52 protein-coding genes (2 of these 52 cut by a window edge) are annotated in these 56,525 nt (G+C 69.3%); 14 read left to right on the top strand and 38 right to left on the bottom strand.

Annotated features, from left to right (window positions below; translation table 11 throughout):
* From LHU95_RS23180 to LHU95_RS23165, 4 genes are all read right to left on the bottom strand, one after another.
* A protein-coding gene (locus LHU95_RS23180; RefSeq protein WP_248709316.1) for a non-canonical purine NTP pyrophosphatase crosses the window boundary here: on the bottom strand, positions 1–42 show its 5' portion. It extends 567 nt beyond the left edge of the window; only the first 42 of its 609 coding nucleotides appear in the window; it begins with the start codon at positions 40–42; the stop codon falls past the left edge of the window.
* On the bottom strand, positions 39–755 hold the full coding sequence (gene rph / locus LHU95_RS23175) for a ribonuclease PH (protein WP_248709315.1): 717 nt from the start codon (positions 753–755) through the stop codon (positions 39–41). Before rph ends, LHU95_RS23180 begins: the two co-directional genes overlap by 4 nt.
* 125 nt (positions 756–880) lie before the next feature.
* Positions 881–1,873 carry a tripartite tricarboxylate transporter substrate-binding protein gene (locus LHU95_RS23170; RefSeq protein WP_248709314.1) on the bottom strand — a complete coding sequence of 331 codons (993 nt, stop codon included), beginning with the start codon at positions 1,871–1,873 and terminating at the stop codon, positions 881–883.
* A 37-nt stretch (positions 1,874–1,910) separates the two neighbouring features.
* On the bottom strand, positions 1,911–2,891 hold the full coding sequence (locus LHU95_RS23165; protein WP_248709313.1) for an MBL fold metallo-hydrolase: 981 nt from the start codon (positions 2,889–2,891) through the stop codon (positions 1,911–1,913).
* A gap of 241 nt (positions 2,892–3,132) precedes the next feature.
* Between LHU95_RS23165 and LHU95_RS23160 the strand changes: the two genes are divergently transcribed.
* Positions 3,133–4,062, top strand: coding sequence for a 3-keto-5-aminohexanoate cleavage protein (locus LHU95_RS23160; RefSeq protein WP_248709312.1), 930 nt, complete (start codon positions 3,133–3,135; stop codon positions 4,060–4,062).
* A 16-nt stretch (positions 4,063–4,078) separates the two neighbouring features.
* Here the strand turns inward: LHU95_RS23160 and LHU95_RS23155 are convergent, their stop codons facing one another.
* The gene (locus LHU95_RS23155; protein ID WP_248709311.1) at positions 4,079–5,290 is read right to left on the bottom strand and encodes a hypothetical protein; all 1,212 of its coding nucleotides are present in this window, start codon (positions 5,288–5,290) and stop codon (positions 4,079–4,081) included.
* Positions 5,287–6,279: a hypothetical protein gene (locus LHU95_RS23150; RefSeq protein WP_248709310.1), complete on the bottom strand. Its 993-nt coding sequence runs from the start codon at positions 6,277–6,279 to the stop codon at positions 5,287–5,289. Before LHU95_RS23150 ends, LHU95_RS23155 begins: the two co-directional genes overlap by 4 nt.
* A 133-nt stretch (positions 6,280–6,412) precedes the next feature.
* Between LHU95_RS23150 and LHU95_RS23145 the strand changes: the two genes are divergently transcribed.
* Positions 6,413–7,804: a PfkB family carbohydrate kinase gene (locus LHU95_RS23145; protein WP_248709309.1), complete on the top strand. Its 1,392-nt coding sequence runs from the start codon at positions 6,413–6,415 to the stop codon at positions 7,802–7,804.
* A 7-nt stretch (positions 7,805–7,811) separates the two neighbouring features.
* Here the strand turns inward: LHU95_RS23145 and LHU95_RS23140 are convergent, their stop codons facing one another.
* The 8 genes from LHU95_RS23140 to LHU95_RS23105 form a co-directional block, all read right to left on the bottom strand.
* Positions 7,812–8,822, bottom strand: a complete 1,011-nt coding sequence (locus LHU95_RS23140; RefSeq protein ID WP_248709308.1) for a cytochrome d ubiquinol oxidase subunit II — start codon at positions 8,820–8,822, stop codon at positions 7,812–7,814.
* Positions 8,823–8,826: 4 nt separating this feature from the next.
* Positions 8,827–10,176 carry a cytochrome ubiquinol oxidase subunit I gene (locus tag LHU95_RS23135; RefSeq protein WP_248709307.1) on the bottom strand — a complete coding sequence of 450 codons (1,350 nt, stop codon included), beginning with the start codon at positions 10,174–10,176 and terminating at the stop codon, positions 8,827–8,829.
* A gap of 91 nt (positions 10,177–10,267) precedes the next feature.
* Positions 10,268–10,852: a GbsR/MarR family transcriptional regulator gene (locus tag LHU95_RS23130; protein WP_349292645.1), complete on the bottom strand. Its 585-nt coding sequence runs from the start codon at positions 10,850–10,852 to the stop codon at positions 10,268–10,270.
* A gap of 60 nt (positions 10,853–10,912) precedes the next feature.
* Positions 10,913–11,128 (bottom strand): DUF3126 family protein, encoded by a 216-nt coding sequence (locus LHU95_RS23125; protein ID WP_248709306.1) that lies wholly within the window; start codon positions 11,126–11,128, stop codon positions 10,913–10,915.
* A 63-nt stretch (positions 11,129–11,191) separates the two neighbouring features.
* Positions 11,192–11,866 (bottom strand): DUF2459 domain-containing protein, encoded by a 675-nt coding sequence (locus LHU95_RS23120; protein ID WP_248709305.1) that lies wholly within the window; start codon positions 11,864–11,866, stop codon positions 11,192–11,194.
* Positions 11,841–12,332, bottom strand: a complete 492-nt coding sequence (locus LHU95_RS23115) for a universal stress protein (RefSeq protein WP_248709304.1) — start codon at positions 12,330–12,332, stop codon at positions 11,841–11,843. Before LHU95_RS23115 ends, LHU95_RS23120 begins: the two co-directional genes overlap by 26 nt.
* Complete coding sequence (locus tag LHU95_RS23110; RefSeq protein ID WP_248711611.1) at positions 12,332–13,054, bottom strand: TIGR02186 family protein; 723 nt, start codon at positions 13,052–13,054, stop codon at positions 12,332–12,334. The genes LHU95_RS23115 and LHU95_RS23110 overlap by 1 nt, the downstream gene beginning before the upstream one ends.
* Positions 13,055–13,143: 89 nt before the next feature.
* Entirely contained in the window at positions 13,144–14,052 is a 909-nt protein-coding gene (locus tag LHU95_RS23105) for a sulfite exporter TauE/SafE family protein (RefSeq protein WP_248709303.1), read from the bottom strand.
* Positions 14,053–14,299: 247 nt separating this feature from the next.
* On the opposite strand from LHU95_RS23105, the gene LHU95_RS23100 reads away from it, so the two are divergent.
* On the top strand, positions 14,300–15,808 hold the full coding sequence (locus tag LHU95_RS23100) for a 5'-nucleotidase C-terminal domain-containing protein (RefSeq protein ID WP_248709302.1): 1,509 nt from the start codon (positions 14,300–14,302) through the stop codon (positions 15,806–15,808).
* A gap of 103 nt (positions 15,809–15,911) precedes the next feature.
* Here LHU95_RS23100 and LHU95_RS23095 read toward each other — a convergent pair whose 3' ends face one another.
* The 5 genes from LHU95_RS23095 to mutS form a co-directional block, all read right to left on the bottom strand.
* Positions 15,912–16,964 (bottom strand): 2OG-Fe(II) oxygenase, encoded by a 1,053-nt coding sequence (locus tag LHU95_RS23095; RefSeq protein WP_248709301.1) that lies wholly within the window; start codon positions 16,962–16,964, stop codon positions 15,912–15,914.
* 3 nt (positions 16,965–16,967) lie between these two features.
* Positions 16,968–17,969, bottom strand: a complete 1,002-nt coding sequence (gene trpS, locus LHU95_RS23090; protein ID WP_248709300.1) for a tryptophan--tRNA ligase — start codon at positions 17,967–17,969, stop codon at positions 16,968–16,970.
* A gap of 233 nt (positions 17,970–18,202) precedes the next feature.
* Positions 18,203–19,738 carry a murein biosynthesis integral membrane protein MurJ gene (gene murJ / locus LHU95_RS23085; protein ID WP_248709299.1) on the bottom strand — a complete coding sequence of 512 codons (1,536 nt, stop codon included), beginning with the start codon at positions 19,736–19,738 and terminating at the stop codon, positions 18,203–18,205.
* Between the two features lie 205 nt (positions 19,739–19,943).
* Entirely contained in the window at positions 19,944–22,709 is a 2,766-nt protein-coding gene (locus LHU95_RS23080; RefSeq protein WP_248711610.1) for a [protein-PII] uridylyltransferase, read from the bottom strand.
* Positions 22,710–22,719: 10 nt separating this feature from the next.
* Positions 22,720–25,257, bottom strand: a complete 2,538-nt coding sequence (gene mutS, locus LHU95_RS23075; RefSeq protein ID WP_248709298.1) for a DNA mismatch repair protein MutS — start codon at positions 25,255–25,257, stop codon at positions 22,720–22,722.
* A 172-nt stretch (positions 25,258–25,429) separates the two neighbouring features.
* On the opposite strand from mutS, the gene LHU95_RS23070 reads away from it, so the two are divergent.
* A complete protein-coding gene (locus LHU95_RS23070; protein ID WP_248709297.1) occupies positions 25,430–27,724 on the top strand; it encodes an NADP-dependent malic enzyme in 2,295 nt (764 codons plus the stop codon).
* A gap of 164 nt (positions 27,725–27,888) precedes the next feature.
* On the opposite strand, the gene LHU95_RS23065 is transcribed toward LHU95_RS23070, so the two are convergent.
* Entirely contained in the window at positions 27,889–28,077 is a 189-nt protein-coding gene (locus LHU95_RS23065; RefSeq protein ID WP_248709296.1) for a twin transmembrane helix small protein, read from the bottom strand.
* Positions 28,078–28,084: 7 nt separating this feature from the next.
* The gene (locus LHU95_RS23060; RefSeq protein WP_248709295.1) at positions 28,085–29,290 is read right to left on the bottom strand and encodes an MFS transporter; all 1,206 of its coding nucleotides are present in this window, start codon (positions 29,288–29,290) and stop codon (positions 28,085–28,087) included.
* 76 nt (positions 29,291–29,366) lie between these two features.
* Between LHU95_RS23060 and LHU95_RS23055 the strand changes: the two genes are divergently transcribed.
* A complete protein-coding gene (locus tag LHU95_RS23055; RefSeq protein WP_248709294.1) occupies positions 29,367–31,838 on the top strand; it encodes a mechanosensitive ion channel domain-containing protein in 2,472 nt (823 codons plus the stop codon).
* Here LHU95_RS23055 and LHU95_RS23050 read toward each other — a convergent pair.
* On the bottom strand, positions 31,813–32,112 hold the full coding sequence (locus tag LHU95_RS23050; protein ID WP_248709293.1) for an AzlD domain-containing protein: 300 nt from the start codon (positions 32,110–32,112) through the stop codon (positions 31,813–31,815). The two genes, LHU95_RS23055 and LHU95_RS23050, sit on opposite strands and share 26 nt — an antisense overlap.
* A gap of 51 nt (positions 32,113–32,163) precedes the next feature.
* Positions 32,164–34,056, bottom strand: a complete 1,893-nt coding sequence (locus LHU95_RS23045; protein WP_248709292.1) for a PBP1A family penicillin-binding protein — start codon at positions 34,054–34,056, stop codon at positions 32,164–32,166.
* A gap of 223 nt (positions 34,057–34,279) precedes the next feature.
* Here LHU95_RS23045 and accD point away from each other — a divergent pair, with 223 nt between their 5' ends.
* From accD to LHU95_RS23025, 4 genes are all read left to right on the top strand, one after another.
* Positions 34,280–35,158 carry an acetyl-CoA carboxylase, carboxyltransferase subunit beta gene (gene accD / locus LHU95_RS23040; RefSeq protein ID WP_248709291.1) on the top strand — a complete coding sequence of 293 codons (879 nt, stop codon included), beginning with the start codon at positions 34,280–34,282 and terminating at the stop codon, positions 35,156–35,158.
* Positions 35,159–35,164: 6 nt separating this feature from the next.
* A complete protein-coding gene (locus LHU95_RS23035; protein ID WP_248709290.1) occupies positions 35,165–36,433 on the top strand; it encodes a folylpolyglutamate synthase/dihydrofolate synthase family protein in 1,269 nt (422 codons plus the stop codon).
* Positions 36,434–36,571: 138 nt separating this feature from the next.
* Positions 36,572–37,975 carry an adenosylhomocysteinase gene (ahcY, locus tag LHU95_RS23030; protein ID WP_248709289.1) on the top strand — a complete coding sequence of 468 codons (1,404 nt, stop codon included), beginning with the start codon at positions 36,572–36,574 and terminating at the stop codon, positions 37,973–37,975.
* 83 nt (positions 37,976–38,058) lie between these two features.
* Positions 38,059–38,484, top strand: a complete 426-nt coding sequence (locus LHU95_RS23025; protein ID WP_248709288.1) for a DUF4149 domain-containing protein — start codon at positions 38,059–38,061, stop codon at positions 38,482–38,484.
* A 97-nt stretch (positions 38,485–38,581) separates the two neighbouring features.
* Here LHU95_RS23025 and fabG read toward each other — a convergent pair whose 3' ends face one another.
* From fabG to LHU95_RS22995, 6 genes are all read right to left on the bottom strand, one after another.
* Positions 38,582–39,319 (bottom strand): 3-oxoacyl-[acyl-carrier-protein] reductase, encoded by a 738-nt coding sequence (fabG, locus tag LHU95_RS23020; protein WP_248709287.1) that lies wholly within the window; start codon positions 39,317–39,319, stop codon positions 38,582–38,584.
* Positions 39,319–39,768: a GNAT family N-acetyltransferase gene (locus LHU95_RS23015; protein ID WP_248709286.1), complete on the bottom strand. Its 450-nt coding sequence runs from the start codon at positions 39,766–39,768 to the stop codon at positions 39,319–39,321. The genes fabG and LHU95_RS23015 overlap by 1 nt, the downstream gene beginning before the upstream one ends.
* Entirely contained in the window at positions 39,765–40,193 is a 429-nt protein-coding gene (locus tag LHU95_RS23010; protein ID WP_248709285.1) for a GNAT family N-acetyltransferase, read from the bottom strand. Before LHU95_RS23010 ends, LHU95_RS23015 begins: the two co-directional genes overlap by 4 nt.
* Positions 40,190–41,143, bottom strand: a complete 954-nt coding sequence (fabD, locus tag LHU95_RS23005; protein ID WP_248709284.1) for an ACP S-malonyltransferase — start codon at positions 41,141–41,143, stop codon at positions 40,190–40,192. Before fabD ends, LHU95_RS23010 begins: the two co-directional genes overlap by 4 nt.
* Before the next feature lie 117 nt (positions 41,144–41,260).
* On the bottom strand, positions 41,261–42,235 hold the full coding sequence (locus tag LHU95_RS23000) for a tripartite tricarboxylate transporter substrate-binding protein (protein ID WP_248709283.1): 975 nt from the start codon (positions 42,233–42,235) through the stop codon (positions 41,261–41,263).
* Between the two features lie 208 nt (positions 42,236–42,443).
* The gene (locus tag LHU95_RS22995; RefSeq protein WP_248709282.1) at positions 42,444–42,719 is read right to left on the bottom strand and encodes a BolA family protein; all 276 of its coding nucleotides are present in this window, start codon (positions 42,717–42,719) and stop codon (positions 42,444–42,446) included.
* A 64-nt stretch (positions 42,720–42,783) separates the two neighbouring features.
* Between LHU95_RS22995 and LHU95_RS22990 the strand changes: the two genes are divergently transcribed.
* From LHU95_RS22990 to LHU95_RS22975, 4 genes are all read left to right on the top strand, one after another.
* Positions 42,784–43,377, top strand: coding sequence for a J domain-containing protein (locus tag LHU95_RS22990; protein ID WP_248709281.1), 594 nt, complete (start codon positions 42,784–42,786; stop codon positions 43,375–43,377).
* Between the two features lie 102 nt (positions 43,378–43,479).
* Positions 43,480–44,481 (top strand): cobaltochelatase subunit CobS, encoded by a 1,002-nt coding sequence (cobS, locus tag LHU95_RS22985; protein WP_248709280.1) that lies wholly within the window; start codon positions 43,480–43,482, stop codon positions 44,479–44,481.
* A gap of 1 nt (position 44,482) precedes the next feature.
* Positions 44,483–46,348 (top strand): cobaltochelatase subunit CobT, encoded by a 1,866-nt coding sequence (gene cobT, locus LHU95_RS22980; protein ID WP_248709279.1) that lies wholly within the window; start codon positions 44,483–44,485, stop codon positions 46,346–46,348.
* A 52-nt stretch (positions 46,349–46,400) separates the two neighbouring features.
* Entirely contained in the window at positions 46,401–47,324 is a 924-nt protein-coding gene (locus tag LHU95_RS22975; RefSeq protein WP_248709278.1) for an esterase-like activity of phytase family protein, read from the top strand.
* 225 nt (positions 47,325–47,549) lie between these two features.
* Here the strand turns inward: LHU95_RS22975 and LHU95_RS22970 are convergent, their stop codons facing one another.
* Positions 47,550–48,248 carry a hypothetical protein gene (locus tag LHU95_RS22970; protein WP_248709277.1) on the bottom strand — a complete coding sequence of 233 codons (699 nt, stop codon included), beginning with the start codon at positions 48,246–48,248 and terminating at the stop codon, positions 47,550–47,552.
* A gap of 169 nt (positions 48,249–48,417) precedes the next feature.
* Here LHU95_RS22970 and LHU95_RS22965 point away from each other — a divergent pair, with 169 nt between their 5' ends.
* A complete protein-coding gene (locus tag LHU95_RS22965) occupies positions 48,418–49,434 on the top strand; it encodes a glycosyl hydrolase family 8 (protein WP_248709276.1) in 1,017 nt (338 codons plus the stop codon).
* 11 nt (positions 49,435–49,445) lie between these two features.
* Here LHU95_RS22965 and LHU95_RS22960 read toward each other — a convergent pair whose 3' ends face one another.
* From LHU95_RS22960 to cax, 8 genes are all read right to left on the bottom strand, one after another.
* Entirely contained in the window at positions 49,446–50,252 is an 807-nt protein-coding gene (locus LHU95_RS22960; RefSeq protein WP_248709275.1) for a transporter substrate-binding domain-containing protein, read from the bottom strand.
* Positions 50,249–51,052 (bottom strand): transporter substrate-binding domain-containing protein, encoded by an 804-nt coding sequence (locus LHU95_RS22955; RefSeq protein WP_248709274.1) that lies wholly within the window; start codon positions 51,050–51,052, stop codon positions 50,249–50,251. Before LHU95_RS22955 ends, LHU95_RS22960 begins: the two co-directional genes overlap by 4 nt.
* 3 nt (positions 51,053–51,055) lie before the next feature.
* Positions 51,056–52,396 (bottom strand): extracellular solute-binding protein, encoded by a 1,341-nt coding sequence (locus LHU95_RS22950; protein ID WP_248709273.1) that lies wholly within the window; start codon positions 52,394–52,396, stop codon positions 51,056–51,058.
* A gap of 6 nt (positions 52,397–52,402) precedes the next feature.
* Positions 52,403–53,206 (bottom strand): transporter substrate-binding domain-containing protein, encoded by an 804-nt coding sequence (locus LHU95_RS22945; protein WP_248709272.1) that lies wholly within the window; start codon positions 53,204–53,206, stop codon positions 52,403–52,405.
* A 581-nt stretch (positions 53,207–53,787) separates the two neighbouring features.
* The gene (locus LHU95_RS22940) at positions 53,788–54,576 is read right to left on the bottom strand and encodes a sensor histidine kinase (protein WP_248709271.1); all 789 of its coding nucleotides are present in this window, start codon (positions 54,574–54,576) and stop codon (positions 53,788–53,790) included.
* A 308-nt stretch (positions 54,577–54,884) separates the two neighbouring features.
* Positions 54,885–55,181 (bottom strand): 50S ribosomal protein L28, encoded by a 297-nt coding sequence (gene rpmB / locus LHU95_RS22935; protein ID WP_248709270.1) that lies wholly within the window; start codon positions 55,179–55,181, stop codon positions 54,885–54,887.
* Between the two features lie 108 nt (positions 55,182–55,289).
* On the bottom strand, positions 55,290–55,538 hold the full coding sequence (locus LHU95_RS22930) for a hypothetical protein (protein WP_248709269.1): 249 nt from the start codon (positions 55,536–55,538) through the stop codon (positions 55,290–55,292).
* Positions 55,539–55,661: 123 nt separating this feature from the next.
* A protein-coding gene (cax, locus tag LHU95_RS22925) for a calcium/proton exchanger (RefSeq protein WP_248711609.1) crosses the window boundary here: on the bottom strand, positions 55,662–56,525 show its 3' portion. It continues 273 nt past the right edge of the window; the window shows 864 of its 1,137 coding nt (coding positions 274–1,137); the start codon falls outside the window, past its right edge — the gene reads right to left on this strand; it ends in the stop codon at positions 55,662–55,664.

Genomic DNA, 56,525 nt, shown 5'->3' with positions numbered 1-56,525 from the left:
GTGGCTGGCAAGGACCAGCCGGCCCGGCGCCAGTCGCCTCAAAGGCCGACCGCGGCCTTCTGGGCGGCCACCAGCTGCGCCACGCCATCGCGCGCCATGTCGAGCATGGCGAGGAATTGCGCCTCGCTGAACGGCGCGCCCTCGGCCGTGGCCTGCACCTCGATCAGGTTGCCATTGCCGGCGAGGACGAAATTCGCATCCGCATCGGCCGTGCTGTCCTCGGCGTAGTCGAGGTCGAGGATGGCCTCGCCATTCGCGATGCCGCAGGAGATGGCGGCCACGTGGTCGCGCAGCGGGATGGCGCTCATGATGTTGTTTCGCATGGCGTGCTGGAAGGCCAGATGCAGTGCCACCCAGGCGCCGGTGATGGCGGCGCAGCGCGTCCCGGCATCGGCGTTGATCACGTCGCAATCGAGGGTCACGGTCATCTCGCCCATCGCTTTGCGGTCCGTCACGGCGCGCAAGGAACGGCCGATCAGGCGCTGGATTTCCTGGGTGCGGCCGGATTGCTTGCCGCGCGCTGCCTCGCGGTCACCACGGGTATGCGTGGCGCGCGGCAGCATGCCGTATTCGGCGGTCACCCAGCCCAGCCCCTGGTTGCGCATGAAGGGCGGCACGCGCGCCTCCAGGCTCGCGGCGCAAAGCACCTCGGTGTTGCCCATGCGGATCAGGCAGGAGCCTTCGGCATGCTTGGCGATTCCCGTCTCGATCGAGATGGAGCGCAGGGCGTCGGGGGCGCGGCCGGATGGGCGCATCTTGGGGCATTCCTCTGAGTTTTCGCCGCCGGAATACACACAGGCGGCGCGGCCTGACCAGGGGTGCGCGGCTGATCTTGTCACGCGGCGTGCAGCGCAGGCCCCAGGGCCGGCGCTGGCATCCCCTATTGCTGCTCGATGCCGGCTGCGCGGATCACCGTGGCCCAGCGGGGAACTTCGGTGCGCAGCAGGCCCCGCAAGGCTTCTGGCCCCTGCTGGGCCGGTTGCGCGGGCAGCGAGCCCAATTCACCGATCCGCCGCTGGATGGCCGGGTCCGCCAGCGCCGCGCGCAGCGCCGCATCCAGCCGTGCCACCACCTCCGGCGGGGTGCCGCGCGGGGCAAAGACGGCGTTCCAGCCCTGGAAGATGTAATCCGGCACGCCCGCCTCGGGGGCCGAGGGAATGGCCGCCGCATTTGGGTTGCGCTCCGTGGCGGCGACCAGCAGGGCGCGCAGCGTGCCGGCGGCGATCTGCGGGACCGCGGCCGGGGCGAGCAGGCAGGCGCTGTCCACCTGCTGCGCCACCACGTCATTCATCGCCGGCCCCTCGCCGCGATAGGGGATGTCGTTCATCCGGGCACCCGTCAGATGCGAGAACAGCGCGCAGGCCAGATGGTTGGTGGAGCCGATGCCGGCATTCGCGTTGGAAATCCGGCCCGGATGCTCGCGCGCCATGGCCAGGAATTCCGCCATGGTCTGGGCCGGGTGGCCGTTGCGCACCACAAAGAACATCGGCGTGCCGGCGATCAGGCCGATCGGCTGCAATTCGCGCGGATCATAGGCGATGTTGCGATAGATCGAGGGTGCCGCGGCATGGCTGCCCAGGCTGCCGACCGTCAGCGTATAGCCATCCGGGGCGGCCTGCGCACCGCGCGCCCCGCCGATGGTGCCGCCCGCGCCGGTCACATTTTCCACCACCACGCGCTGATGCAGGGTGCGGGACATGTGGTCCGCCACGATGCGCGCCAGCACATCCGTGGCACCCCCCGGGGCGAAGACGACGATCATGGTGATGCCGCGTGTGGGAAATTCCTGCGCCCCCGCCATGCGGGTGGTCCAGGCCAGGCCAGCCGGCAGGGCCAGGCACAGGGCAGCGAAGGCGGCGATCAGGCGCTTCATCTTGGATCTTCTCCCTGGGGGGTTTCTTGCCGGTCTCTCAGGACCAGTCGGCACGATGGAAGCGATAGCCCTCGCCGTCCCGCACCAGATGGCCGGTGGCGGGGAAGGGGAAATGATAGCCGGTGACGCGGATGCGGTCGGTTGCCGCCATGTCCAGCACGCGGCGGCGCGCGGCGGCCGCAGCGGCGCCATCGAAGTCGAACAGCGAGACATAGTCCGGGCGGCGGGCGAACAGCTCGGGCCGATGGGTGATGTCCGCCAGGACCAGGAATTGCTCGGCGCCGTCGCTGACGCGGAATACGGTATGGCCGGGCGAATGGCCGAAGGCCGGCACGCTGGTGATGCCGGGCGAGACCTCGGCCCCCGCCGCGAAACGCCGGATGCGTCCCTGATAGGGTGCGAAGCGCCGCGCGACATTCGCGAAATTCACGCGCTGGCCCTGCGGGCTGCGGGATTCATTGCCCGCATCGCCCCACCAGGCGAATTCCTCGGCGCTGATGGCGATTTCCGCGTTGGGAAATGCGGCCTGGCCCTCGGCGGTGAGAAGGCCATGGATATGGTCCTGATGGCAGTGGGTGACGATGACCAGGCCGACCCGAGCCGGGTCGAGCCCCGCAGCCGCCATATTCGCGCCAAGCCGCCCCGCCGTGGGGGTCAGCTGGCCACCCGTGCCGGCATCAAAGGCAATGAGAAGCCGCCCGGTATCCACGAAGGTGACGTTGTAGGGGCCGATGTAATGGTCGGTCGGCAGGAAGGATTGCGCCAGAACTTCCCGCACCGCCTCGGGCGGGGCGTTCAGCACCAGGCCCTCGATGTTGCGGCGTGCGAAGCCGTCGGAAATCGTCGTCACCGTGAAGCTGCCGACGCGAAAGCGGAACCAGCCAGGCGCCTGGTTCGGGGCCTGGTTCGGGGCGGGGGGGCTTTGTGCCAGGGCCGGGGTGGGTGCCGAAACGAGGGCTGGCGCGCTGGCCAGCAGAGCGGCGGTGGCCAGGCCAGCGCGGCGGCGAATCTGTTGCATCTTTGGTTCACTCCCTGAAAGCGCAGCATGCCGCTGGCCCGGGGGGCGGTCCAGCCAGAAGATGCAACGGCCCTCCGATGGGGGGAGGCCGCGCAGGAGCCAGCGTTTCCATGCAAACCGCCGCGATCGGGCCGGCTGCCAAGGTGCCATGGGGGCGCCACGGGTCGGTTTACGGCCGGCCCCGCTTGGACCAAGAATGCGCGCAGCGCCCCGCAAGTGGGCCAGCACAAGGAACGTCCCCATGGCAAAAGCCCGCCGCGTCATCATCACCTGCGCCGTGACGGGGGCGATCCATACGCCCAGCATGTCGCCGCATCTGCCCGTCACCGCGGCCGAAATCGCCGAGGCGGCGATTGGCGCGGCCGAGGCCGGGGCCGCCATCGTCCATCTGCACGCGCGCAACCCCGAGGATGGCCGCCCCGATCAATCGCCCGAGGCCTTCGCGCCCTTCCTTGGCGTCATCAAGCAGGCCAGCAACTGCGTGGTGAACATCACCACCGGCGGCGCGCCCACCATGACGATCGAGGAGCGCGTGCGCCCCGCCGCGTTGCACAAGCCGGAAGTGGCCTCGCTCAATCTGGGTTCGATGAATTTCGGCCTCTTCGGCATGCTGAACCGCTTCAAGGATTTCAAGCATGCGTGGGAGCCGGCCTATCTGGCGAACAAGGACATCATCTTCCGCAATTCCTTCCAGGATATCGAATACATCCTGACCACCTGCGCGGGAAACAACACACGCTTCGAATTCGAGTGCTATGACACCTCGCACCTCTACAACCTGAAGTATTTCTTCGATCAGGGCCTGGTGAAGGCGCCGCTGTTCATCCAGACGGTGTTCGGCCTGCAAGGCGGCATCGGCGCGCATCCGGAGGATGTGATGCATATGAAGCGCACGGCGGACCGCCTGTTCGGTGACAACTACCAGTGGTCCGTGCTGGGGGCCGGTTCCAACCAGCTGAAGATCGCGGCGATGGCGGCGGCGATGGGCGGCAATGTCCGCGTGGGGCTGGAGGATAGCCTTTGGGCCGGGCCGGGCCGGCTGGCCACCAGCAATGCCGAGCAGGTGCGCCTGGTGCGGCAGATCATCGAAGGGCTGGGGCTGGAAATCGCGAGCCCCGATGAAGCGCGTGAGATGCTCCAGCTCAAGGGCGGCGATCAGGTGGGCTTCTGATCCGGCGCGCTTCGCGTCAGGCCGAGCGCCCTTCCAGCACCCGCCCCATGAAGCGGGAAATGCCCCGCTGCCAGCCCCAGGCGATGGCGGCGGGCGTATCCGCGCCCATGAGGATCACGCGGTCACGATCCTCGGGCAGGGCGGAATCCAGGCTGCCGCGCGCGCCGGCATCGCCGGCCAGCATGTCGGGGTGGAAGCGCAGGCGCAGCATGGCGCAATCCAGCCGATGGGCTGGCATCAGGCGCAGCAGGGCCGGTTCCAGCTCATCCAGCGCCAGTGTCCAGCCGCGCAGCACGGCGAAGCGGCGCAGCAGGGCAAAGCCGCCAGGATCGGCCAGGGCCTCCGGCGCCGCGACGGGGATCAGCAGCCGCGCCCGGCCATGCGGGCCGAGCAGGCTGTCCAGGCGCAGGAACTCCGCCTCCAGCACGCTGCCCAGGGTGAGCGGCAGGCAGGCATCGCCCAGCAGCCGCGCCTCCTGCGGATGGGCCAGCTCGGCCAGCATGCGGCGCTCCGTCGCTTGCCGGAAGCGCCGCGCGAGGCCGGGTGCGGCGCCCAGGTCTCGGCCCGGCAGCAAGGCCGCGGCGATGTCGGGCAGATGGGGCCGCAACTCGGTCCAGAGCGGCTGGGGCTGCTCATCGCCAGGGGTCAGGCGCCAGATGCCCTGGCGGCGCAGGAAGGCGGTCAGATTGGCGGTGGCCAGGGCGCGCTGGGCCGCGTCCAGCTCGGCCGTGCCGGGGGGTGGCAAGCCGTTCCCGGGGGGGGCCATGACGGGCGGCGCATGGTCCAGGCCGAGAGCCGCTTCCACCAGCGTCAGCAGCCGCGCGGCCTCGGCCGGCAGTCGCAGCACGGGCAGCAATGTATCGGCCGGGATTTCGGGCAGCAGCCGGGCGAGGTTGTGGCGCACCTCATCCAGGTAATCCCCGGGCGGGGGTGAGAGCGCAACCAGGTCCCCCCCTGGCAGCTCATAGAGCCGGGCGCGGGTGGGCCGCAGCAAGGGGGAAAGCGCCTCCCGCACCAGGCGCTGATGGCGCGGCTCCCGCAGGCGGGCCGGCACCAGGGAGAGCCGGACATGCAGCGCCCGCCGCTCCACGCCCGAGGTGACGCATTCGCGCGCCAGGGCGGCCAGCGCCGTGGCATCGCGCAAGGGGGCGGTGAGGGGAGCGTTCAGGGTGGCACGCGGTGCAGCGCTGCCATCCCAGGCGGCCTCAGCCGGCGTGATGAAATTCATGCGCCGCCCTCATGCCAGATGCCCGGCGCACGCGCCCAGGCCGGGGCCGGGTGGCCGAGGGCGATGAGGCGCCCCGGCCAGGCGGTGGGTGGTGCTTCACCCGCCGGGATGGCCCAGAGGATGTCCGGCAGTTCCAGCCAATCCAGCGCCGCGGCGTGGCTGGCCACCAGGCCCACCGCCCAGCCGGCCTGGCGCAGCCCCTCGGCGATGCGTGCGAAGCCGGCCGGATCATGGAGCGCGGCGAGCGGCAGCAGCGCCACCGGCGCCAGGGCCTCATCGGTGCGGCTGTCACCGGCATGCCCTGCCCGCATCGCCGGGCCGAGCTGGGGCAAGCCGCCGCGCGGCAGATCGAGGATGAGGCGCAGGCCGGGCCGCAGCATGGGCAGCCGGCCGCGCTCGGCGGGATGGGTGAGGGCGGCGAGAATGCGGCGGCACAGCCATTCGCGCGCCATCGCTTCAAGCTCCGGATCCCCGAGGCCGAGGGGTGCGGGGCCCAGTCTTTGCGCGACCGGGCCGCCCACCCGGCTTTCCTCGAACACGGTCAGCCGCGCGGCCGCTTCGAGCGGCCATGCCGCGCAATGGGCTTCCAGCGCGGCCAGGCTCCAGCTTTCCTGGGCCGGGGCCATGCTCGCCGCCTCGCACCAGCCGGAGACTTCGGCCACGGCTTGCGGCAAGGGCCGGGCCAAGGGCTCCTGGCCGAGCAGCCGGCCTATCGCCTGGGCGGCCCGCTGGCCGGGCGCCGCGTGGCTGCCCAGCAGGAGGTCCCCGCCCGGGAAGCCCAGGACCTGCCCGCCGCCCAAGGTTGCGGCCTCCTCCAGCAGGGCGCGGGCCACGCGGCGCGCCGCCCCGGCATGCAGGGCGGGCTGGAACACCGCGATGCCGCCCGGCGGCATCGCGGCCAGGCTGGACCGCCAATCCGGCGCCCGCGCCCTGAGGCGTCCCAACCGGGCGGTGGCGTCATGCTCGGCCCGCGGTATCGCGATTGTCATGCGTTGAAGGCCCTTCCTGCGCCATGCCGGCAGCCTAGCGGACAACCCTTAACCAATGTTTATGCCGCCCCGATCCACGAAGCGTCACATTCTGTTGCGGCCATGGCTTGGCCTGGGCTACCTCTCAGGCTTGATGTCTTCCAAATTCCCCCCCGGCCCCGTCGGACGTGACGCCGTAACCCCCGCGCAACTTCGCGATGCCGTCCGGGCCCTGGCGCGCGGTGCGGTTCTCGTCGTCGGCGATGCGATGGTGGACCGCTACATCTACGGCCATGTCTCCCGCATCAGCCCCGAGGCGCCGGTGCCGGTGCTCTCGGTGGAGCGCGAGGTGGCGCTGCCCGGCGGTGCGGGCAATGTGGTGCGCAACCTGACGGCGCTGGGCGCGGCCGTGGCCTTCGTGTCCGTCGTGGGCGATGACGCGGCCGGCAGCGACCTGACCGGGCTGATCGGCGGCCAGCCGCGCGTCGAGCCCTGGCTGCTGGTGCAGGGCGGGCGCACCACCACCACCAAGACGCGCTTCCTCTCAGGCGGCCAGCACCTGCTGCGGACCGACCGGGAGCAGGCGGCCCCCATCCATCCACGGCTGGCGGATCGGCTGGTGAAGATCGCCTCCGATGCGGTGGCGGCAACCACCACGGTCGTGCTCTCGGACTACCGCAAGGGCGTGCTGGCGGGCGATATCCCGGCGCGGCTCATCGCATCGGCCCAGGCCGCGGGGCGGCGCGTCGTGGTGGATCCCAAGGGCGGCGACCATGGGCGCTTCGCGGGCGCCGACCTCATCATCCCCGAGCCCGAGGAATTGGCCGGCGCCACCGGCATGCCGGTGCATGACGAAGCGAGCGTCGCCCTCGCCGCCTCAGCCTTGCTGCGCGCGCATGATTTCCGCGCCGTGCTGGTGCCCCGCGCGCCGGACGGCCTGACGCTCGTCGAGCGCGAGGCGGATGGCAGCGAGACGGTGCGCCATTTCCGCGCCGAAGCCTCCGAGGTGCATGACCCCGCGGGTGGTGGCGACGCGGTGGTGGCCGTGGTTGCGGCGGGGCTGGCCACCGGGCTTTCGCTGGCTTCCGTGGCACGGCTGGCGGCGCTGGCGCTGGGCATTGTCAGCCGCAAATCCGGCATCGCGCCGGTCCGCGCCGAGGAGCTGCTCGAAGGGCTGACGCCCGGCCGCAGCGCCATGCGCAAGCTCGTCTCGCTGCCGCTGGCGGCCGAGGTGATCGAGCGCTGGCGCCATCGTGGCTGGCGCATCGGGCTGTTGCAGGTGAATGGCGAGCCCTGCCCGGAAGCCATCACCGAGCAGGCCCGCCGCTGGTGCGACCGGCTGCTGGTCGGTGTGCAGGATGAGGGCGAGATGGCCGATCTGATGGCCGCCCGCCCCGAGGTGGACCTGGTCGCCATCGGCGCCGATCATGGCGGCGAGGAGTTGCTGCGCCTGCTGCGGCCCGATGTGCTGGTTTCGGGCTCGGAAAGCGCCTCGCTCGCCGCGCTGCTGCGGGAATGGGGTGGCGAGGTTCGCGCCGTCCAGTAGGGGCGGTTCAGTAGTATTTCAGCTCGCGCGCCTTGCCGCCGAAGATGCGCCAGATGAAGTAGGTGTAGATCCCGATCATCGGCAGCACCGCGAGTGCCCCCACCAGGATGATGATCAGCGATTCCGGCGCGCTCGCCGCTTCGAAGATGGTCAGCCGCTCGGGCACCACATAGGGCCAGAAGCTGTAGGCCAGGCCCTGGAAGCACAGCACGAAGATGGCCGCCGTGGCGGCGAAGGGCACCCAGTCCAGGCTGTGATCGGCGCGCGGAAAGCGGCGCAGGAAGATGTGGATCAGCAGGAACAAGGCCCCGGTGGCCAGCGGGATGGGCATCAGCCCCAGGATTTGCGGCATGGCGAACCAGCGTTCGAAGATGCGCGGGCTGGCGAAGGGGGTGGCGGCACTCACCACCAGCACCCCGGCCCAGGTGGCGTAAAGCGCGCGGCGTGCCCAGCGCGTGGCAAAGAGCTGCAAATCCCCCTCGGCCCGCCAGACCAGCCAGCAGGCGCCGATCAGCGCATAGCCGGCCACGGTGAACAACCCCGTCAGCATGGCGAAGGCAAAGGGACCCCAGCCGGGCGCGAAGCCCAGGATATACGCACCCAGCATCCAGCCCTGGCTGAAGGCGGCCGTGATCGAGCCGCCCTGGAACACCACATCCCAGGCGGGCTTCTGCCGGGCCGGCGCCTTGGCGCGGAATTCAAAGGCGACACCGCGCAGGATCAGCCCCATCAGCATGAGTGCCACGGGGATGTAGAGCGCGGTCAGGATGACGCCATGCGCCGAGGGGAAAGCGACCAGCAGCAGCCCGACGCCCAGCACCAGCCAGGTCTCGTTCGCGTCCCAGAAGGGGCCGATGCTGGCCACCATGCGGTCCCGCATCGCCTCCTCCGGCGTGGCGCGCAGGATGATGCCCACGCCAAGGTCGAAGCCATCCAGCACGGCATAGAGCAGCATGGCTACGGCCATGAGGGCGGCGAAGGTGATGGGCAGCCAGGCGCCGTCGGGGAGGGTGTCCATCGGCCTATTCCGCTGCCGCCAGCGGCTTGAGCGGGTCGCGCTGGCCAAGCTCCTCCGGCTCGGGCGAGGTGGGTCGGCGGGCCAGATGCATCAGCGTGAAGATATAGGCGATGAGCAGCGCCCCGTAGAGCGCCAGATACATGAACAACGACGCCGCGATGGTGGTGGCGGCGACCGGCCCCGCCGCCTCGCCCGTGCGCAGGATGCCGGTGACGAGCCAGGGCTGGCGGCCGATCTCCGTCACGTACCAGCCGGCCAGCGTGGCCACCCAGCCGGAGAAGGTCATGCCCACCAGCACGCGCGCCAGCCAGGGCGTGACGCCCTTGCGCCACAGCGTCCAGGCGCCCCACCAGGAGACCAGCAGCATCAGCATCCCGACGCCCACCATGATGCGGAAGGCGAAGAAGACGGGTGCGACAGGCGGGTGGTTGCCGACGAATTCGTTCAGGCCGCGGATTTCGCCATCCAGGCTGTGGGTCAGGATCAGGCTGGCCAGGTAGGGAATCTCGATCTCGAAGCGGTTGCTGCGCGTCGCTTCATCGGGGATGGCAAAGAGGCGCAGGCCGGCGCTCCGCTCGGTTTCCCAGACACCCTCCATCGCGGCGACCTTCTGCGGCTGGTGCTCCAGCGTGTTCAGCCCGTGCATGTCGCCCGCGAAGATCTGGATGGGAATCAGGATGGCGCCGAGCATCACGCCCGTCCTGAGCGCGCGCTGCACACCCGGCGCACGGTCCCCGCGCAGCCAGCGCCAGGCGGAAAGGCCGGCCAGCAGGAAGGCGACGGTCAGCCCGGAGGCGAGCATCATATGCGCCAGGCGATACGGCATGGAGGGGTTGAAGATGATGGCCAGCCAATCCGTCGCATGCGCCACGCCGTCGCGGATTTCATAGCCGGCGGGCGTGTGCATCCAGGAATTCAGCACGATGATCCAGAAGGCCGAGGCGCTGGTGCCGCCCGCCACCAGCAGCGTCGCCAGCGTGTGGATGCGATTGGGCACGCGGCCATAGCCGAACAGCATGACGGCCAGGAAGGAGGCTTCGAGGAAGAAGGCGGTCAGCACCTCATAGGCCAGCAGGGGTCCCGCGATATTGCCCACGCGCTCCATGAAGCCCGGCCAGTTGGTGCCGAACTGGAAGGACATCGTCACACCCGAGACGACGCCGAGCGCGAAGCTCAGCGCGAAGACCTTCACCCAGAATTTATAGGCGTCCATCCAGGCCGCATCGCCCGTGCGGTCGAAGCGCAGCTTGAAGAACAGCAGCACCCAGCCGAGCGCGATGGTGATGGTGGGGAACAGGATGTGGAACGAGATATTCGCCGCGAATTGCATCCGGGCGAGGATGATCGGGTCCATGGCTCAGGCTCTCTCAAAGGATCGAAGTTGCGGAACAAGGCCGGGTATCCCGGGGCAGGTTCCTGCAAGCTGCTGCGGGGCGGGCATTCTCTCAGGCGTCCTTGGCCTTGCGGCGGGATTTTCCGGTGACGATGTCCTGGAAGCGGTCGGTCGCCTCCAGCACGCGCGCCACGCGGCCGCCGAGCTTCAACAGGGCGATCAGGCGCTCATCCGGCAGGGACTTCACGTCATCCATCCAGCCGGTGAGGAGGGAGATCACCTCCATCAGGCTCGCCATGCGCGCCTGGGCATGGCGATCCGTCTCGCTGGAGGGTTTTTGCATCAGCACGTCACGCAGCAGGGAGAGGGTAGGGTCAATCTCGCGCTTGCGGCGTTCCTCCGCGAGGATGCGAACGATCTGCCAGACATCCTCGGGTGTCGAAAAATGCTCGCGCCGGTCCCCGGGCAGATGCTGGAGTTTCACCAGGTGCCAGGTTTCCAGCTCCTTCAGCCCCATGGAGACATTGGAGCGGGAGAAGCCGAGCTGGGCCACGATCTCATCGGCGTTGAGCGGGCGTTGGGAGAGGAACAGAAGGGCGTAAATCTGCCCCACCGTGCGGTTGATGCCCCAGCGTGAACCCATCTCGCCGAAGTGGAGAACGAAGGCGGCGGTGGCGGGGGGCAGGTCCATGAACATCAGTATGTTCAGGAATTACTGAAAATCAAGACCAAACCTCGGTGACGCCCGAGGAAAAGATCAGAGGTTCGGAAGATCCTCGGCCAGCACGGAAATGGTGATGTGGTAGGCCACCTCGCCATCCTCGGCGTCGCGATCCACGGTGCCGATGGTCTCGGCGCCGGCCAGCAATTCGACCGGGCCGTTGCGCGTGGCGGCCGCGCGGATCATGAGGTTGGTGCTGCCGAGCAGCTTGCGGAGATGGGCCTGGACGGCCTGGATTTCAGCGGGCTTCATGCGGAGCGACTTAGCCTCCCCGCCGGCCCTTGGCAAACCGTTCCGTGGGCGGGAAGGGCACCTTCAGGAAACCGGCGCCCGGGCGGTGGCGCGGCAGGCCTGGGCCAGCCCCGCCGCCTGCGCCGTCACGCCCCGCGCCAGCACCACACCCGCCGCCGAGACGTTCAGCCCCGCCGCGGCCAGCATCCCGGCCGTCCAGCTGTTGCAGGTATAGGCCAGGCTGTAGCCCCGGGCAGCGATGTAGAAGCGCCGGCCGGCCCGCGCCTCGATCAACGCCAGGCTGGGCAGCGCCGGGCCGGGCGCGAAGCTCGCGGCCAGGGCGGCACCGAGCAGCGCCAGCCCCTGCGATGACACCGCGAGGCCGAGGGCGCCGGCGGGCGGGCCGGGCCAGGCCGTCACCTGCATCGCGCCCTCGCCGGGGAAGGGGCCAGCCAGCCATTCCGCGGGGCCGCGCGCCTCGGCCAGCATGAAGTCCCGCTTGCCGAAGCCGAAGAACACCAGCGGCGCGTCGGGGAAGATGGCGGCCAGGGATGCCGGCAGCGCGGCCGGCGGCAGGCCGATCTCGGTGTGCCAGCCGGCATCGAGCAGCCACAGGCGCTGGCCTGCCGGCGCAGGGCCGCATGCGGCGGCCTCGGGCAGGGTGGCGCAACCAGCCAGGGCAACATGGCCGCCCAGGGCCAGCCCGCCCAGCAGCATCCCGCGCCGGCCCAGTTCAGGTGACGCGGTCCAGCTCCGCATCGCTCATTGAGCCAGGCACCACGGTCATCGGGACGCTCATCCGCCCGGCCAGCCGCCCGGTCAGGGCCGTGATCAGCGGCCCCGGCCCCTTGGCATGGGCCGCCGTGGCGAGCACGAGGATGGAGATGCGTGGATCTTCCTCCAGCAGGGCCAGCAATTCTTCCGCCACCTTGCCCTCCCGCGTAATCAGGATGGGCAGGCCGCCGGTGATCTCGCTCACCTGGGCGGCCAGGCCCGCGACCAGCGCCTCGGCCTCCTCGCGGCGTTCCTCGGCCATCATGGCGCCGATGCCGGCCCACTCGCTCTGCTCGACCGGCTCGATCACGCGCAGCAGCGCCACCCGCCCGCCCGATTTGGCGGCGCGCAGGGCGGCATAGCGCAGGGCCACCGCTCGCTCGGGGCTGTCATCCACCACCACCAGGAAAACCCGGTCTCGCCTCGCGCGTTCGGCGGCTGCCTCAGGCATCAATTCCTCCGGAAGATCACGCTGCCCAGCCAACCCGCCACGGCGGCAAGGATGATGCAGATGAGAGCGTAGAGCACCGGCTGCCCACGCGCGACCCTCTCGATTTCCGCCGCGGTGCCAACGCGCTCGATGATGAAGCCCAGTTGCTCGGTGGCGATGATGCGCCGTGCCCGGACCAGCATGACCTCCACGCGGTAACTGCCTGGCTGCACGGTGGAGGGCAGCGGCAGCCGCAGGTTGAACAGGCGGGAGCCCGCGATCTCGATCGGCTGCGCATCCTCCTGCCAGAGGCCGGAGCTTTGCTTGAGCGAGAGCAGCGCCGAACGGAAGCCCGGCGCGCGCGCGCCGCTGGAAACCAGCGGCAGGGAAGCGAGCCCGATGCCGCGCTGGCGGCGCGCCTCCTCGGGCAGCAGGAGCGAGGCGGGGCGCGTGCCGGCCACGGCGTAGAAGACGGGCACATTCTCGAACCGCGCCGAAGGCCCGTTGAACCAGAGGCCCAGCACCTCGACCTTGCGGCGCACCACGAAGGGGCCGGAGGGGCCGCGCGCCAGGATGATCACCTCATCCCCGCCGGGGCCGAGCGGTTCCTCCGTGCTGCCAAAGACCAGGATGCTCTCACCCGTGAAGGCCGTGGTGATGGCGACGCGCTCGGTCGAGAGGCGGGCGACGAGTTCGGAAGGCTGCGCCCAGGGGGAGGCGGGCCAGAGCAGCAGGAGACACACGACGACCAAGCGCCAGCTGCACAACCCAGGAGTGCCCAGCCTATGACTGCCCTGGCCAGGAACCGTGCGACGGGCCGGGCGCCACCGCATCACCAGGCGGGCCCCACCGAAAACAGCGTCTCCGGCAGGCGCCACAGGTCCCAGAGCAGTGAACCCGCCACCCCCAGCACCAGCAATCCCAGCAGGACGCGGGTTTCCTCGCCGCGCAGCTTGCCACCCATGGCGGCGCCGAATTGCGCGCCGGACACGCCGCCCAGCAACAGCAGCAGCGTCAGCACGATATCCACGCCGCCCACCTGGATGGCCTGGAGGAAGGTGACCGAGGCGGTGACGCAAACCACCTGGAACAGCGAGGTGCCGATCACCACCGCCGTCGGCATGCCCAGGATGTAGATCATGGCCGGCACCAGCATGAACCCGCCGCCCACGCCCATGATCGCCGAGAGGATGCCGATGACGAAGCCCACCATCAGCGGTGGAATGACGGAGATGTAGAGGCGGCTCTTGCGGAAGCGCAGCTTCAGCGGCAGCCCATGCGCCCAGGAATGATTGTGCAGCCTGGCCTGCTGCTTGCGGGAACGGCGAAAAATGGCCCGCAGGCTCTCCATCACCATCAGCGTGCCGACCGCGCCGAGGACGACGACATAGAAGATGGCCACCGCCGCATCCACCTGGCCGGCGCGGCGCAGCAGCGCGAAAATCTGCACGCCGACGACGCTGCCCACCAGGCCGCCCGCCACCAGCACGCCGCCCATCTGCCAATCCACATTCTGCCGCCGCGCCTGGGCAATCAGCCCGGAGACCGAGGCGCCCAGCGTCTGGTTGGCGCCGGAGGCGACCGCGACAGTGGAGGGAATGCCGATCAGCATCAGCACCGGCGTCAGCAGAAAGCCGCCCCCCACGCCGAACAGGCCGGAAAGCCAGCCCACGACGAAGCCGATGCCCACCAGCATCAGGGCATCAACGCTCATTTCGGCGATGGGCAGATAGACCTGCAAGCGACGCGACCAATCGGGTTGGAGGTTACACTTCACCCCGAAACATGGCATGGCAAGGGCAGACGAAGTGCCATGCGGGTTCACCTTGCATGACGGGAGTTTTCGGCCACCTATGCCAGAGCATCGCCCCTTGCCAGAAGGCCTGGTTCAACAGGCTTGGGCCGCCCCGGATCGGACGGCCGGGGGGCAAGGCGACCCAGCCCTTCGGACTGCCCCCCCCTTGGCCCCTTCCCGCGCCGGACATGCCATGCCCAGCCGCCGCTCCCTCGCGCTGCTTCTCGCAGCACCTGCGCTGCGCCCTGCCGCGGCGCAGGTCACGACCCGCATGGCGCTGCTGCACCTGAATGATTTCCACAGCCGGCATGAGCCCATCGCCGTTACTTCCGCCGCATGCCGGGCGGGTGAGGCCTGCTTTGGCGGCTCCGCCAGGATTGCCACCGCCATCGCCGAAGCGCGGGAGGCGGCCCGCGCCGATGGCCGCGCGGCGCTGCTGCTGGAGGCTGGCGATGCCTTCCTCGGCAGCCTGTTCTTCTCCCATCATGAGGGCCAGGCCGAGGCGCAGGTGCAGCGCGCCTGGGGCGTGCAGGGCATGGCACTCGGCAATCACGAATTCGACCTGGGGCCGGAGGTGCTGGCCCGCTACATCGCCGCCGTCCCCTTCCCCGTGCTCTCGGCCAATCTGGACGCGACGGCCGAGCCCATCCTGGCCGGGAAGATCCGCCCCACCATCGCCTTCCGGCGGGAGCAGATGCGCATTGTCGTCGTCGGCCTCACCACGCCGGATACGCCGGGCATCTCCTCGCCCGGCCCCAATCTGCGCTTCACGGACCCGATGGAGGCAGCCAACCGCGCCGTCTGGGAAGCCCGGCGGGAGGGGGCGGCCACGGTCGTCCTGCTCTCGCATCTGGGGCTCACCGCGGACCGGCGCCTCGCGGCCGAGGTGGCGGGGGTGGATGTGATCCTGGGCGGGCATTCGCACACCCTCGTGGCGCCGCCCGTCGTGGTGGACGGACCGGACAGGCCGGTGCTGATCGCGCAGGCGGGGGCCCATGGGCGCTGGCTGGGCCGGCTCGACCTCGACCTCGCGGCGGATGGGCGCCTCGCGCATTCCACCCAGCAGATGCGCGAGCTGACGGCCGAGATCGCCGAAGACCGCGCCGTGGCGGCCCTGGTGGCGCAATTGGCCGCACCGCTGGAGGCGTTGCGCCGCCGCGTCGTCGCGCGGTTGCCGGCCGCGCTGAGCAATGCAGGTTGCGGCTCCGCCCCCTGCGAGATCGGCGAACTGGTGGCCGAGGCGATGCGTGCCGCGGTGGATGCCGAGATCGGCTGGCAAAATGGGGGCGGCGTCCGCGCCGGCCTGCCGGAGGGCGAGATCACCATGGGCGATGTGCTCGCCGCCCTGCCCTTCGGCAATACCACCGCGCGGATGGTGCTGCGTGGCTCGGCGCTGATCGAGGCGCTGGAAAATGGCCTGGCCCGGCTGCCCGCGCCCTCGGGCCGCTTTCCGCAACTCGCCGGCTTGCGCTTCACGGCCGATGCCGCGCGGCCCGCTGGCAGCCGCATCGTGGCGGCGGAGGTGCGGGGTGCCGGTGGCATCTGGCAGCCGCTCGATCCGGGCCGCGCCTATAGCGTCGCCACCAACAACTTCCTGCGGCGTGGTGGCGATGGCTACACGATTTTCGCCGAGGGTGCGCTGGAAGCGCGTGACGACGGGCCCCTGCTGGATGAGGTCCTGGTGCGGCTGATGGGGCGGTGAAGGCCGAAGGACGCCGCCCTTCGAGCATCTTGCACCTCCTTCCGTGGATGGCATCGCGACGGGCGGGGAAGCTGGCTCCTGGCGGGGCCGGCCCCCGCACCGCTCAACCGGCGCTGCCCAGGAACTTCAAATTCTCCTCGCGGATTTTCGCCGCCGCCTCGTCATGGAGGAAGGGCAGGAAGGCGAAGCGCGCGCCCTTGGTGACCGGCAGCGCGCGGTGCAGCAGCGAGCAGGAGAACACCACGGCACCCCCGGTCGGCGCCCGATAGGTGGTGGGGCCGAATTCGGGGAAGGTCAGGTCACCGCCCTCGAACTCCTCGGCGTTGAGATTGATGGTGACGGCGAAGCGCCGATGCGCCGTGCCCTTGGTCGTGTTGTCGCGATGCGCCGAGAAATGCCCGCCCTCATCGGCGCGGTAGCAGGCAACGAGGTAGCGCTCCAGCCGCGTCACCCGGAACTGGAAGGCCTTGGCGATTTCCGGGATGAGGCGGCGCGAAATCCGTGCGCGGATGGCCGCCTGCAGAGCTTCATCCTCGATCAGATGGTCCCGCCGCACCTTGAAGCTCGGGTCCTGCACGCCGATGGTGCGGCCATCCACCTCCCGCATGAAGCCGGATGCCTGGCCGCCCGTCTGGCCGTATTGCGCGATCAGCGTGCGGCAGAGATCCGGCTCGAACAGGCGCGGCACCACCAGCACCGGTGCGGGCACCGCCATGCCGGCATGCAGGGCGGGCGGTGGCAGATGCGCCATAGTCGCCAGCATGCCCGCGGTGCGACTGAGCGGCCAGCGGGCGAAAAGCCGCTGCGTCGGGTCCAGCAGCAGCCAGCCAGGCGCGCCGAGGCTGGCCGTCACCTGGCCCGTCTCATCCCAGATCGCGCGGTATTCCGGCACATGCTGCGGGATGCGGCCGGCAGCCCGATCCTCGGGATCGGCGCTGATCAGCAGGGCTGCGGCGCGGTTGCCATCCAGCACGGCCCCCGCCCCGACCCCGGCCGTGAAGGCGGCGAGGGCTGCCGCCACCTCGGGCTGCGCCGCCGAACCCAGCACGCCGAGCAGGATCCAGCGGCCGCCCGTGGCCTGCAGGCTGTAGCGCGGATTGGAGTCGGAAGGCGCGATCCAGTTGGGAACCGGATCGCCAGGCAGCAGCTCCGCCATGCACTACCTCCGTGCGAGAAAGCCCATCGCCTGCTTCACCTCGGCGAGGATGGGGTTGGCGATGGCCTCGGCCTTTTCGGCGCCCCGGCGCAATGCGGCGTCGAGCGAGCCAGGGTCTTCCAGCAGGCGCAGCATTTCGGCGCGGATGGGCGAGAGATGCGCCACCAGCGCTTCGGTCAGCACCTCCTTGAAGCTGCCAAAGCCCTGGCCCTCATGCTCGCGCAGCACGTTTTCCGGCATCGTGTTGGTGATGGCGGCGAGGATGCCGACCAGGTTGCGCGCCTCGGCCCGGCCTTCCAGTTGCAGCATATGGCCGGGGATCGGCTCGGCATCGGTGCGGGCGCGGCGGATCTTCAGCGCGATGGCGTCATTGTCGTCATTGAGATTGATGCGCGACTGGTCCGAGGGGTCGGACTTGCTCATCTTCTTCGTGCCGTCGCGCAGGCTCATCACGCGGGCGGCGACACCCAGGATATGCGGCTCGATGCGCGGAAACAGCTTCACGCCGTAATCGTGGTTGAACTTCTCGGCGATGTCATTGGCCAGCTCCAGATGCTGGCGCTGGTCATCGCCGACCGGCACGCTGGTCGCCTTGTAGACCAGGATGTCGGCCGCCATGAGGTTGGGATAGACGTAGAGGCCCGCACTCGCTGCCTCACGGTCCTTGCCGGCCTTGTCCTTGAACTGCGTCATGCGGTTCAACCAGCCCAGGCGGGCCACGCAGTTGAAGATCCAGCCGAGCTCGGCATGGGCGGGCACATGGCTTTGCACAAAGAGGATGCATTTCTCGGGGGAGAGGCCGCAGGCCAGCAGGGCGGCGGCCATTTCGCGGGTTTGCAGCAGCAGCTGCGCCGGCTCCTGGAATTGCGTGATGGCGTGCAGATCCACGATGCAGAACAGGCTTTCGTGCTGTTCCTGCATGGGCACCCAATTGCGGATGGCGCCGAGGTAATTGCCCAGGGTGGGCACGCCGGAGGGCTGGATGCCGGAAAACACGCGTTGCATGGAACGAAACCTGTGTGAGTGGATGGCGCAGGGTTTGCGCGCCCGTTCTGATTGGTCAAGCCCGCGCGGCGGAGCCGCGGAAATGGACCAGCGGCGGAGCCGCGGAAACTGACCAGCGGCGGAGCCGCGGAAATGGCCCAGCGGCGGAGCCGCGGAAATGGCCCAGCGGCGGAGCCGCGGAAACTCGCGCGCGGCGGGGGCGTCCGGATCGCCCTACGGCTCCACAGCCCGGATCAGCGCCTGCGGCGGATCAGGCGGCCCAGCTCCCGCAGATCAAGCCCGCCCGAGAGCTGCGCCAGCCCGAAATAGGTGCCACCCCCCAGCGCGCAGATCAGAGCCAGCCAGCCCACCCCCTGCAGTCCCGCGCCTGGCGCCAGCCACCAGGAGAGGGCTGCCAGCACCACCCCCATCGCCAGCGCCGAGCCGAGGAGCCGGGGCGCGATGCGCCGCAGGCGCCGGTCCGCCACCCACTTGCCGCGCCTGTGCAGCAGATAGGCCAGCAGCCCCGCATTCGCCCAGGCGGCCAGGGTGGTGGCGAGAGCCACGCCCACATGCAGGAAGGGCCCCATCAGGATCAGGTTCAGCACAAGGTTCAGCGCCACGCAGAACATGCCGATCTTCACCGGGGTGGCAGTATCGCCACGCGCGAAAAATCCCGGCACGAAGACCTTCACCAGCACAAAGGCCGGCAGGCCGAAGGCATAGGCGATGAGCGCATGCGAGGTGGCCAGCGCTTCCGCCGGGCCAAACGCCCCGCGCTGGAACAGGGCCGCCAGGATGGGCAGCGCCAGCACGGCCAGCGCCACCGCGGCCGGCACGGCCAGGATCAACGAAATCTCGATGGCGCGGTTGATGCTCCGATGCGCCGAAAGCGGCTGGCCCGCGTGAATCTGCTTGGCCAGGAGTGGCAGCAGCGCCGTCGCCACCGCCGCCCCGATCACCCCCAGCGGCAATTGCGACACGCGATCCGCGTAGTACAGATACGACACCGCACCCGAAGGCAGGAAGGAGGCGATGATCACGTCGATCGCCAGGTTGAGCTGGGTGACGCCCGCCCCGATCAGCCCCGGACCCATCCGCCGCAGCACCTGCCGCACCTCGGGCGCGAGCGAGGGGGCGCGCAGCGGGTTCAGCACCATCCCTGCCTGGGCGCAGGCCCACCAGACGAACCCCAGCTGCACCACCCCGGACAACGTGACACCCCAGGCCAAGGCATGGGCCGGTGTGGCGACGAAGGGCGCCAGCGCAAACAGCGCGATCATCGAGAGCAGGTTGAAGAAGATCGGCGCCGCCGCGGCCGCCGCGAATTTGCCGAGCGCGTTGAGCACGCCGCTCACCAGCGCCGTCAGGCAGATCAGCAGCAGATAGGGGAAGGTGATGCGCGTCAGTTCCACCGCCAGCGCGAATTTCTCCGGCCGCTCCACGAACCCCGGCGCCAGCACCTGCATGAGCTGCGGCATGAAGACCAAGCCCAGCCCCATCAGCAGGGCCAGCCAGAGGATCATCAGCGTCGCCATGCGTTCCGCCAGCGCCTGGGCGGCGGCGGGCCCACGCTGGGTCAGCATTTGCGCGAAGGCCGGGACGAAGGCCGCGTTGAAGGCGCCCTCGCCGAACAGGCGGCGGAACAGATTGGGCAGCTTGAGGGCGACGAAGAAGGCATCCGCCATGGGGCCGGCGCCGAGCTTGGCCGCGATCAGCATGTCCCGCAGGAAGCCGAGGATACGGCTGACCATGGTCCAGCCGCCGACGGTGGCGATGGCGCGGAACATCAGCCGTCCAGCAAGGGGCGCTGCCCCTTGAACAAGTCAATCTGCAAGGGGCGCCGCCCCTTGAACAAGTCAACCTGCAAGGGGCGCCGCCCCTTGAACCCCGGCAAAGGACCAGTCCTTTGCAAGCCCATGAATGGGGTCTGGGGCAGCAAACCCCGATCATGGGGGTCCCAGCGGGTCCAGGGCAGCGCCCTGGCCTTCCCCCTCATAGGTCCGGCGCCGCCGCCTCGCGATAGGGCGAAGGCCCGCCTCCGGGGGCACCCGGAGGGGTCAGCGCCTCCAGCAGGGCCGCGCGCAGCGGCCCCAGCTTGCGCTCATTCTCGACCTTCAGGCCAAACACGTCCTTCACGTAGAAGACATCCACCGCGCGCACGCCATAGGTGGTGATATGGGCACTGGCGATCTGCAGGCCCTGCTCGGAAATCGCCGCCGTCACATCATGCAGCAGGCCTGGCCGGTCGCGGCCATTTACCTCGATCAAGGTGTGCGTGTTGGAGGCGAAGTTATCCACCACCACGCGCGGCGGCACCGTCACCGCCGCCAGCCGCGCCGGCTCCCGCCGCACCTTGCGGATTTCCGCCGCCAGCTTGAGGCGGCCGGAGAGCGCCTGCTCGATCAGCACGGCCAGCCGCGCCAGCCGATGCGGCGCCTCGAAAATCCCGCCGGCGCTGTCCTGCACCCAGAAGGTGTCCAGCGCCATGCCATTGGTCAGCGTGTGGATGCGCGCATCCACGATGGAAGCGCCCGCCACGGCCAGCGCGCCGGAGATGCGGCTGAACAGGCCCGGATGGTCGCTGCAATAGATGGTGACCTCCGTCACACCCCGCTCGGCCAGCACGCGGGTGCGGACAGTCAGGGGGGCGCCATCCGCCTCGGCCTCGCGGATGATGCCGGCGTGGCGGGCATGCGTCTCGCTGTCAAAGGAGAGCCAGTAGCCAGGATAGCCCAGCCCCATGAACATCTCGGTCTCGGCGGGTGTGAAGGCCGTCAGCATGGCGGCGGCGGATTCCTTGGCGCGGGCCACGCGGACATCGCGCTCCGGCACGGTCATGCCGCCGGCCAGCACTTCGGAGACGCGCCAATACACCTCCCGCAGCAGCGTCGCCTTCCAGGCATTCCAGACACGCGGCCCGACGGCGCGCATGTCGGCCACGGTCAGCACCAGCAGCAGGCGCAGCCGCTCGGGCGATTGCACCTGGTCGGCGATGTCGAGGATGGTCTTGGGGTCCTCGATGTCGCGCTTGAAGGCGGTCTGGCTGACCAGCAGATGGTGCAGCACCAGCCAGGACACGGTCTCCGTCTCCTCGGCCGTCATGCCCAGTCGCGGGCAGATCTCCTGCGCGAGGCGCGCGCCGATTTCGCTGTGATCCCCACCGCGCCCCTTGGCGATGTCATGCAGCAAGGTCGCGACAAACAGCGCCCGGCGGGACTGCAACTGCCCCATGAGCTCGGTGGCGACAGGCGCGATCTCGTTCAGATCGCCGCGCTCGACCTGCTTGAGGATGCCGATCGCCTCGATCGTGTGCTCATCCACGGTGAACACATGATAGGTATCGAACTGCATGAGGCCGACGATACGCCCCCATTCGGGCAGGAACCGGCCGAGGAAGCCTGCCTCATTCAGCAGGCGCAGCCATTTGGCGGCATCCTTGCCCATCAGCAGGTCGAGGAAGATGGTGCTCGCCTCGGCATCGCCACGCAGGCGCTCGGCCTGGCGCGAATGGCGGATGAGCGCGCGGATGGCGAGGGGGTGGATGGCCAGGCAGCGGTCTCGCGCGGCCTTCACCATGCGCAGCATCAGGATCGGCTCATGCGCGAAATTGCGATCCGGCGGGGCGGCCACCAGCTTGCCGTCGGCGAAGGCGAGGCCAAGCTCGGCCAGGCCCTCATCGCCGCCGCGCAGCGTAGCGGGGGGGCCGAGGGCCGCGCGCTCGATCGCGGGCTCCAGCACGCGGGAGAGGCGCACCACTTCACGCGCGGTGAGGAACAGATGCTTCATGAGACGTTCGGCGCCATCCTGGGCGCCGTGCCGCGTGTAGCCCATGCGGGCGGCGACGACGGGCTGCAGGTCGAAGGTCAGGCGCTCCTCGGCGCGGCCGGTGACGTAGTGGAGATGAAAGCGCAGCGTCCAGAGGAAATCCCAGGCGCGGCGGATGGCGCGGGCCTCGCTCTCCAGCAGCAGCCCGCCGCCCGGGCTGTCGGGGCCAACCAGTTCGGGCATCCGGGCCACGCCGAAGGCATAGCGGGCGAGCCAGTAGAGCGTCTGCAGGTCCCGCAGGCCGCCGCGGCCTTCCTTGACATGCGGCTCCACCAGGAACGGGCTCTCGCCATAGCGCGCATGGCGGGTGGCGCGCTCGGCGCGCTTGGCGGTGAGGAAGGGTGCGAGGCCGCCTTCGCTGCGCAGCGCCTGGAACTCGGCCTGGAATTCAGCAAAGAGAACGGCATCGCCCGAGAGGAAACGCGCATCCACCAGCGCGGTCAGGATGGTGGCATCCTTCAGCCCCTCGCTGATGCATTCCTTCGGGCTGCGCGTCGCGTGGCCGACCTTGAGGCCCAGATCCCAGAGCAGATAGAGCATGAACTCGATCATGCGCCGCGTGCGGGGCCCGGGCTCGCGATGGGTCAGGAACAGCAGGTCAATATCGGAATGCGGGGCCAGCACGCCGCGGCCGTAGCCGCCCGTCGCCACCAGGGCGTAATCCACCATGCGCGCGCCGGCCGCATTGGGCACCATGGCCGAGGCGTAGTCCTGGATCACCAGCATCAGCCGGTCCATCTGGTGGCCCAGGCGCCGTGCCGCCGTCAGGCCATGGATTTCGCGCGCTTCGAAGGCTTTCTGGACCAAGGCCTGCACGCCGCCCAGCTCACGGCGCAGCATCCCCAGGGCGATGTCGCGCGCGATCGGCGCACCACCCGGAAGCAGCGTTTCCAGCAAGCTTTGCTCGGCCCGTTCGGCCGTCGCGGTCCTCATGACAGTCACACTACAGAGCTTCCTTGCCGTCCGCGAGAGCCTTGAGGTTGTAAAGCGCTTCCTGCGCCTCGCGCGGGGACAGGGTATCCAGGTCCAGCGTTGCCAGCGCGGCCAGGGCCGGATGCGCCGGCTGGACGGGCGGGCGGGCAAAGAGCGGCATTTCAGCCGCCAGCGGATCAGCCCCGGCCGCCGCCCGCGCCTCCAGGGAAGCGAGGACGGAGGCCGCTCGTTTCAGGACCGGCGCCGGCACGCCCGCCAGCTTGGCGACATGCACGCCCCAGCTTTTCTCGGCCGCACCCGGGGCCACGGCGTGCTGGAAGATCACCTCGCCGCGCCATTCGCGCACCTGCATGGCGGCGAGGCGCAGCTCGGGAAGTTTCTCCGAAAGCGCCGTCAATTCATGGAAATGCGTGGCGAACAGCGTGCGGCAGCGGATACGGTCATGCAGCGCTTCCAGCACGGCCGTGGCGATGGCCAGCCCGTCCCAGGTGGCGGTGCCGCGCCCCACCTCGTCCAGCACGACCAAGCTGCGCGGCCCGGCCTGGTTGAGAATGGCGGCGGTCTCGGTCATCTCCACCATGAAGGTGGAGCGCCCGCCGGCCAGATCATCGGCCGCACCCACGCGGCTGAACAGCCGGTCCACCAGCCCCACACGCGCGGCGGTGGCGGGCAGGAACATCCCGGCCTGGGCCAGGATCACCATCAGCGCATTTTGCCGGAGCCAGGTGGATTTGCCGGCCATGTTCGGCCCCGTCAGCAGGCAGAGCCGCCGGCCGGGCGAAAGGTCGCAATCATTCGGCACGAATTGCGGGCCGCGGGCGCGGCGCAGGGCGGCTTCCACCACCGGATGCCGCCCCGCCTCGATGGCGAAATCGGGCCGCTCGGTGAGGTCGGGCCGGCACCAGGCGCCTTCGGTGGCCAGCTCGGCGCTGGCAGCCAGCACGTCGAGCGCGGCCATCTCGCGCGCGGCGGCGGCGATGGGCTCCGCATCGGCCAGGATCAGCCGGCGCAGATGCGCGATGACCAGGCGCTCGCGCTTCGCGGCCTGCTCGCCCGCTTCCGAGAGGCGGCGGTCGAGGGCGGCCAGGGCGGCGCAGGTGAAGCGATGCGCGTTCGCCATGCTCTGGCGGTGAATGGGCGCGAGGTCACCCGTGGCGCGGGCCGGTGCTTCGCGCAGCAATTTCTCGCCGGCCGCCGAAGGGACTTCCGCCAGATAGCCCAGTTGCTGGTGGTGCCGGATTTTCAGCGCGGCGACGCCCCAGGCCTGGGCCAGGTCGGTTTGCATGGCCGCGATGGCGCCGCGCGCATCATCCCGCAGGCGGCGCAGCGCATCGAGCTCGCCGTCATAGCCGGGGGCCGCCACCCCGCCATCCTCCAGCCGGGCGGGCAGCTCGGCGGCCAGCGCGCGGGCCAGTTCAGCGCCAGTTTCGGGGGCGGCGCCGAGGGCGGCCACGGCGCCCGAGAGCAGCGCAGGCTGGGCGCCCTGCAGCGCCTCGGCCAGTGCCGCCGCGCGCTGCAACCCGTCACGGATGGCGCCGAGGTCACGCGGGAAAAACCGCTCCAGGCTGATCCGGGCGAGGGCGCGGGCCATGTCGGGCGCGCCCTTCAGCGCCGTGCGCAGCCGGGCGCGGCGGGGCTTGTCCTCGCGCAGGGCAGCGACCGCGTCGAGCCGCGCGCGGATCGCCGCCAGGTCATCCAGCGGGGAGGCAAGCCGCGCGGCCAATTCGCGCGCCCCGGCCCCGGTCAGCGTGCGGTCCACCGCGGCCAGCAGTGAGGCGCCGCGCGGGCCATCCAAGATATCGAGGCTGCGCCGCGTCGCGGCATCCAGCAGCAACACGCCGCGGGCCCCTTCCGCCACGGGCGGGGCAAGACGCGGCAAGGCCCCGTTATTCACCGCCCGCACATACTCCACCGCCATGGCCGCGGCGGCGATCTCGGCCGGGCTGAACTGGCCGAACCCCTCCAACGAGGCCGCGCCCAGCGCCGTGGCCAGCCGCCCGGCCGCATCGCGCGGCGGGATGGCGGGAATGGCGCCCTCGATGCCGAGCGCTTCCTCGGCCAGGATTTCCGCGGGGGCGAGGCGGGCGATCAGGGCGGCCGGTTCCGCGCCCTGTTGCGTGTGGAACAGCCCGGTCGTCACATCGAGCCAGGCCGCCCCGCCCTGGACCAGCGCCAGCAGCCAGGCCGGGCGGGCGGCGTCCAGCAGCGCCTCCTCCGTCGCGGTGCCGGGGGTGACGACGCGGATGATCTCGCGATTCAGCGTGGTGGCGCGGCGTGCCTTGGCTTGCTCGGGGGTTTCGGTCTGTTCGCAGATGGCGACGCGAAAGCCGCGGCGGATCAGCCGCGCCAGATAGGCCTCATGGCTGTGCACCGGCACGCCGCACATGGGAATCGGCCGGCCCTGGTGTTCGCCGCGATGGGTGAGGGCGATGCCCAGCGCCTCGCTCGCGGCTTCCGCATCCTCGTGAAAGAGCTCGTAGAAATCGCCCATGCGGAAGAAGACGAGCGCCGCCCCGGCCGTGGCTTTCGCCGCGAACCATTGCGCCATGGCGGGCGTCGCACCTTCGGATGAGCGGGCCGGGGCTGGGGGCTGGGACACCCCACCGCCATAGCCGAGCCTCCGGCCGCCGCGAAGGCCCATCTCGAAATGCCCCGCTTTTGCGGAACGCGCGGCGGGGGCTAGAAGGGAGCCTCATGCCAGGGATGGGGACGCCAAGATCATGAGTGACCAGCGCCAAGACGCAGTGGCCGATACGCGCACCGCGCGGGTGACCGGCGAAGAGGCCCTGGCCATGCATGCCGAGGGCCGCCCCGGCAAGCTGGAAATCCGCCTGACCAAGCCGCTGGTCACCGCGCGTGATCTCAGCCTCGCTTATTCGCCCGGCGTGGCCGAGCCCTGCCTGCACATCCATCGTGACCCGGCGCTGGCCTATGACTACACCAGCAAGGGCAATTTCGTGGCCGTGATCAGCAATGGCACGGCCGTGCTGGGCCTGGGTAATCTGGGCGCACTCGCCTCCAAGCCGGTGATGGAGGGCAAGGTGGCGCTGTTCAAGCGCTTCGCCGATGTGGATGGCATCGACCTGTGCCTCAACACCGAGGATGCCGATGAATTCGTGAATTGCGTGAAGTTCCTGGGCCCGAGCTTCGGCGGCATCAACCTGGAGGACATCAAGGCCCCGGAATGCTTCGTCATCGAGCAGCGCCTGCGGGAATTGATGGACATCCCGGTCTTCCATGACGACCAGCACGGCACCGCCATCGTCGCCGCCGCCGGGCTGATCAACGCGGCCTATCTGACGGGCCGGGACCTCGCCACTACCAGGCTCGTGATCAACGGCGCGGGTGCCGCCTCCATCGCCTGCGCCGAATTGCTGCGCGCCATGGGCATGCGGCCCGAGAACATCACCATGTGCGACACCAAGGGCGTGCTGTATCGCGGCCGGACCGAGGGCATGAACCAGTGGAAATCGGCGCATGCCGTCGAGACCACGGCCCGCACGCTGACCCAGGCGCTGGAGGGGGCCGACGTGTTCTTCGGCCTGAGCGTGAAGGGGGCCCTCACGCAGGACATGATCCGCGCCATGGCCGACAAGCCCATCATCTTCGCGATGGCCAACCCCGACCCCGAGATAACGCCCGAGGAAGCCCGCGCCGCGCGGCCCGATTGCATCATCGCCACCGGGCGTTCGGATTACCCGAACCAGGTGAACAACGTGCTGGGCTTCCCCTTCATCTTCCGCGGCGCGCTCGATGTGCGGGCCAGCACCATCAATGACGCGATGAAGGTCGCTGCCGCCCGCTCCCTGGCGGAGCTGGCGCGTGAGGCGGTGCCGGAGGAGGTGGCGCGCTCGGGTGCGGGCAAGCGGCTGGTCTTCGGCCCGGAATACATCATCCCCAATGCCTTCGACCCGCGCCTCATCAGCCGCGTGCCGGTGGCCGTGGCCGAGGCCGCCGTGCGCTCGGGTGTGGCGCGCAAGCCGCTGCTGGATGCGCAACGCTATGCCCGCGAACTCACCAATCGCCTGGATTCGGCGGCGAATGCGCTGGAGGCGATCCATGAGCGCGTGCGCGAAAACCCGCGCCGCGTCGTCTTTGCCGAGGGCGAGGATGAAAGCGTGATCCGCGCCGCCATCGCCTTCCGCAATGCCGGCTACGGCACGCCCGTGCTGGTGGGGCGTGAGGAGCGCATCAATGCGACCGTCGCCTCGCTCGGTGTGCGGCTGCCCGATGGGATCGAGGTCCACAATGCCCGCGTCTCCTCGCAGAACCAGCGCTATGCGGAGTGGCTCTATGCCCGCAAGCAGCGCGATGGCTTCCTGTATCGGGATTGCCTGCGCCTCGTGAACAATGACCGCAACGTCTTCGCCGCCTGCATGGTCGCCCTCGGTGATGCCGATGCGCTGCTGACGGGCGAGACGCGCAGCTATTCCGTGGCCCTCGAAGGGGTCCGCATGGCACTCGACGCGGAGGGCGTGCTGTTCGGCCTGACCATGATGATTGCCCGCCGCTCCGGCACGGTGCTGGTGGCCGATACCGCGATCCATGAGCGGCCGGATGCCGCGACCCTCGCCGCTATCGCCATCCGCAGTGCCGCGACGGCGCGGCGGCTGGGGCTGACCCCGCGCGTGGCCTTCCTCTCTTTCTCCACCTTTGGCGACCCCAAGGGCAGCATTCCGGGCAGCCTGCGGGATGCGGTGAAGCTGTTGGACCAGCAGGGGGTGGATTTCGAGTATGATGGGGAGATGAGCGCCGAAGTGGCGCTGGATTCCAACTTGCGCGCCAATCTCTATCCCTTCTGCCGCCTGACCGGGCCGGCCAATGTGCTGGTGATGCCCGGGCTGCATGCCGCGCATATCCTCACCAAGGCGGTGCCGCATCTGACGAGTGCGACGACCATCGGCCCCGTGCTGATGGGGCTGTCACGCCCGGCGCAGATCGTCCCCACCGGGGCGGGCGTGAACCAGCTGCTCGATATGGCGGCACTGGCGGCTTATCAGGCGATTGGGCGATAGAGTCCGATCGCCCCGGCGCTTGCCGGGGCGTGAATCGGCCGTTTGTGCGAAGTCACATCCGATCGGCCCGGCCTTTGCCGGGACGTGAATCGGCCGGTCACTCGACATCACATCCGATCGCCTGGGCGATGGCCTGGGCGATGGTCTGGACGTGATCCGGCCGTCTATTTCAGGCTGAGCATCAGCAGCGCGAACAGCACCAGCGCCGCACCTTGCAGCAGAACGCGATAGCGCATCAGCTTTTGCGAGGTGGCGCCGCTCACGCCGCGCGCCATGCCGATCAGCCCGGCGAACAGGACGCCGAGTGTCGCCAGCATGGCGATGGCGACGAGGATGGTGAGGAAGGTCTGCATCCCTCCATCATGGGCGCGATGCCGTGAAGCGCAACCTGGCGAGGGAAGCCGCCCCCGCCAGCCCGGCCGCCCCGCACAGGGCGAAGCCCAGGGAGAACCCGCCGGTGCTGAGCACCAGGGCCGAGAACAGCGTGGGTGCGATGATCATCACCCCGGCGAAAACGAAGCCCAGGGCGGCCGTCGCTGCCCCCACGCGGCCAGCCGGCGCAACCCGGGCCACCTCGCTCAGCAGCACGCCGTTCCAGCCGACGGCCGAAGCCCCCATCACCACCGCCACCACCGCAAGGATCAACGCCGGCCAGCCCGGCCCGGCCAGGGCCAGCAAGCCGCAGGCGCCGCCAATGGCGATGCCGAGCGCCAGCAGCACCGGCGGGGCGCCAATCCGGTCGGCGATCAGGGCCCAGGCGATGCGCCCGGCCACGCCGCTGCCCTGGGCCAGCGCCAGCATGAGGCCCGCCTGCTCCAGCCCGGCCCCCATCACCTGCACCTGCCAGACCACGAAGAAGGAGCCAAAGCAGAATTGCGCGATGCCGTAGCTGGAGGCGGCGAAGGTCAATGTGCGGATGCGCGCATCATCGCGCAGGATGGAAAGGCTGGATTTCGCATCCTGCCAGGGGCGCAAGGGCGCTGCCCCGGGTGCCGCGCGGTCGGTATCGAGCGACGCGCGCAGGGGCTGCAGCGCGAGGGCCAGCAGCAACGAAAAGCCCGCGACGGCCAGCACCCCGACCCGCCAGCCATATTGCGTGGCGAGGATGGGGGCCAGCGCCGCCACCAGCATCGCCCCCGCCGGAACGCCACATTGCTTGAGGCCGAAGACCAGGCTGCGGATGCGCGGCGGCGTGCGCGGGGCCAGCAAATGGCTGCCGGCCGGCGTGATCGGCCCATGCCCGAACCCCGCCAGCAGGGCCGAGACCAGCAGGGCCAGCGGATGGCCGATGGCCGCCACCGCAATGCCCATCGCCACCACCACCAGCGCGCCCTGGCAGACCCGCACCCCGCCATGCCGGGCCAGCAACCCCTGCGTGACGGGCCCGGAAAACAGCGCCCCGGCATAGACCAGTGCCGTATGGATGCCGGCCAGGCTGGCGGAGAGCCCGGTTTCGGCGGCAATGGCGGGCGCCAGGACCGGCACGGTCAGAAAGGCCCCCATCCCGGCCATATGAGTGCCCAGAAGTGCGAGCATGATCAGCCAGATGGAGGGGGAAGAGCGCATGAATGACCGCATGGTGCATGCTGCACTGCGAAGTGGCAACTTGACCTGGGCGGTTCACGCGCGGAAAGCAGAGGCCATGTTCCTTCGCATCCTGCCTGTGCTGTTCCTGTTCCTGGCGCCGATGTCGCTGGCCCAGATGCCAGGCCAACTGGCGCCCAATCAGCCGGGGCCCAGCGTCCCGGCTCCCAGCGTCCCGGCTCCGAGCGTCCCGGCGGGGGGCCAGCCGGCCCTGCCTGGCCCGGGCGCCCTGGCACCGCGCGCCCAGCCAGCCCCAGCACATGCAACCCCGGTCCAACCGAACCGGACCCAGGCCGGCCCTGCCCCCGTCGCGGCCCAACCGGCACCTGCGCCAGCGGCGCCCCCCGCCCCCGGCGCGGCCGCCCCCGCCTCGTCCAGCCCGGCGCCAGCCGCAGCCGCAATAACCCCGGCGCCGGCCGAACTGGCGATCCTCCTCGAAGTCCTGCGCGATGATGCGCGGCGCGCCGCCCTGATCCGCGCCCTTGAGGCCACGCCCGGCGCGCCGGAAGCGGCGGCCCCGGCCATCCCCACGCCAGAGGAGGTCATTTCCGCCCCGGCCGAAATCGTCGTGGGCATAGCCAGCCGCATCGGCGGCTTTGTCGCCCAGGCCTGGGCGACGCTCTCGGCCGCGGCCGAGCTCGGGCTGATCGGCGACTGGTTCCACCGGCTTTTCACGGATGATCGTCTGCAGGCCCAGGTCTGGTCCCTGGGCTGGAAGCTTGGGCTGGTGCTCGCCGTGGGCCTCGCCACCGAGCGGCTGCTGCGCTGGCTGCTGCGCCGCCCCCATGCCTGGCTGGAAACCCGCAGCCGCAACGTCGAGGGCCGGATGCAGGGCGTGCGGCGGCTGCCCTACATGCTCGGGCATCTCGGGCTTGATCTCGTGCCGATCCTCGCCTTTGGCGCGGCCGCGCTTTCCCTCATCGAGAGCTTTGCCATCTGGCCCTCCAACCGGCTGATGATGGAGGCGGTGACCTTCGCCTACATGGCCTCCCGCGCCCTGATGGCGGCGGGCCGGCTGATTTTCGCGCCGAGCCAGACCCGGTTGCGGCTGATCCCCTGCGATGACGAGACCGCCGCCTATGCGACGCTGTGGATCCGCCGCCTCGCCTTCACCGGCGTCACCTTCTACGCCCTGGCCGAGATCGCGATGCTGTTTGGCCTGCCGCAGGGGGCCTATGAATCCGTCTGGCGGCTGGGCCTGCTGGTGCTTTCGCTGCTGGTGGCGCTGATCGTGCTGCAGAACCGCGGCGCCGTCGCCGCCCTGCTCGATGCGCCGGACCTGGCCGAGGGCGATTCGCCCACGCGCAGCCGCATGGTCATGCGCGCCGCCCGCAGCCGCCTGGCCGAGGCCTGGCATGTGGTGGCCATCATGTGGCTGCTGGCCGCCTGGACGGTCTGGGCGCTGGAGATCGAGCGCGGCTTCGAGCGGCTGGCGAGTGCCTCCCTCGCGACGCTCGGCGTCGTGGTGGCGGGCAAGCTGCTCGATGAGGGCATGCGGCGGCTGCTCACCCAGATGTTCCGCGTCAGCGCCGATCTCGCCGGCCGCTACCCGGGGCTGGAATTGCGCGCCAATCGCTATCTGCCGGCGCTGCGCACCCTGATCTCCATGATCATCACCGCCATCGCCATTGTGCTGCTGCTGGAGATCTGGGGGCTGAACTCGCTGGCCTGGTTCGGCACCGGGCGCTGGGGTGGGCGGTTGCTGTCGGGTGTCACGTCCCTCGGGATCACGGTGATCGTGGCGCTGCTGATCTGGGAGGGGGCGAATGCCGCCATCCAGCGCCATCTGGCGCGGCTGCCCAAGGATAGCTCGGCCGCGCGCTCGGCCCGGGTGCGCACGCTGCTGCCCATGCTGCGCACCGCCCTCGGCGCCCTGCTCATGGTGATCGTCGGGCTGACGCTGCTGACCGAGATCGGCATCAATGTGGCCCCGCTCCTGGCCGGTGCCGGCGTGCTGGGCCTGGCCGTCGGCTTTGGCAGCCAGACACTGGTGCGCGATGTGATCACCGGCATCTTCCTGCTGTTCGAGGATGCCGTGGCCGTGGGGGATACCATCACGGTGGGCGGCATGTCGGGCACGGTGGAGCAATTATCCATCCGCTCCATCAGGCTGCGCGCGCTGGACGGCTCGGTGCACATCGTGCCCTTCAGCGCCGTGACCACGGTGACCAACCAGACGCGCGATTTCGGCTATGCCGTGCTGGATGTGGCGCTCGATTATTCGGCCGATACGGACCAGGCGGTGATGATGCTGCGCCAGGTGGGCGAAAGCATGCGCGAGGATGAGGCCTGGGCGCCGCAACTCCTCGCCCCGCTCGAAGTGCTGGGCGTGGATAAGATGACCGATGCGGGGGTGATCCTGCGGGCCCGGATCATGACGCCGCCGGCCCGCCGCTGGGCCGTAGGGCGCGAATTGAACCGCCGCGTGAAGCAGCATTGCGACGCCGCCGGCATCCTGCTCTTTGCCGCCGTGAAGGCTGCCGCCCAGCCGCAGGCGGCGCCCGCTATGCCAGCCGTGTCAGCCAGATGACGGCGACACCGCCGAGGATCGCCAGGATATAGCTGCGCGTGCCCAGCATGATGCCGGTGACGCAGGCGGCGGCCAGCAGGCTGGGCCAACCGCCCGTCACCAGCGCCGGCGTCACGAAGGCGACGAAGATGCAGCCAGGCATATGGCCCAGCATCGAGGTCACGAAAGGCGGCGGGCGGAAGGCGCGCAGCAGCGCATAGCCCCCGGCGCGCAACGCGTAGGTGGCGAGTGCCATGCCCAGGATGGCGAGCACCACGTCAAGCCGGAGCGACACCCTCACGCCCTCAGGCGGTGGCGGGGGCCAGGGCTGGCCGCCCCGTGGCGGTCACGGCGCCCGCGCGGCCTCGATGATCTCGCGGAACAGCCGGGCGGGCAGGGTGCCGCCGCGAACATCATCCATGCTCGAATTGTCGTCATTGCCGAGCCATACCCCGATCACCAGCGGCCCGGAAGGAAGCTGCACAAAGCCCATGAACCAGGCATCGCGGTAATCCTGCGTCGTGCCCGTCTTGCCGCCGGTGACCAGGCCCGGGATGGCCGCCGCGCGGCCGGTGCCGGAACGCACCACGGAGACCATCATGTTGCGCATGCGTTCGGCCGCCTCGCTGCTGATCACCTGGGCGGGCTCGGTGCGGGGGGCTGCCACGGCGCGGCCCTCGGCCTCGATGCGCTGCATGCCGAAGGGCGTGACCCGCCGTCCGCCATTGACCAGCGCGGCATAGCCGGCCGCGAGGTCGATCAGCGTCACCTCGCCCGTGCCCAGCGCGATCGAGCCATCGCGCGGAAACCGCCCCTGGATGCCCAGCCGCGTGGCGACATCCGCCACACCGCGCGGCCCGCCGCCCATCTGCATGACCCGGACCGCCGCCGTGTTCACGGAATGCGCGAAGGCCTCATCCAGCGTGATGCTCCCGCGGGAGCGCCAATGCCCGTTGGAGGGCGACCAGCGGCCCAGCTGCAAGGGCATGTCACTCACCTGGTCAAACGGCGAGGCGCCATGTTCGAGGGCCGCCAGATAGACCATCGCCTTGAAGGTGGAGCCGGGCTGGCGGCGCGCATTGGCCGCGCGGTTGAAGGGGCTGCGGCGGAAATCCCGCCCGCCCGCCATGGCGCGCACGGCCCCCGTATTGGCATCCAGCACCACGACGGCGCCCTGGCCCACCCGGGCCTCGCGCCCTGCCTGGTCCAGCAGGGCACCCAGCCGGGCCTCGACGGCGTTTTGCCAGCGTGAATCGAGGGTGGTGCGGATGACGAGGTCGGCGCTGCCGGGGAAGGCCGTGGGGATATCCTCGAAGATCCAATCGGCGAACCAGCCGCCATTGCGCGAGGGGCGGGGCGGGATCGCCATCTCCAGAACCGCGCGCTCCATCTGCTCGGCGGTGATGGCGCCGGTGGCGACCATGGCGGCCAGCACATCGCGCGCGCGGGCCATCGCACCTTCGGGATTGGCGCGCGGGCTGTAGCGGGAGGGGGCCTGGGGCAGCCCGGCCAGGATGGCCGATTGCGGCAGGGTGAGCCGCCGCGCCGAGATACCGAAATACAGCCGCGCCGCCGCATCCACCCCATAGGCCCCGCCGCCGAGATAGACGCGGTTCAGGTAGATTTCGAGCAGCTGGTCCTTGGTGAAGCGGTGCTCCAGCCACAGCGCCATCAGCGCTTCCTGCACCTTGCGCCGCGTGCTGCGCGCGGGGCTGAGGAACAGGTTCTTCGCCAGCTGCTGGGTGAGGGTGGAGCCGCCCTGCACCACATCCCCCGCGTTCCAGTTCGCGTAGGCGGCGCGGGCCAAGCCTATCAGGTCCAGGCCGAAATGCTGGTGGAAGCGGCGATCCTCGATGGCGAGCAGGGCGGCGGGCAGATGCGCCGGCAGGTCGCGCAGGCGCAGCGTCTCGCCATAGAGATCGCCCTGGGTGGCCAGCGGCCCGCCCTCTGTGGTCTGCAGCGTGACGCTGGGGCGGCGCTCATGGTCCAGCGCGGCATCGGCGCGCGGCATGTCATGGGTGAACCAGAGCAGCACGGCGGCAAAGGCCAGCGCCCCCCAGATCAGCAGGATGATGCCCAGCCGCAGGAGCAGCCCGCCGAGGCTTCGGCGGCGCTTGGGGGCGGCGCTGGCGCGCCCGCTGGATTTTGGCCCACTCGGGGGGGACCGTGTTTCGACCCGGGGGGAGGGCCGTGAGGCAGGGGCCGTGGTTCGCAGCCTGGCGGCTGCCACTCGCGGCATAGCGCATAGATAGCATGGCCGGTGCCGCTTCGCACCAGGGAGTTGCGACCGCGCCGCTTGACCCACGCGCCACGGATCGCCATTGCAGCAAGGTCAGGATGGGTCGAAAGCCCGGCGCGCCGGCAGCAGGCGCTGCCGCGGCCGAGTGGCCAGCTGGGGCAATATGTCTGCGGCGCGAAGGCGTGGCGCCACAGCGCTGCCCGCCGCTTGAGGGCAAGAGAGTATGAACTGGATTTCCGAGTGGGCGCTGCCCAAGATCAAGACGCTCTTCGGCACCTCGCGCGAGATGCCGGATAATCTGTGGCATAAATGCCCGAGCTGCGAGCAGATGATCTTCCAGACCGACCTGGAGAAGAACCTCCGCGTCTGCCCGCATTGCAGCCATCATATGCGCCTTTCGGCCCGGCAGCGCCTCGATGCCACGCTGGATGAGGGCTGGCAGAAGATCGAGCTGCCCAAGGCCCCGGCGGACCCGCTGCGCTTCCGTGACCAGCGCCGCTATTCCGAGCGGCTGCGCGACGCCCAGGCGAAATCCGGCATGGATGACGCCGTCCTGGTGGGCCATGGCAAGATCGACGGCCAGCGTGCTGTGGTCGCCGTCTTTGAATTCGCCTTCATGGCGGGCTCGATGGGGGCCGGCGTGGGCGAGGCCATTGTCACCGCCGCGCGCCTCGCCGTGTTGCAGGATGCGCCGCTGATCGTCTTTGCCAGCTCCGGCGGGGCCCGCATGCAGGAGGGCGCGGTCAGCCTGATGCAGATGCCGCGCACCGTGATCGCGACCCAGATGGTGAAGGATGCCGGGCTGCCCTTCCTGGTGGTGCTGTGCGACCCGACGACGGGCGGCGTCACGGCCAGCTTCGCCATGCTGGGCGATATCCAGATCGCCGAGCCTGGCGCTCTGATCGGCTTTGCCGGCGCCCGCGTGATCGAGAGCACCGTGCGCGAGAAGCTGCCGGAGGGGTTCCAGCGTGCCGAATACCTGCTGGAGCATGGCATTCTCGACATGGTGGTGAAGCGCGCCGAAATGCGCGAGACGCTGGCCCGCGTGATCCGCCTGCTGCGCGCCGCCGAGGAAGAGCCCGCCGCCGCATCCGAAAGGTAAGGCGGCATGAGCGGTCGTTCCGAGGCGATCATCGAGCGGATGCACGCGCTGCATCCCAAGCTGATCGACCTGAGCCTGGGCCGGTTGCAGGCGCTGCTGGCGCGGCTCGGCCATCCCGAGCGCCGCCTGCCGCCGGTGATCCATGTGGCCGGCACCAATGGCAAGGGCAGCACCTGCGCCTTCCTCCGCGCCATCGGCGAGGCGGCAGGGCAGCGCGTGCATGTCTATACCTCACCGCATCTGGTGCGGTTCCATGAGCGCATCCGCCTGGCCGGGGCGCTGGTGGCCGAGGATGCGCTGAGCGATGCGCTGGAGGAGGTGGAGCGGGTGAATGGCGCAGCACCCATCACCGTCTTCGAGATCACCACCGCCGTGGCGCTCCTGCTGTTCAGCCGCGTGCCGGCCGATCTCCTGGTGCTGGAAGTCGGCCTGGGCGGCCGCTTCGACGCGACCAATGTGATCGAGGCGCCGGTGGCGACGGCGATCGCCAGCATTTCCATGGATCACATGGAATTCCTGGGCGAGACTCTGGCGCAGATCGCTTTCGAGAAGGCCGGCATCATCAAGCCCGGCATCCCTTGCGCCACCGGCTTGCAGGCGCCCGAAGCACTGGCGGTGATTGCGGCGCGCGCGGCTGAACTGGGCGCGCCGCTCTCCGCACGGGGTGAGGCCTGGCGGATGGAGCGTGACGCGGCGGGCCATGTCTTCACCGATGCGCGCGGCGCGATCACGCTGCCCGAACTGGGCCTGCGCGGCGCGCATCAGCCCGATAATGCCGGCATCGCCATCGCGGCCCTGCGCGCCTGGAATCCGCCCTGGCTGAACGAAGCGGCCATCATCCGGGGTGCGGCGGCCGCCGAATGGCCCGCGCGGATGCAGCGGCTGCGCGGCGCGCTGGCGCTGCCCGCCCCCTGGGAGCTGTGGCTGGATGGCGGGCACAATGCCGGCGCCGGCCAGGCGCTGGCCGCGACCCTGGCCGATTGGCGGGACCGGCCGCTGCATCTGGTCATCGGCATGAAGCAGGGCAAGACGGTGGGCGGCTTCCTGGCCCCCATCCTGCCGCTCGCCACCAGCGTCACGGCGGTGAGCGAGCCGGGGCAGCATCTGGCCATGCCGGTGGCGGAGATCATCGCGGCCAGTGGTGACATGGCGCGCCCCGGGCCGGATGTGGCGGGGGCCCTGGCGCGGCTGTTGGCCGAGGAGGCGCCGGGACGCGTGCTGATCTGCGGCAGCCTGTACCTTGCCGGAGAGGTGCTGAAGGCCGACCAGCGCTGAGGGGGTGGCAGGCCCGGGGTCGCCATTTCGCTCCCGGCTTGGCCGGATTCACATAAGGACATGTTTATGCCTCTAGGCATGGGGATATCCCCATGCTACGGCCCGCCCATCGAATACATCTGAACAAGGACTCACCACATGCCGGCCGCTACCGATTACATCGTCAAGGATCTCTCTCTCGCCGAATGGGGCCGCAAGGAGCTCAACATGGCCGAGGACGAGATGCCCGGCCTGATGGCGACCCGTGCGGAATACGGCAATGCGCAGCCCCTCAAGGGCGCGCGCGTCGCCGGCTGCCTGCACATGACGATCCAGACCGGCGTGCTGATCGAGACGCTGACGGCCCTCGGCGCCGATGTCCGCTGGTCCTCGTGCAACATCTTCTCGACGCAGGACCACGCCGCCGCCGCCATCGCGGCCGCGGGCGTGCCCGTCTTCGCCAAGAAGGGCGAGACGCTGGAGGAATACTGGGACTACGTGCGCAAGACCCTCGAATGGGGTGATGGCGGCGAGCCGAACATGCTGCTGGATGATGGCGGCGACATGACGCTGCTGGTGCATTACGGCCTGAAGGCCGAGCAGGGCGACGTGGCCTTCCTGGAGAAGGCGACGAACGAGGAAGAGACCGTCTTCTTCGCGCTCATCAAGAAGTGCCTGGTGGAGAAGCCGGGCTGGTTCGCCAAGCTGGCCGCCAGCATCAAGGGCGTCTCAGAAGAGACGACGACCGGCGTGCACCGCCTCTACATCATGGCCAAGGAAGGCAAGCTGCTCTTCCCCGCCATCAATGTGAATGACAGCGTCACCAAGTCGAAGTTCGACAACCTCTATGGCTGCCGCGAGTCGCTGGTGGACGCGATCCGTCGCGGCACCGACGTGATGATGGCCGGCAAGGTCGCCGTCGTTGCGGGCTATGGCGATGTGGGCAAGGGCTCGGCCGCTTCGCTGCGCAATGCCGGCTGCCGCGTGCAGGTGACGGAAGTGGATCCGATCTGCGCGCTGCAGGCGGCCATGGAAGGCTATGAGGTCGTCACCATGGAAGACGCGGCCCCCAAGGCCGACATCTTCGTGACCGCGACCGGCAATGTGGACGTCATCACCGCCGACCACATGCGCGCGATGAAGCACCGCGCCATCGTCTGCAACATCGGCCACTTCGACAGCGAGATTCAGGTCGCTGCCCTGAAGAACTACAAGTGGGACAATGTGAAGCCCCAGGTGGACGAGATCGAGTTCCCCGACGGCAAGCGCATCATCCTGCTTTCCGAAGGCCGCCTGGTGAACCTCGGCAATGCCACGGGCCACCCCTCCTTCGTGATGTCCGCCAGCTTCACCAACCAGACGCTCGCGCAGATCGAGCTGTGGACGAAGCCCGGCCACTACGAGAAGAAGGTCTATGTGCTGCCGAAGCACCTCGACGAGAAGGTGGCGATGCTGCACCTGGCCAAGGTGGGTGCGAAGCTGACCACGCTGCGCGCCGATCAGGCGGGCTATATCGGCGTGCCGGTTTCCGGCCCCTTCAAGGGCGAAGCCTACCGCTACTGAATCCTGCGGGATTTCTGCAAAAGGGCGCGCTTCCTCACGGGGGCGCGCCTTTTTCTTTTGGTGCGGCGCCCCAGTTCTGCGGGATGGAAACCACCCTCGCCCTGATCGCGCTGTTTTCGCTCTCGCTCGCCTTTGGGGGCATGATGTTCTTCGCCGCCGTGGTGGCGCCGCTGGTGTTCTCGCGGCTGCCATTCGAGCATGCGGGGCGGTTCACCCGCGCCATTTTCCCGCACTACTACCTCTGGGTTCTGGCCTGCTCGGCCGCGGCTGCCATCGCCTTGTTTCCGCTGGCCAAGGAGGCCGCCGGCATCATGGCGCTTTCCGCCGGGCTCACCCTCTGGCTGCGCCAGGTGCTGATGCGGCGAATCAACCACGCATCGGACCTTGCCCAGGCCGGCGACGCGGCGGCGAAGCGCGAGTTCGACCGCATGCACAAGCTCTCGGTGGCGGCCAATCTGGTGCAGATGGTGGCGATTGGCGCCGTGCTGGCGATGTTTGGCGTGGGGTAAGGCATGATCCGTTCAAACGGGATCGCTTGAACGGATGAAAAACGCTGGACCTGAGATTGTGTCGCGCGCCCTTGCGCGCGGAACAAGTGCCAGCGCCTCACACCATCAGCATGCCGCCATTCACATGGATGGTCGCGCCCGTCACCCAGGCCGCCTCGTCCGAGGCGAGGTAAGCGACGGCCGAGGCCACATCCTGGGCGCTGCCCATCCGCTTCATCGGGATGCGTGAGAGCAGGCCGGATTTCTGTTCCTCGTTCAGCTTGTCCGTCATCGGCGTCGCGATGAAGCCGGGCGCGACCACGTTGATGGTGACACCGCGCGGTGCGACTTCCTGTGCCAGCGCCTTGCTCATGCCGATCAGCCCGGCCTTGGCGGCCGCGTAATTCGCCTGGCCCGCATTGCCCGTCACACCCACGATGGAGGCGATGGAGACGATCCGCCCGCTGCGCCGCTTCATCATGCCGCGCAGCGCGGCGCGGGCCAGGCGAAACGGCGCGTTGAGGTCCACTTCCAGCACGGCGTTCCAGTCCTCATCGCCCATGCGCAGGGCCAGCATGTCCCGCGTGAAGCCGGCATTGTTCACCAGGATATCGAGCTTGCCATGCGCGGCCTCGATCCCCTCGACCAGGGCGGCCGGTGCGGCGGGATCATTCAGGTCGGCCGGCATGACGCTGGCGCGCTCACCCAGCTGCGCCGCCACGGCGTTCAACTCCGCCTCGCGCCGGCCGGTCAGCACCACATGCGCCCCCTGGGCGTGCAGCGCCTCGGCGATGCCGATGCCGATGCCGGAGGAAGCGCCGGTGACCAGGGCGATCTTGCCGTCGAGTTTGAACATCACGTGGTTCCTTGTTCGAGCGCTTTGGATTCGAGCCGTTTGGCGAGCCAGAAGAGCGTATGGCCTGGCGGATCATCCGGCAGGGTTCCGATGACGCTGTAGCCGAGCTTTTCGTAAAAGCCACGCGCCTGGAAGGAGGCCGTCTCCAGCCGCACGCCCAGGCAGTGCCGGGCGCGCGCCTCAGCCTCCACCGCCTGCATCAGGCGCCGGCCCCAGCCCTGCCCGCGCAGCGCGGCAGGCAGGAACAGCAGCTCGATCCGCACCCAGCCATGACGCGAATGGCCCAGCGCGCCGCCGATGGTGCGGCGCTCCGTATCGCGCAGCAGCACGGCAAGGTCGAGGCGGTCCCGGCCGCGCAGCCCTGTCGCCGCCTCATTGAAGCCGACCAGGCCATCGAGGATCGCCGCCTGATCCGCCGCGTCGGGCTGGTCCGTGACGTGCAGGATCATGCGGGGCCGAAGCGCTTCTTCAGGAAATAGCGCGCATGGCCGGGCGGTGAATCGGGCAGCGTGCCAAAGAGTTCGTAGCCGCGCTTCTCGTAGAAGGGCCGCGCCTGCCAGCTCAACGTGTCCAGATAGGCGCCGATGCATCCGCGCGCCTGCGCCTCCGCCTCGATGCGGTCGAACAGCGCGGTGCCGAGGCCCTGGCCGCGCAAATCCTCCGGCAGATACACCATGAGCACATGCAGCCAGGCGCCGTAGCAATGCGCCTGAATGCCGCCGGCGGGCGCGTCCTCACCCTCGCGGAAGACCAACAGCCGGAGCGGCTTGTAGCCATGCTCGCCGACGAAGGGGCCGTTGAAGGCGCGAAATCCCTCGACGAGCACATCCAGCAGCGGCGTCTCCTCCGCCTCGGAGAGGACAAGCCGCGTCACAGGGATTTCAGGAATGCTTCGATATCGGCCGGGTTGTTGATGGCCAATGCCGCGGCTTCGGGCGCGTTGCGCTTCATCAGCCCGGTCAGCACGCGGCCGGCGCCGACCTCGGCGAAGCGCGTGCAGCCGGCGGCGACCATGGCGGCCACGCATTCGCGCCAGCGCACCGTGCCCGTCACCTGGCGCACCAGCAGGCCGCGGATTACATCAGGGTCCGAGACGGGGGCGGCCGTCACATTGGCCACGACCGGCACGGCCGGATGCGCCATGGCGGCCTTGGCCAGGGCCTCCTCCATGACGCGGGCGGCGGGCTCCATCATCGCGCAATGGAAGGGGGCCGAGACGGGCAGGATCATGGCGCGCTTGATGCCGGCGGCCTTGGCGACCTCCACGGCGCGCTCCACGGCGGCCTTGGCGCCCGAAATCACCACCTGGCCACCGCCATTGTCATTGGCGACCTCCAGCACCTGATGCCCCTCCGGGCCCTGGGCAGCCTCGGCGCAGATGGCGGCGGCCTGTTCGGCCTCGGCGCCAAGCAGTGCCGCCATGGCGCCCTCACCGGGGGGGACGGCGGCCTGCATGGAATCGCCGCGCAGCCGCAGCAGCCGCGCGGCGGTGGCGAGGTCAAAGCTGCCCGCCGCCGTCAGCGCGCTGTATTCGCCGAGGCTGTGCCCAGCCACCAGCGCCACCTGGCGCGACATGTCGAAGCCGCCCTCCTTGCCCAGCACGCGGCAGATGGCGACGGAGACCGCCATCAAGGCGGGCTGCGCATTGGCCGTCAGGGTCAGTTCCTCACCCGGGCCTTCGAACATGAGGCGCGAGAGCTTCTGGCCCAGCGCGTCATCCACCTCCTGGAAGGTTTCGCGCGCGATGGGGAAGGCATCGGCGAGGTCGCGGCCCATGCCGGGGGCCTGGCTGCCCTGGCCGGGGAACACAAAAGCGAGTGACATGGCAATTCCGTGAATGGCGTGTGTGCAAGCCCCTTCGCGCCGGGGCGCCTGCAAGTCAACGGGTTGGGCTCATTCGGCCCGGAAAGGGCGCGGGCGGGGGCAAAACGCCCCGCACGGCTATTCCGGCGTGAAGCCGGAGGCGCGGACGATCGGCCCCCATTCCTCCCGCTCGGTCCGGATGCGCGTGGCGAAGGCGGCGGGGCTGGCCGAAACGCCGGGGCTGAAATCCAGCCGCTCCAGCGCGGCTCGCATCTCGGGCGTGGTGCCCACCTGGGTGATAGCCGCGAAGAGGCCCTGCACCACCGGTGCCGGGGTGCCGGCCGGCAGCAGCGCGCCGAACCATTCATCCTTGGTCAGTGCCGGATGGCCGAGTTCCTGGAACGTCGGCACATCGGGAAAGCGCGGGTTCCGCGTGGCCGAGGAGATCGCCAGCATGCGAAGGCCGACGCCGTTTTGCGGCGAAACATCCCCCAGCACGCCCATGAAGGCATTGAGCCGCCCGGCGATGAGATCCTGCACCGCCGGCACCGAGCCGCGATAGGGCACATGCGTCATGCGGATACCCAGCGCCTGGGCCAGCATCAGCCCCATGAAATGCGGCGAGGCGCCGGCCGCGGGCGAGGCGAAGGGAATCTCATTGGGCTGCGCCCGCGCCCAGGTGGCGAATTCGGCTAGGTTGCGCGCCGGATGCGTCATCGGAATGCAGAAGGCGAAGGGAAAGGTGCAGACCGTGCTGACGGGGATGAGGTCGGTCAGGGCGTCATAGCGCACATCGCGCGGGAAGATGTGCGGCTGCAAGGTCAGCATGGAGGCCGGCGTCTGCAGATAGGTGGTGCCGTCCTTCTCGGCATCGCGCACGAATTCCACGGCAATGCGCCCGGCGGCCCCCACCCGGCCCTCGACAATGAGGTTGGGCGCGAAGATGCCGCGCAGCCGCTCGGCATAGATGCGGGCGACGATGTCGGAACTGCCGCCGGCCGGAAAACCGATGACGATGCGCGCATTGCGCGGGACCGTCTGGGCGCGGGCCAACGCCGGCATGGCCAGCGCCAGGCCGGCACCCAGCAGGGCGCGGCGTTCGAAATGGGTCATGGGCGTTTCTCCGTCGGCTTTTTCTGCGGCGGAGCTTAGCGAAAATGGCGTTGTCTTGCGAGGGGTTGCGGCTGGAATGACCGCGGCCGCGGCTGGCTTGGGAGAAATCGAGGGGCGCTGCCCCTCACCCCGGCAGGAAACCCCCCGCAGCAAGCTGAGTTTCCTGCACCTTCGGTCAGGCGTCTTCAATCATCCCGTGATGCCCGGGCTAGGCTGCTTCGGCCGGGGCGCGCAGCGTCAGGGCCAGCGCATGCAGCCCGGTGGCGAATTCGGCATCCACCGCGGCATGCACCGCGCGGGAGCGCGCCACGCGGTTCATGCCCGTGAAAGCCTCGCTCACCAGAACAACGCTGTAATGCGTCTCACCACCCGGCGCGGCGCCGGCATGGCCGGCATGGCTGGCGCTGTCATCCGCCACCTCCAGCCGAAGGGGGGCGAAGCCGGCGGTGAGGGCGGCACGGATGCGGTCGGCGCGATTGTCCATGCCGCCGAGATTCCTCCATGTCTTCGCCGTTGCCAAGCCCGGATGTCGCACCCATAAAGTTCTGATGGCGCGACGCGCGAGCTTCCAACCCCAGACCGACCCGAAGGCCCCCCCCCGGGGCTGCGATGCGCCCGGCTGCGCGGCGGCCGGGGAGTTCCGCGCGCCCAAAGACCGCAGCCTGCGGGAATATCTCTGGTTCTGCCTGGAACATGTGCGCCAGTACAATTCCGGCTGGGATTTCTACCGCGGCATGGGCCCGGGCGATATCGAGACCTCCATCCGCTCGGATACCGGCTGGCAGCGCCCCACCTGGCCCTTGGGGCGCCTTGGCGGCATGCGCCTGGATGCGGAGCGCATGGTGGACCCGCTCGGTATCCTGCGTGAGACGGCGCTGCACGAGAAGCGCCGCACCCCGCCGCGCAGCGAGGCGCCGGCGGAGTTGCGCGCCGCACTCGGCCTGCTCGAACTCGAATGGCCGCTCGATCCCGCGACGCTGAAGGCGCGCTACAAGGAACTCGCGAAGCGCTACCACCCGGATACCAATGGCGGCGATCGCAGCACCGAGGACCGGCTGAAGGATATCAATCGCGCCTATTCGCTGCTGCGGCAGCGGGTCGGGCGCGCGGTCTCCGCGGCGCAACCGGCCCATGCCGGATGACTGCCACGTGTTTCCGGCGGCCTGGGTAGCCCAATCCCATGGCCTGCCCTAACATTCACCATAACTGATGTGCCCACCTCCATTGAACGAAGCGGAAGCGTGATGACCAAGCTGGCCCAATCTGGCGACGTGAGCCCAACCTCGGCGATCAACCTGCCGGATATCACCGTGAGCGCGCGCGAAGTCTTCGGCGTGGACATTGATATGGAGGTGCCCGCCTATTCGGTCCGCACCGAGCATGTGCCCGAGCTCGACCCCTCCTATCGCTTCGACCGGGAGACGACGCTCGCCATCGTCGCGGGCTTTGCGCATAACCGCCGGGTGATGATCCAGGGCTATCACGGCACCGGAAAATCCACCCATATCGAGCAGGTGGCGGCGCGGCTGAACTGGCCCTGCATCCGCGTGAACCTGGACAGCCACATCAGCCGCATCGACCTGATCGGCAAGGACGCCATCGTGCTGAAGGATGGCAAGCAGATCACCGAATTCCGCGAGGGCATCCTCCCCTGGGCCCTGCAGCATCCCTGCGCCCTGGTGTTCGACGAATATGACGCCGGCCGCCCGGATGTGATGTTCGTGATCCAGCGCGTGCTCGAAGTCGAGGGCAAGCTGACCCTGCTCGACCAGAACCGCGTGATCCGCCCGCACCCGATGTTCCGCCTGTTTGCCACGGCGAATACGGTGGGCCTGGGCGATACGACCGGCCTGTATCACGGCACGCAGCAGATCAATCAGGGCCAGATGGACCGCTGGAACATCGTGGCGACGCTGAACTACCTGCCGCATGCGCAGGAGACCGAGATCGTCATGGCCAAGATCGGCACGACCGATCCCAAGATGAAGAAGCAGGTCGAAGCCATGGTCGCGCTGGCCGACCTGACGCGCGCCGGCTTCATCGCGGGCGATATCAGCACCGTCATGTCGCCCCGCACCGTCATCACCTGGGCGGATAACACGCGCATCTTCGGCGATATCGGCTTCGCCTTCCGCCTGACCTTCCTCAACAAATGCGATGAGGCCGAGCGTTCGACGGTGGCGGAATACTATCAGCGCTGCTTCAACGCCGAGATCGCGACGGGACTCTACAAGAAGGCGGGGTGATGTGACCAAGCAGGACCTCACCCGCCAGGAAGAATTCAAGCGCGCGACGGCCGGCGTGGTCCGTGCCATCGCGCAGCAGACCGAAGTGCAGGTCGCCTTCCAGCCCGGCCCGGCCGGTGTCTCGGGCAAGCGCGCGCGCCTGCCCTTGCCCACGCGCAGCCTGCCGCCCGCCGAAATGGCGAAGCTGCGCGGTGCCGCCGATGCCGTGGCGCTGAAGCTGCGCCATCACGACGAAGCGACCCACGCCGCCCGCGCCCCCTCGCGCAAGGAAGCGCGGGAGGTGTTCGACGCGCTGGAAGATGTGCGCGTGCAATCCGTGGGCTCCCGCCACATGTCCGGCGTCGCGGCGAATCTACGCGCTCGCCTCTCGGAGGAATGCGAATCCGAGGGCTATGACCGGATGACGCGGAAGGACCAGCTTCCGCTGCACACCGCCCTCTCCCTCATGGCGCGCGAGCGCATCTCGGGCGAGCCTTCGCCCGCCGCCGCGACCCGCATCCTGGAGATGTGGCGCGACAGCCTGGACGAAAAGGCCGCGGCCGCGATGGAGGAAATGGTCTCCTCCACCGAGGATCAGGAATCCTTCGCCCGCGCCGCCCGCAAGCTGCTCACGGCACTCGACCTCGCCGAGGCCGAGATGGAGAGCGAAGCCGACCAGGATGAGGAAGGCGACGAGGGCGGCGATCAATCCTCCCAGCAGGACCAGGCCAGCGCCGGCGAGGCGCAGAGCCAGGAGCAGGAATCCATGCAGGGCGCCGAGCCCGAGAGCATGGAAGGCGAGGCCGCCGACGAGGAAGCGCAGGATAGCGAGGAAGAAGGTGCGGCCGCCGAGGGCGATGAGAAGCCCGGCGGCCCCCAGGCCCGCAAGGAAGTCCCGCAGACCGACGACACGACGCGCTATCGCGCCTTCTCCACCCAGTTCGACGAGGTGGTGGAAGCCGATGACCTGTGTGACGCGGATGAGCTGACACGTCTGCGCCAGCAGCTCGACCAGCAGTTGCAGCATCTGCAGGGCGTCGTCTCCAAGCTCGCCAATCGCCTGCAGCGCCGCCTGATGGCGCAGCAGCAGCGCGCCTGGGATTTCGACCTGGAGGAAGGCATCCTCGACGTTGCGCGCTTGGCCCGCGTGGTGGCGAACCCCACGCTCTCGCTGTCCTACAAGCGGGAGCGGGAGGCGGATTTCCGCGATACCGTGGTGACCCTGCTGATTGACAATTCGGGCTCCATGCGCGGCCGGCCCATCACCGTGGCCGCCATGTGCGCCGATATCCTGGCCCGCACGCTGGAGCGTTGCGGCGTGAAGGTCGAGATCCTCGGCTTCACCACGCGCGCCTGGAAGGGCGGGCAGTCTCGCGAGCGTTGGGTGCAGGAGGGCAAGGCGCGCAATCCGGGCCGGCTGAATGATCTGCGCCACATCATCTACAAGGGCGCCGATGCGCCCTGGCGCCGCTCGCGCCGCGCCATCGGCCTGATGCTGCGCGAGGGGCTGCTCAAGGAAAACATTGATGGCGAGGCGCTGAACTGGGCGTATCGCCGCATCCTGGCCCGTACCGAGCATCGCCGCATCCTCATGGTGATCAGCGATGGCGCGCCGGTGGATGACAGCACGCTCTCGGTCAATCCCGGCAATTACCTGGAGCGCCACCTGCGCGAGGTGATCAAGGAGATCGAGAGCCGCAGCGCCGTGGAGCTGATCGCCATCGGTATCGGCCATGACGTCACGCGCTACTACCGCCGCGCCGTCACCATCGTGGATGCCGAGGAGTTGGGCGGCACCATGATGAAGAAGCTCGCCGAGCTGTTTGACGAGGATGCTGCCGAGGCCTGGCACCGCGCCGCCGCGGAGCGCGCACCTGCCATCCTCTGACCGGGCCGCGCGGCCCGGCGCCACGGATCACCTGAACCGCCGCACCGCCCTGTTGGCGGGGCTTTCCCTGCTGCCCGCCTGCGCCGCCGATGCGGGAGCGAGCACGGCTGCGCCCCTGCCGCTCGGCCTGCCGGCCCGGCCGTTCCTGACGCCATTGGGGGCCTTGCGGCTGAATACGCCGGCCTGGGGCTTTGGCGGCTTTTCTGGGCTGCATCTTGCGCCCGATCTGACGCTGACCGCCATCAGTGATCTTGGACGCTGGTGGCGCGCGCCGCTTCTGCTGCGCGAAGGGCGGCTCATCGGCCTTGGCGATGTGCGGCATGGGCCGCTGCGCGATGCGGCCGGGGCTGTGCTGCGCCGCGGTGGCCAGGGCGATGCGGAGAGCCTGGTGCGCCTGGCCAATGGCGAATGGCTGGTCGGCTTCGAGCGTCGGCATCGGATTTTGCGCTACCGGGACCTGGGGGGGCCGGGCCAGCCCGTTGAACTGCCGCCGGGCCTGGCCGAGGCACCGCATAATGGCGGGCTGGAGGGTCTTGGCCTGCTTCGCGATGGGCGCCTGCTGGCGCTGGCCGAGCAACTGCCGGGTGAAGCGGGGCCGGAGAGCCGCGCCGCCTGGCTGGGCACCCGTCAGGGTCCGGGCATCGCCTGGCAGCCGGCGAGCTACATGCCGGCCCCCGGATTGGAGCCGACCGACCTCGCCGGCCTGCCCGATGGCGGCGCCCTGGTCCTGGAACGTCGCTTTTCCCTGTTTGGCGGCTTCACGGCCCGCCTCGCGCATCTCCCGGCCGCGATGCTGCGTGGCCCGGGGCCCTTCCTGGCCGAGACCTGGCTGGATCTGCCGCCCGATGCGCCCGCGGAGAATTGGGAGGGCGTGGCCGTGGCGCGACATGGCGGTCGACTTCTGGTGGCGCTGATTTCGGACGATAATCAGAGCCTGCTGCAGGAGACCCTGCTGCTGCTCTACGCGATGGCCTGAGAGGGTTCCGGGGGCGTCATGGGCGAGGGCGCTGCCCTCTCACACGCGCATTCGCCACCAGCGTTTTGGACTGGGCGATAGGGTTGCCAGCATCCTGGAGGATTGCCCTTTCACGCCGAGGCGAAGAAGGCGTCGCGGTGGCGCCAACTGGATCACGCCACGGATGATGCGGGCGCGCGCCGGCGGCGGATGGCCATAGTCGGACGACGCAGGAAAGACCCGGCCTCAGCTGCAGCCGGGCACGCCTGGCTGGCAGATCGAGCGGCGCCGCGCCATCATCGTCGAGTCTTCCAGCTGCGGGTCCACCAGCACGAAGCCCACGCCCGCCGCCGGGCTGGAGGGATCCGGCAGGCCGAGTGCCAGTTCGGGCGGCTGCACCGCCGTGACGATCACCTCCATGAAGGTGCCCTCGCTCGCATCCGGACGCCAGCGCTGGCGCCAGACGCTGCGCGGCAGGCCGCGGATCTGGTCGCCCCAGCTCTCGGTCTGCAGGGGAGGGCCGAGGCCGCGGGCCGCATTGCTGAAGACCTCGCTCACGGTCCGCGTGCTGTCCAAGGTCTCGAAGGCTTCGACGCGACTGACGCGCATGCCGCGCTGCGGGTCGTTCATCAGCACGACGCGGATGGAGCTGCACACCATGGCTGCCCCCCGCGGCATGCAATCCTCGTCCTCTGGCACGGCCACGATGAGCTGGCTCACGCCGTTGGGCAGCGGGCGCGGCTCCTCGATGGACAGCCAGGGCACAGCGGTCAGATGGTCCATGACCTCGGCGGCGGAACTGTCCAGCTCAATCGCGCGGGCAACGTCGAGCACGCGCAGCGCGGGAAACGCGGCCGAGAAGGCGTCTGGGCCCGGTTGCGCCCGCAGCACTGGTGCCGTCAGGACGCAGATCAAACTGGCCATGACGATCCATGTGGCCCGCATGTGTCCAACTCCTCTATCCGTCTGACAGTCCCAGTCTAATACCTTGCGATGCAACGTGTTCCATCTTAGTTTCGATTGTCTGTCATGTCTCATCAGATGAGCCAGTGGGCGATTATGCATGGGGGAGGTTCGGCGCCGAAGGTTCATCCGGGGCGCGGCTCTGCTGGCCATGGCGCAGCCCGCGCCTGGCAACGCGCAGGCGCCGTTCCAGCAGGATTGGGTGGCGTTCCAGCGTCGCTTCGTCACGCCTGAGGGACGGATCACCGATAACGGCAACCGCAACATCTCCCATTCCGAGGGGCAGGGCTATGGCCTCCTCGGGGCATTGCGGGCGAATGACCAGCCCAGCTTTGATCTGATCCTGGGCTGGACCATGGCCAATCTCCGGCGCAGCACGGATGCGCTTTTCGCCTGGCGCTGGGACCCTTCCACCAGCCCCAATGTCACCGACCTGAACAATGCGAGCGATGGCGACATCTTCATCGCCTGGGCGCTGCTGCTGGCCGCGGAGCAATGGCGAAACCCGACCTACCTGCGCCTCGGCCAGGCCATCGGGCGGGATCTCCTGCGGCGCTGCGTGGTCAATGTGGGATCGCGCTGGGTGCTGCTGCCGGGCGCCTATGGCTTCCAGAGCCCGCAGCGCATCGTCATCAACCTCTCCTATTATGCCTTCGCCGCGTTGCGCGCGATCAGCCGCCATGTGCCGGATCCCGCCTGGCCGCGGCTGGAGACGGATGGCCTCGCGCTGATCCGGGACAGCCGCTTTGGCATGTATGGACTGCCGCCGGACTGGCTCGAATTGCCGCGGGATGGGGGGCGGCCGGTGATGGCGCGGGGCTGGCCCATGCGCTTTTCTTTCGATGCCGTGCGCATCCCGCTGAATCTCTGCTGGGCGGGCCATACGGGTGAGCCCGCGGTGGCGGCCGCCCTCTCATTCTGGTTGAGCGAGGAACGGCGCAGCATGCCAGCCTGGATTGATCTGATGACCAATGTCGTGCCTGGCTATCCGGCACCGCCGGGCATGGTTGCTGTGGCGCGGCTCGCCGCCGCGGCGCAGGCCGGGCAGGGAACCATCTCCCGGATGCCCAGCGTCGGTTCCGCCCAGGACTATTACGCGGCGGCATTGGTGCTGCAGGCCAGAATCGCGTGGCAGGATCTTTCGCTGAGCACCCCCGCCCATCGCTGAACGGCAATGCTTCAGCGAAAGCGCAGCCCCTCGGGGATCAGCGCGCCGAAATACCGCGCGTAGATCTCCGCGAGGGAGCCATCTGCGGCGCGCAGAAAGAGGAGGGTGTTCAGGAAGCGCATGAGATCAGGCTGGCCCAGCTGGGTGGCCAGCCCGTAATTCCAGGACTGCAGGGTCAGTTGCGGCATGATGTCGAGGTCGGCGCGGACGAGGCGCAGGTCACGCAATTGCCAGTCATAGGTGACCGCCACATCCGCCTCGCCCAGCAGCAGGGATTCGAGGGTCCGGGCGAGGCTGGGAGTAAAGAGGGCGATGCTGCCGGGCGGCAGCCGCGCATGGGCAACATCGGCGGCAAAGGTGCCGGCCGGCATGGCGACGCGCTTGCCCGCCAGGTCGTCCATGCTGTTCAGCCGCAGGCGCGAGGGCGCGGCCAGCACCACCGACACCCGGCCATGGGGGGCGGTGAAGGCGACGCGCTGCCAGGTGCTGCCGATCAGCGGCAAGGCTGCCGCCAGCACATCGCAGCGATCCTCGAGCAGTGCCGCGACACGCTCATGCCCCTGCAGGCGGATCAGCTGGAGGCGCAGCCCCATATCCTGCGCCAGCAGGCGCGCCAGTGCGACTTCGGATCCATCCGGCCTGCCATCCGCGTCGAAGCCCCCCCAGGGCGGGGCATCCAGCCAGACGCCCACGCGAATGACGCCGGCTTCGACCGCGCGCCGCAGGATGTTCCCCGGTGCGGCCGCGCGCGCACTGAGCGGCAGCAGGCTGCCCGCCAGGGCCAAAAGCTGCCGCCGCCCATGGCGCAAGGCCGTCACAGCGTCCGCCGCACGGTGATGTCGCGGCCAAAAAAGGCGCGGTGCAGTTCGGGCAACTCCCCCTCCTGCCGGAGCAGATAGAGGAGGACGTTCAGGGCGCGCAGCAGATCATGCTCCCCGTTGTTCAGGTGGCAGCAATGCCGGAACTCCCCGAGAGCGAAGCGCGGCGTCATGGTTGGCGCGGCGCGCTGGATTTCGACCGCGTGGTGGTCAGGGACGATGGCGACCTGAATTTCGCCCAGGGCCAGGGCCTGAGCCGCCTTTTCCCAGCTGGGCACGGTGGCGATGCCAGCCTCCACCACCCCGGCCTGCCGGATCGCCGCGGCAAAGGAGCGCCCCTCCAGCACGGCGATGCGCAGCCCGCGCAAATCCATCGGCCCCCTGACAACCAGCTCTTGCGGGGTCAGCGCGAGGAGCTGGAAATACATGATGGGATCACTCAGCAGGCTGCGTAGCGCGGCCCGGGCCCCGGCAATGACGCCGCCCAAGGCCAGATCGAAACGACCTGCCACCAGCAGATCCAGCATCTCGCCGCGTGGCACCTGCACGAACTCCGCCCGGACGCCCAGGCCCGAGGCGATGCGCCGCCCCAGGGCGGGCAGATAGCCCTGCGGCACGCCACCCGCAGAGAGGCTGGCCGCCGCGGTGCCCTCGATCTGCACGCCCATCCGCAGCACACCGGCTTGCAGCACCCGCCGCAACGAACCATCGGGTGCCGCATCGGCGGGGCGCGCCGCTGCCAGGGGCAAGCCGGCCAGGGCGGCAAGCAGCGTCCGGCGCGTCAGGGGGCGGCGCTGCACGGCTCAGTTCCTCGTGCGTTGCAGGCGGGACCAGGCTTCCGCAGCCAGGCCCAGCGCCGCCTCCGGAGCGAGGGTGCCCAGGCAAATGGCCGGCCAGAGCGGATCGGTCAGGGCCTGCCAATTGCCGAACCAGGGCGAGATGGTGTCCTTGTTGCGAACCGAGTCCAGCTGGCTGCGCAGGATTTCGCTGCTGCCGCGGCTCCATTCCGTCACGTAGTCATTCACCTCAGGGTCGGTGTAGAGCGGCGTGGGGCAGAAGGGCAGGCCGGCGTACAGGAGCAGGCGCTTGGCCATGGCGTATTGGCCGGTCTGGTCCCTGCCGCCGAAGGCTTCCAGGAAGGTCACGGCGTTGCGCAGTCTTTGCAGATTGGAGGCAGCGGCCGAGGTGAGCGCATACATCCGCACCCAGCCGCAGGTTTCATGGCGCTGCGCATCGCCGCCATTGGGCATCAGCGCCACCCGGAAGCTGCCCGCCTCGGCAAACTGGGCGGGGTTGTTCAGGCTGCGCAAACGGTAGCTCGGCAGGATGGCGAAGGCGTGCCGGCCCTGGCCGAAAGCCTCCAGCATCTCATCCTCGCTGACCTTGACCGCGTCGGGCGCCACGATCCGCTCATGCCGGATCATGTGCAGCAGGAATTGCAGCGCCGCGCGGGTCTGCGGCTGGTCTGCCATCACCGCTTCGCCTGTCGGCCCGATGAATGCTCCGCCGAAGCTGAAAACCAGGGTGGAGATGATTTCGATCAGCCAGGGGTCGGGCGCGAGGGCCAGGCCGAGCGGCGATGCGGAAAGGCCGCGCTGCCGGATCACCTGCGCCTGCTGCACCACCTCATTCCAGGTTTTTGGCGGTTCGGCGAAGCCGGCGCGCTCCAGCATCCGCTGATTGTAAAGGAAGCACATGTTGTCGGTGTAGTAGCCAAGGCCGTATTGCTGCCCGCGGAAGCTCACGCCGCGTTGGCACACAAGGCGCGTGTCCGGGTTGAAGCGGGTGAGGGCCGGGATGTCGTTGATCGGGCTTACCCAGCCGGCCTCGGCGAATTCGGGCAGCCAGGCATCGGACAGCCAGATCACATCGGCCGGGCCTTCATTCAGCATCCGCGCGAGCAAGGCCGTGCGATAGCCGCTCCAGGGAAAGTGCTGATGCGCCACGCGCAGGCCAGTCGCCGTCATGAAGGTGGCGATCTGCTCCCGGATGGCGGCCTGCGTGCTTTCGGTGGCTGTCCAGCTGACGAAATTCACCGTCTGCGGATCTGTCGGCTGGGCTGTCGCGGGGGCGGTGAGCGCCGTGGCCAGCCCGGTGCCGAGAAGGGCGCGGCGCGGCATGGCAGGCAGGGGGGGGAGCGACATCAGGCCTCAGCTTGGGAAGGGAGGAGTGAGGGTCAGCCCGGTTTCCTGGCGGAACAAGCTGGGCAGGCTGCCATCCAGCTGGAGCTCCTCGATGATCTGGTTCAACGCCCGCATCAGGTCATGGGCGCCATAGGCCACGGCGCCGCCAAAGGGGCTGCTTGTCAGCGCGAATTGAGCGCGCAGCCCGGCGCCGGGAAAGCGGCGCATCATCAACCGGGCCATCACATTGGTCACGATGACGCCATCCACCAGGCCTTGCAGCAGGTACTGCGCCAGCAGCCAGGGGTCGGAGACGGGCAGCAAGTCAGGCAGGTCACTGAGGGTTCGCCGTTCCGCGATGGCGGGAGCGAGGACCGTGAGCGTCGCCAACCTCTGGCTCTGGAGGTTTGCGCGGTCGCGATAGCTGCCCCCCTGGCCACGGCCGAGCAGCACCAGGTCCAGTGAAAGATGCGGTGTGCAGAACATGACGTCCCGCAATAACTCCCTGGTGAGCGGCGGTGCGAGGAGAAGGTCTACCTCCCCCGCGAGCAATCCGCGCCGGCCGTCACCCGGGGCCTGCTCCGTCTGGAGAGCCGCGCGGATGCCCAGCCGCTCAGCGATCAGCAGGGCCATGCCCTCATGGAAGCCATCCCGCAGGCGCGCTGTACCGCCATTTTCCTGCGCCAGAAGCTCGGCCGCCCAGAAGCCGATGCTGACGCGCAACACGCCGCTGCGCGCCACCCGCGTAAGGGAGCCATCCCCCTCCTGCCCCCAGGCTGGTCCCGCCAGGAGGGCCGGAACGGCAAGCAGCGCCCGTCGGCTTGGGAGCACAGGCGCGGATCCGCGCCGCGTGGCGTGGAGGCTGCCCGATCCTAGGCGCCGATCGCTCATCCGGGTCTGGACCTTTCTCTCAGTTCCGGTTTTTCGAGAGGTTGCAAGGCGGGCCAAGCACCATGTCATTGGGATCATATGACATGAGCATCCAACGCACGTTGATTTGCCGCAAGTTGCGCTGGGAGCATGGCGCGGCGGATGTTCCATGCGGTCAGCCCGACCCCCGGCCCGACGCGGGTCCTGGCTTGCAGCGATTTGCCGCGTGATGCTGCCGCAAGCCCAAGCTCGGGCCGGCTCATGATGACGGATCGCAGCTGGGTACCGCCGGCACTGCCCCGCGATCCCGGCGCATGGATGGGAGGGACGCCGGGTTGCTCTCGCCTGTCAGGGAGATCGGGTCCTTATTGGCGAAAGCGTGGGCGGAGCCGCCACCGCATGGGGCACCCGACCGCCCCGGTGAGCTGAACGACCACCGGCCGCATGCGCGATGATCCCGCCGGCAATTCAGCCCCAGGGCCGCGCCTGTATCCGGCGATGGCAGCGTGCTCTTTCGCTTGGTTGAGGCAATCCCAGAGGCCTCACCCCAAATTCGCTGCCATCCGCTCGGGCGGGAGGGACAGGAATGCCCGTGCGCCGATCCCGGGCGCTGCCTCGATCACCAATTCCCCGCCATGCGCGCGCAGCAGGGAGCGCGCGAGTGAGAGGCCGAAGCCCAGCCCGCGCGAGCGATCGGCCGCGCCGTCATGCGCGGCGGGCGCCAGATCCTCGATGGCAAGGCCCACCCCTTCATCCTCGATGACGATGGAGGCGGCGTGCGGCCGCAGATCGGCACGGATATCAATCACATCCGCCTCGCAGGTGGCGCGGGCGGCGCGGCCCAGGACCTGGACCAAAGCGCCGCGCAGCGCCCGCCGATCCGCGGTGACGGCCAGGTTCTCGATGGCCGGCGCGATGCGCCAATGCCGCTTGCCCGGCCCCAATTGGGCGCCGGCGATGGCGACAGCCTCGCGCAGGATGGGAGCGAGGGGGAATCGCTCCTCGTTCAGGCCGCGGCCCGGGACAACGCCGGCCGCTTCCTCGGCGGCGGCATCGGCCAGGGCGAGCAGATTGCGTGCCTCGCCTTCAAAGGCGCGGCCAGTCTCCCGCGCATCCGTGGCGAGCACCTGGGCGCGGCCCAGAAGCGCCAGGCCGAGGCTGTTAAGATCGCGCGAGAGGAGGCCGAAGCTGCGGGCGCGGGCCTCGGCCAGGTCACGCTGCCTGGCGGCCTCCGCTACCAGGCGGGGCAGGCGCATCGTCGCGAGGGTGGCGGCAAGCCCGGCCACGACGGCGAGGAGGGCGAGGAGTGTGTGGAGGGGGTCTATCGTCATGGGCCGATTCTGGCCGGGAAACGGTTAACGCCGAGTAAATGCCAGATTGGCACGAGTCCCAATAAAACATTGCGCCCTCGGGCAGAGCCAGAGCATCAGAGCGTAACTCGTTGTTTTACCGAGATGTCAGGGGGCTCAGATGAATCCCACCAAGGCCCAACCGGCCAGCGAGCGGGCAGGAGCAAGTCAGCCGCGACACGGCGGCGCTGCGATTCGCACGGAACGAATGGGCGCTTCGCGGGCGAGTTGCCCGGCCGCGCCCCTAGCCGAAGGAGAATGCCCGTTGCCGGGCATTCTCGAAGCGTGGCTCAGGCCGCGGCCTTCTTGGCCTGGGCGCGCAGGATGCGGCGCTTCAGGACCAGCGCCTCGGGCGGCAGGTTGCGCGGCTTGGTGGTCATCAGGAAGGCGTCAATGCCGCCATTATGTTCAATGGTGCGGATGCCATTCGTCGTCAGGCGCAGCTGGATCGAAACCGCCAGCACATCCGAGTAGAACGAGGTTTCCTGCAGGTTGGGCAGGAAGCGCCGGCGGGTCTTGTTGTTCGCGTGGCTGACATTGTTGCCAGACATAACGCCCTTGCCGGTGATGCCGCAGCGGCGAGCCATGGTGATGATCCTGCAAACTGAGCGCGCACGGGACTCCCGGCGCGGATGTAAATCGGAGGCCGGCGTATGCGGCAGGCCTGGAGCAGAGTCAAGCGCCGGCCGCGTGGCTCAGCCCTTCGGCAGCGTCGGCAATTGGCGCAATTCGCCGGCCTCCACGCTGGCCAGCGCCTGGCGCAGCACACCCGCGATGGAGCGATCATCCATGCTGCGCGAAAGCAGGCCCAGCGCCCCGCCCAACAAGGCGGACGCCGCCGAGATGGGCGCGATCTGCTGCTCCAGCATGTACTCGATCGCCTTGTCCACGACCGAGCCCGCATGGCTCAGATCCTCGGGCGCATCTCCATCCGCAGCTTGCATCTTCCGGCCACTCCAAATCAGATCAGGCAGATGGGGCCGCCGGCGTGACCAGGAAAGAGGCCAAAGCTTAAGGCTGTGTCATCCCGGGCGCCTTTGGCCAGGACGGGGGCCATGAAACCAGGCTCAGCGATGCGCCGTGACGCCTGACCCCGATGACGCCGCCCCGCGATCCGCCGGGCCTGGCGGCACCAGATACAGCGCCGCCGCGAAGGTGAAATACACCCCCAGCACGAGCGCCCCGCTGAACCAGGCGGTCCGGCCACCCCCGCAGATGATCAGCGCGGTCAGGGTGGAGAGCATGATCATGATCACGGCCCCCATCCAGAAATGCAGATCCATCGGGCTCGGGCCGATGACGTAGCTCGCCAGCACCAGCATCGGCGCCACAAAGAGCGCGATCTGCGAGGCGCTGCCCAGCGCGATGCCGATGCTCAGATCCAGCCGGTTCTTGCGCGCGGCCGAGAAGGCGGAGGTCATTTCCGCGGCCCCGCCCACCAGCGACACGACCACGAAGCCGACAAAGGCATCGGACATGCCCATGCCTGCCGCCGCTTCCTGGACCGAGCCCACGAAGATTTCACTCACCCATGCGACCAGGAGCGTCACGCAGGCCAGGGTCCCCATCGCAAGGCTGATGGGCCAATCCTCATCCACCGCCGCATGATCCGCGCCCTGGAAGATCTCCCGATGCGTCCTCAGCGAGAAAACGAGGCCGAGCCCGTAGATGCCGATCAGCAGGACCGCCAGCAGCAGGCTGAGATCCTGCAGCCCCGCACCCCCATCGTCACTCCGGAAGGCCACCACGCTGGACGGCACCAGCAGCGCGATGGTGGCGAGGAACAACTGGCTGGCCTGCAGCCTGGCGCCGGCGATCTGGAAGCTCTGCGTATGGTGCCGCAGCCCGCCCAGCAGGAGGGAAGCGCCCAGCATGAACAGCGTGTTGGTGACGATGGCGCCGGCGATGGAGGCCTTGACCAGCATGTACTC

This window comes from Sediminicoccus sp. KRV36 (assembly GCF_023243115.1).
GTDB lineage: Bacteria > Pseudomonadota > Alphaproteobacteria > Acetobacterales > Acetobacteraceae > Roseococcus.
Note: the sequence above shows the minus strand (reverse complement) of the source record. Positions and strands in the feature narration are given on the sequence as shown.

Bases quoted from the DNA above. Each gene is read 5' to 3' on its own strand.
- rph (WP_248709315.1), bottom strand. From the start codon at position 755: ATGCGCCCATCCGGCCGCGCCCCCGACGCCCTGCGCTCCATCTCGATC.
- LHU95_RS22990 (WP_248709281.1), top strand. From the start codon at position 42,784: ATGGCGCGACGCGCGAGCTTCCAACCCCAGACCGACCCGAAGGCCCCC.
- LHU95_RS22930 (WP_248709269.1), bottom strand. From the start codon at position 55,538: ATGCAAGCTGCGGATGGAGATGCGCCCGAGGATCTGAGCCATGCGGGC.
- LHU95_RS23080 (WP_248711610.1), bottom strand. From the start codon at position 22,709: ATGAGGACCGCGACGGCCGAACGGGCCGAGCAAAGCTTGCTGGAAACG.
- LHU95_RS23165 (WP_248709313.1), bottom strand. From the start codon at position 2,891: ATGCAACAGATTCGCCGCCGCGCTGGCCTGGCCACCGCCGCTCTGCTG.
- LHU95_RS23170 (WP_248709314.1), bottom strand. From the start codon at position 1,873: ATGAAGCGCCTGATCGCCGCCTTCGCTGCCCTGTGCCTGGCCCTGCCG.
- LHU95_RS23150 (WP_248709310.1), bottom strand. From the start codon at position 6,279: ATGACAATCGCGATACCGCGGGCCGAGCATGACGCCACCGCCCGGTTG.
- LHU95_RS23135 (WP_248709307.1), bottom strand. From the start codon at position 10,176: ATGGACCCGATCATCCTCGCCCGGATGCAATTCGCGGCGAATATCTCG.
- LHU95_RS22970 (WP_248709277.1), bottom strand. From the start codon at position 48,248: ATGCGGGCCACATGGATCGTCATGGCCAGTTTGATCTGCGTCCTGACG.
- accD (WP_248709291.1), top strand. From the start codon at position 34,280: ATGAACTGGATTTCCGAGTGGGCGCTGCCCAAGATCAAGACGCTCTTC.
- LHU95_RS23065 (WP_248709296.1), bottom strand. From the start codon at position 28,077: ATGCAGACCTTCCTCACCATCCTCGTCGCCATCGCCATGCTGGCGACA.
- fabD (WP_248709284.1), bottom strand. From the start codon at position 41,143: ATGTCACTCGCTTTTGTGTTCCCCGGCCAGGGCAGCCAGGCCCCCGGC.
- LHU95_RS23060 (WP_248709295.1), bottom strand. From the start codon at position 29,290: ATGCGCTCTTCCCCCTCCATCTGGCTGATCATGCTCGCACTTCTGGGC.
- LHU95_RS23125 (WP_248709306.1), bottom strand. From the start codon at position 11,128: ATGAAGCCCGCTGAAATCCAGGCCGTCCAGGCCCATCTCCGCAAGCTG.
- fabG (WP_248709287.1), bottom strand. From the start codon at position 39,319: ATGTTCAAACTCGACGGCAAGATCGCCCTGGTCACCGGCGCTTCCTCC.
- LHU95_RS23155 (WP_248709311.1), bottom strand. From the start codon at position 5,290: ATGAATTTCATCACGCCGGCTGAGGCCGCCTGGGATGGCAGCGCTGCA.
- trpS (WP_248709300.1), bottom strand. From the start codon at position 17,969: ATGCAACGCGTGTTTTCCGGCATCCAGCCCTCCGGCGTGCCCACCCTG.
- LHU95_RS22965 (WP_248709276.1), top strand. From the start codon at position 48,418: ATGGCGCAGCCCGCGCCTGGCAACGCGCAGGCGCCGTTCCAGCAGGAT.
- LHU95_RS22950 (WP_248709273.1), bottom strand. From the start codon at position 52,396: ATGTCGCTCCCCCCCCTGCCTGCCATGCCGCGCCGCGCCCTTCTCGGC.
- LHU95_RS23120 (WP_248709305.1), bottom strand. From the start codon at position 11,866: ATGCGGAGCTGGACCGCGTCACCTGAACTGGGCCGGCGCGGGATGCTG.
- LHU95_RS23025 (WP_248709288.1), top strand. From the start codon at position 38,059: ATGGAAACCACCCTCGCCCTGATCGCGCTGTTTTCGCTCTCGCTCGCC.
- LHU95_RS23095 (WP_248709301.1), bottom strand. From the start codon at position 16,964: ATGGCGGAGCTGCTGCCTGGCGATCCGGTTCCCAACTGGATCGCGCCT.
- LHU95_RS23140 (WP_248709308.1), bottom strand. From the start codon at position 8,822: ATGGACACCCTCCCCGACGGCGCCTGGCTGCCCATCACCTTCGCCGCC.
- LHU95_RS23145 (WP_248709309.1), top strand. From the start codon at position 6,413: ATGTCTTCCAAATTCCCCCCCGGCCCCGTCGGACGTGACGCCGTAACC.
- LHU95_RS23045 (WP_248709292.1), bottom strand. From the start codon at position 34,056: ATGCCGCGAGTGGCAGCCGCCAGGCTGCGAACCACGGCCCCTGCCTCA.
- LHU95_RS22940 (WP_248709271.1), bottom strand. From the start codon at position 54,576: ATGACGATAGACCCCCTCCACACACTCCTCGCCCTCCTCGCCGTCGTG.
- LHU95_RS23070 (WP_248709297.1), top strand. From the start codon at position 25,430: ATGAGTGACCAGCGCCAAGACGCAGTGGCCGATACGCGCACCGCGCGG.
- LHU95_RS23160 (WP_248709312.1), top strand. From the start codon at position 3,133: ATGGCAAAAGCCCGCCGCGTCATCATCACCTGCGCCGTGACGGGGGCG.
- LHU95_RS23130 (WP_349292645.1), bottom strand. From the start codon at position 10,852: ATGTTCATGGACCTGCCCCCCGCCACCGCCGCCTTCGTTCTCCACTTC.
- LHU95_RS23000 (WP_248709283.1), bottom strand. From the start codon at position 42,235: ATGACCCATTTCGAACGCCGCGCCCTGCTGGGTGCCGGCCTGGCGCTG.
- LHU95_RS22995 (WP_248709282.1), bottom strand. From the start codon at position 42,719: ATGGACAATCGCGCCGACCGCATCCGTGCCGCCCTCACCGCCGGCTTC.
- LHU95_RS23035 (WP_248709290.1), top strand. From the start codon at position 35,165: ATGAGCGGTCGTTCCGAGGCGATCATCGAGCGGATGCACGCGCTGCAT.
- LHU95_RS23115 (WP_248709304.1), bottom strand. From the start codon at position 12,332: ATGCCTGAGGCAGCCGCCGAACGCGCGAGGCGAGACCGGGTTTTCCTG.
- rpmB (WP_248709270.1), bottom strand. From the start codon at position 55,181: ATGGCTCGCCGCTGCGGCATCACCGGCAAGGGCGTTATGTCTGGCAAC.
- LHU95_RS23055 (WP_248709294.1), top strand. From the start codon at position 29,367: ATGTTCCTTCGCATCCTGCCTGTGCTGTTCCTGTTCCTGGCGCCGATG.
- mutS (WP_248709298.1), bottom strand. From the start codon at position 25,257: ATGGCGCAATGGTTCGCGGCGAAAGCCACGGCCGGGGCGGCGCTCGTC.
- LHU95_RS23100 (WP_248709302.1), top strand. From the start codon at position 14,300: ATGCCCAGCCGCCGCTCCCTCGCGCTGCTTCTCGCAGCACCTGCGCTG.
- murJ (WP_248709299.1), bottom strand. From the start codon at position 19,738: ATGTTCCGCGCCATCGCCACCGTCGGCGGCTGGACCATGGTCAGCCGT.
- cobS (WP_248709280.1), top strand. From the start codon at position 43,480: ATGACCAAGCTGGCCCAATCTGGCGACGTGAGCCCAACCTCGGCGATC.
- ahcY (WP_248709289.1), top strand. From the start codon at position 36,572: ATGCCGGCCGCTACCGATTACATCGTCAAGGATCTCTCTCTCGCCGAA.
- LHU95_RS23015 (WP_248709286.1), bottom strand. From the start codon at position 39,768: ATGATCCTGCACGTCACGGACCAGCCCGACGCGGCGGATCAGGCGGCG.